The organism is Arenimonas sp. MALMAid1274 (genome assembly GCF_049195245.1).
Classification (GTDB): domain Bacteria; phylum Pseudomonadota; class Gammaproteobacteria; order Xanthomonadales; family Xanthomonadaceae; genus Arenimonas.
Genome location: NZ_JBMIRR010000022.1, coordinates 167,857 through 214,290, shown reverse-complemented (window position 1 = coordinate 214,290; position 46,434 = coordinate 167,857). Strand labels below are relative to the sequence as shown.

Genomic DNA, 46,434 nt, shown 5'->3' with positions numbered 1-46,434 from the left:
CCCCCGCCGCCCCCCCCGCGGCGGCCCCGGCGGCGGCGGCCTCGGCGGCAGCGGCCTCGGCGGCAGCGGCCTCAGCAGCGGCCTCGGCGGCAGCGGCCTCGGCGGCAGCGGCTTCGGCAGCAGCGGCTTCGGCGGCGGCGGCTTCGGCGGCGGCGGCTTCGGCAGCGGCGGCTTCGGCAGCAGCGGCTTCGGCGGCAGCGGCTTCGGCAGCGGCGGCTTCGGCAGCGGCGGCTTCGGCAGCGGCGGCTTCAGCAGCAGCGGCTTCGGCAGCGGCGGCTTCAGCAGCAGCGGCTTCGGCAGCAGCGGCCTCGGCGGCAGCGGCTTCGGCAGCCGCGGCTTCAGCAGCAGCCGCTTCGGCAGCAGCGGCTTCGGCGGCGGCGGCTTCAGCAGCAGCGGCTTCGGCAGCAGCAGCTTCGGCAGCGGCGGCTTCAGCGGCAGCGGCTTCAGCAGCAGCGGCTTCGGCAGCAGCAGCTTCGGCAGCGGCGGCTTCGGCAGCGGCGGCTTCGGCAGCGGCGGCTTCGGCAGCGGCAGCTTCGGCAGCAGCCGCTTCAGCTGCAGCCGCTTCAGCAGCCTCGGCTTCGGCGGCGCGGGCCACCGCAGCTTCGGCGGCGAGGATGTCGTCCAGGCTGAGCGTCGGGCCGAAATCGCCCGCATCGGTTTCGGTGATGGACAGCGACGGGGCCTGCTCATCGGCGGCGACCGGCGCTTCCAGGAAGGCATCGAGCGAGACCCGCTCCTGCTCGAACTCCGGTTCGGCGTCGGTGTCGTCGGCGAACTGCGGCAGGCCGGAGACATCGGGCGCTTCCATCGGCACCGGCGTCGGCAGCACGCTCTCCACTTCCTCCGGATGCAGCGGGATCGGCACCGAGGATTCCGGCAGGCCATCGCGCAGCGCGGCGGCGCGCGCGGCCAGCGCGCTGAAATGCGGCAGCACCGGACGCGGACGTTCCAGCGCGAGGATGGCCTCGCGGATCGCGGACGCCGCATCGGCCACGGCGGCAACGCCGTCGGCACCGGGGGTACGCTGGCTGGCCAGCGAGCGTTTCATGAAGCCTTCCAGCGGCGCGGTCACTTCGGTCAACGCGGTGACCTCGGTCATCGCGAAGGCACCGTTCATCGTGTGGACGGCGCGCAGCAGCTGGTCGGTGACCGGCTGCGGGCCGCGTGCGGCGCACTGCGCCAGCCAGGCGTCCACGGTCTCGAGATGTCCGGCCACTTCGGGCTTGAGGATCTCGAACAGGACCGGATCGATCGCGAAGCCGCCCTGCTCTTCTCCACCCTCGTCGGCAACGGAGGCCGCTTCAACCGCGGGCTCGTGCACGGGCTCCGGCTCCGCGACCAGCGCGGGCTCCGGCGCGGCCTCGACCGCCGCGGCCGCAGGCGCGCTGCTGATCGCAGGCGCAACCGGCTGCGGCTGGTAGATCACTTCCTCGCCGGCGGCGACGCGGTCGGCCAGGGCCTGGATGCCTTCCAGGTCGGCGTGCACGGCCTCGCCCTGCAGCGCGGCGCGCAGCAGGGGCAGCGTGTTGAACGCGTTCTCGATCAGCGACACCACCGCCGGGCTGGCGGTGCGGGTGCCGTCGAGCACGCGGTTGAGCATGCTCTCGATCTTCCAGCTGAACTCGCCCAAGGCCTTGGCGCCGACCAGGCGCCCGCTGCCCTTGAGGGTGTGGAAGACGCGGCGGATGGGCCGCAGCTGTTCGGTATTGTCGGGACGGCTGCGCCAGGTCGGCAGCAGCTGCTCGAGGTTGCCGATTTCCTCCTGGAACTCCTCCAGGAAGACCTCGCGGATTTCGTCGTCGATCTCGTCGCTGGAGCCATCGAAGCCCGGGATCTGCGGGTAAGCGCCGCCGACGGGCGCGGACGGCGCGGATGCGGCGGCGACCGGTGCCTCGGCCACGGGCGCAGTCTCGGCGCCATCGGCCGGCGGCGCGAACGCCAGCACCGGTTCGGGTGCGGACACGGGCTCGGGCTCCGGCTCCGGAGCGACCACCGCCGGCGCCGTGGAAACGGGCGCGGGAGCCGCTTCGGCCGCGGGTTCCGCGGCCGGCGGCTTGGCCACCGCCGGTGCAACGACGGCCGCCGCGATCGCCGCCGCACGGGGCGCCGGCGCCGGCATCAGGTCCTCGGCCGGCAGCGGCCAGTAGCCCAGCGACTCAAGGTTTTGCTTGGCGACTTCCAGTATCTGCTCGCGCTTGGGGCGACGGTCGCGCAGGGCCTCGAGGTAGTACTCCAGGCTGGCCAGCGCATCGGCCAGGCGATCCATCTGCTGGCCGTTGGGCACGCGATGGCGACGCAGCAGTTCACTCTCGGTGAAGCGGCGCACGGCGGTGAGGTACTGCGGCGCCTCGACGAGTTCAAGGATGCGCAGCGCGCCGGACACTTCGTCCAGCAGGCGCGGAACGTCGGCCAGCTGGGCGTGGTCCCAATGGGTTTCCACGAAAGCCACGAAGCACTGGCGGGCCTGCGCGAAATTGCCGATGGCTTCCTTGACCACCACTTCGAGCACCTTGCGGGCCTCGGAGCTGGGCAGGGCCGACTCGTCCGCCGGGGCATCGGTAGCCGCGTCGGCTTCGCCCAGGCGGGCGACCTGGTCGTCGAGAGAAGCTTCGACGTAGAGCAGCGCGCCGGCGATGTCGAGCAGGGCCGATTCGTCGGCGGCACGCTGGCCGCTGACAATGGCATGGATGGCGGTGCGCTGGTCCTGGACCACGCGGCGCGGCACGCCGAGGCCCAGCATGCCCAGGGTGTCGGCGACGCGGTCGAGCGCCTCGACCTGGTCGTTGAGGCCGACCGCGGCGGCATCGGGCGTGCGCAGGTGCAGGTCGAGCGCGTCCTTCACCCGCAGCAGGTCTTCCTTGATCGCCAGGGCCACCGTGGACAGCAGCGCGCGGTTGCGGCCACTGAGGCTGCCGCGGGCATGCGCCAGCTCGGACTCGCTGGGGATGTATTCGCCCAGGCCGAACACCTGGCGGATCTCGCCGATGCGGCCGTGGTCGGTGGGCGCGTGGGCCACGAAATAAAGCAGCTGGCGCGTCAGCTCCAGCGGCGGATCGGTACGGAACGCGGCATCGCCGCCCTCGGCGAGGCGCTTGATTTCGCGCTCGACCTTGGCCAGCGCCTGCTTGAGCGGCTTGGAGGCCTCGAAGGCATTCTTGGCCAGCGCGTCCAGCGTGCCGGCGGCGACCCAGAACAGGCGGCGCGCATGCTCGGCGTCGGTGATCGGCACCAGCTGTTCGCAGACGTCGGTGAGGTCGCGGATGGTCGCGGCGCTGTTGTCATCCTTGAGCCAGCGCAGCAGCGCGCCCTGGAACAGGTTGCGCAGGGTGTCGGCGCGGCGCTTGAGCTCTTCCGGCGGCAGCGGCGCGGCCGGGCCGGCGGCGGTGACGGGCAGCGGACGCGACAGGTCGGGCGAAAACAGCACCGACTCGGACAGGCCCTTCTCGCCGCGCGGCTCACGCAGCTCGTTGAGCAGCGGCAGCAGCACGATCGGGATGTCGCGATGGCCGCTCTGCAGGCGCTCGAGGTAGTCGGGCAGCTGCACGATGCCGCGCATCAGCGCCGCGTAGCCGGTTTCCCGCTCGGCGACCTTGCCCTCGACCAGGGCGCTGGCCAGGTGCTCCATCTCCTCGGCCACCATGGCGGCGCCGTAGAGTTCGACCATGCGCAGTGTGCCCTGCACCTGGTGCAGGTAGGTCGCGCAGGCCTTGAGCTGGCCGGGGTCCTCGCCTTCCTCGACGTAGGCCTCCAGCGCCTGGCGTGCCTGGCGCAAGGTCTCGTCGAGCTCGGGCTTGACCCAAGTGAGCGTGGTGAAATCGATGTTTTCGTGCAGCCTCATGCCGAGGTCCTGTCAGTGCACGGACGCCCGGTTGGGCGCACGCGACATGGTTGTGCCGTTGACAAACCGGTTCCGGGCATCAGCCCGGCAGCTTGAAGTCCGCGACCGATCGGCGCAGGTCGGCGGCCAACTGGGCGAGGTTTCCGATCGACTCCGCGGTCTGGTTCGCACCCTGCGACGTCTGCGTGGTGATCTCCTGAATCACGCTCATGGTGGCCGTGATGTTGGTCGCCGCAGTGGACTGCTGGCGGGCTGCCTGGGAGATGTTCTGAATCAGGTCCGCGAGGTCGTTGGACACCTTTTCAATTTCGCCCAGGGCCAGGCCCGCGTCCTCGGCCAGTCGGGCACCGGCCACCACTTCCGCGGTGGTCTGTTCCATCGAGCTGACGGCTTCGTTGGTGTCGGACTGAATGGTCTGCACCAGGGCCTCGATTCGCTTGGTCGCGTTCGAGGCGCGTTCCGCGAGTCGCTGCACTTCGTCGGCCACCACCGCGAAGCCGCGGCCCGCCTCACCGGCGGACGCGGCCTGAATGGCGGCGTTGAGCGCCAGGATGTTCGTCTGTTCGGAGATGTCGTTGATCAGCTCCACGATCGAGCCGATTTCCTGGGAGCTTTCACCCAGTCGCTTGATTCGCTTCGAGGTCTCCTGGATCTGGTCACGGATGTTGTCCATGCCCTGGATCGTCTGGCGCACCACTTCGGCGCCCTTGGCGGCGATCTGCACGGAGCGCTGCGCCACGTCGGCCGATTCGGCGGAGTTCTTCGACACCTCGTCGATGGACGATGCGATTTCGTTGATCTGCGCCGACGCGCTGGTGATCTGCTGGGCCTGGTGTTCGGCGGCCTCGGCCAGGTGCATGGCGGTGGCCTGCGTTTCCTGGGCGGCGGCGGCGACCTGCACGGCCGTTTCGTTAATGGTGGACACCAGGGATCGCAGCGCTTCCACCGCGAAGTTGATGGAGTCGGCGATCGCGCCGGTGATGTCCTCGGTGACCGTGGCCTTGACCGTCAGGTCGCCTTCGGCGAGCGAACCCATTTCGTCCAGCAGGCGCAGAATGGCCTCCTGGTTGCGCTGGTTGAGCTCCTGCGTGGTGCCGAGGCGGCGACGCTGGTCGCGGAAGATGGTGAACAGCAGTCCGACCAGGCCGACCACGGCGCCGATGCCGCCGCCGATAGCCCAGTAGTTGTTCGGGAACACACGGGCGTAGTTGATGTTGTCGAAGCTGGTGAACAGCGCCTGCGAGTTCTCGAGCAGGACGTTGGACTCCTCGGAGATCTGGGTCGCGGCGCTCTGCACCTCGGCCAGGTCGGCCGCGGCTTCCAGGATCACGTCCAGGTCGGCCTGGGCTTCTGCATACAGCGCTTCGGCCGCCTGCAGGTTGGCGATGCCGCCCGGCGTGGTGATCTTGTTGTAACCCGCTTCGGCGTTGCCGTCGCGGAAGCCCTGCAGCACCGCGGCGAACACGCCGGCGTCGCGGGACAGCGCGTCGGCCGCCGACACGGCGTTTTCACCGCCGGCCACGATTTCCGTCACGCGGCGCGACATGCGGTCAGCCAGCACGAGCTGGCGGTTGGCGATGGAGATCTGAGAGGCCGGGGCATTGGCGTCGGTGAGCGAGCGGCCCACCTCGTCGAGCTGGAAGGCCAGGCGCGGCACGCGGGCGGTGAACTGCGCGGCGGTGTCGGCGAGGTTGAGCACCTCTTCCTCGCTTTCGGTGATGCGCTCGGCAGCGGCCGCCATCGGCGTCCAGGTCTCGGTGACCTTGGACAGCGCGCTGCTCACGCCCAGTGCGTTCGGATTGCCCTCGTACGCCGGAACGCCCTCGGCATCGCTGCCGCTGCGCAGTGCGTTGACGATCGAATCGATTCGGGTCTTGGTCGCCTTGAACTCCGTGAAGGCGTCGGCGTTGCCGTCGACGGCTTCCTGGGTGTATTTCGCCAGCTGCTGCGAAAGCACCTGCAGGTCGGCGGTGAGCGCCTGAGCCTTCGCTTCCTGGCCGCTGTAGTAGCCGCTGGCGGCGAAGTTCGCACCCAGGACGGCGAGCGAGATCACCAGGATCAATGCCCAGAAGCCCAGGCCGAAATTCGTAAGCTTGTCGGTGAACGAGCGCGGATTAGTGCTCATGACTGGACCTCAACCCCTGTTTGAAGATCAACAACTGAAAGAAGATGGAATACGTGGACCACTTATGCGGTGGCCTGGCGGAATTCGGGCGTACGCGTGAGCAGGGACATGTTGAACACGCCCCAGGTGGTGTCGGACAACTGGTAGGCCTGGCCGACGAAATGGCCGTAGCGGCCATCGGTGTCGGCGCCGGAAAGTTCCGCCCGGTGCGAATCGTTGAAGGTGCGCTGGCCGAACAGCTCGTCGATGATCACCGCGACGTTGCCACCGGCCTGGCGCACGACGAGGCAGCGCTGGCCCTCGTGCACGACGGTGCGCTCGCCCTCGAGGAACTGCTTGAGGTCGACCACCGGCAGCAGGCTGCCGCGCACGTTGGCCACGCCCAGCATCCAGTTGTGGGCACCGGGCACCGGTGTCACCGGAGGCAAGGGCAGGATTTCAACCACCTCGTCGAACGACGACACCAGCCGCCGCTGGCCGAGCCGGAAGCCCACGCCGCGCCAGTGGCCCGGCGCTTCCACCATCTCGGGACGGCCCGGCACGTGGGCCAGCGACCGCTGCTCGTAATCGAGCAGGGTTTCGAACGGACCGGTGCGCTTGTTGTGGCTGTGGTTGGGCTTGGCCATGGTGCGCCTCAGCCCGCCGGCACGTACTTGCGGATGGCCGAAAGCAGCTCATCGCGGGTGAAGGGCTTGGTGAGGTACTGCTCGGAGCCGACGATGCGACCCCGCGCCTTGTCGAACAGGCCGTCCTTGGAGGACAGCATGATGACCGGCGTGTTCTTGAACATCTGGTTGTTCTTGATCAGCGCGCAGGTCTGATAGCCGTCCAGGCGCGGCATCATGATGTCGACGAAGACGATCTGCGGCTGGTGGTCGGCGATCTTCGCGAGGGCCTCGAAGCCGTCGGTCGCCGTCACCACGTCGCAGCCTTCCTTCTTGAGGAGGGTTTCGGCGGTACGGCGGATCGTCTTCGAGTCGTCAATGACCATGACCCGCAAGCCGGCCAGGTGGTTTTCGTCCATCTCACTCCCCATTGCAGTGCTGTCCCTGGCAGTGCCGGCCCCATCACCGGCGCCCGCACCTTATTAGCTTATATCCCAGCCGAGCCCGAATGTGTCAAGCACGTCCCGGTTCCAGCGTGACCGCCCGCACGTTCCTCGGAGGCCCTGCTAGGCTAGGGCCCCTGCAAGACGGAGTAACAGGCGCCGATGGCACTGGACGTGGCCGTGGTGATGGACCCGATCGGCAAGATCAAGATCGGGAAGGATACTAGTTTTGCCATGCTGCTCGAGGCCCAGCGTCGCGGGCACCGGCTGCACTACGTGCTGCCCGGGGGTCTGTCGCTGGACGGCTCCCGGTCCATGGCCCGCATGGCCGCCGTGACCGTGCGCGACGACCCGGCCGACTGGTACCAGCTCGGCGAGGCCGCCACCCGGCCCCTGTCCGGGGTGGACGTGTTGCTGATGCGCACCGACCCGCCGGTGGACGCCGACTACCTGCACGACACCCACATCCTGTCGGTGGCCCAGGCCGAGGGCGTGCTGGTGCTCAACGACCCGCGCGGCCTGCGCGACCTGAACGAGAAGCTGGGCGCCCTGCTCTTCCCGCAGTGCTGCCCGCCGACCCGGGTGTCGCGCGACGCGGCCGAGCTGCGGGCGTTCGTGGCCGAGCATGGCGAGGCCGTGCTCAAGCCGCTGGACGGCATGGGCGGGCGCTCGATCTTCCGGGTCCGCGCCGGCGAGCCCAACCTGAACGTGATCCTGGAAACCCTGACCGACAGCGGCCGCCACCTGGCCCTGGCCCAGCGTTTCCTGCCCGAGATCAAGGATGGCGACAAGCGCATCCTGCTGGTGGACGGCGAGCCGGTGCCCTACTGCCTGGCCCGCATCCCGCAGGGCGACGAGTTCCGCGGCAACCTGGCCGCGGGCGGCCGCGGCGAGGGCCGACCCCTGTCCGAGCGCGACCTGTGGATCGCCCGCCAGGTCGGGCCGGAACTCAAGCGCCGGGGCATGCTGTTCGTCGGCCTGGACGTGATCGGCGACTGGCTGACCGAGGTCAACGTCACCAGCCCCACCTGCGTGCGCGAGCTCGACGCCCAGTTCGGCCTCAACATCGCGGGGCAGCTGTTCGATGCGCTGGAAGCCCGTCGGGCCCGCCGGGACTGAGATGCCGGCCGCACCTGTCATCGGCTCTCGGGAACGGCTCAGCGCCACCTCGGCCCTGTCCCTGGTGGTGTTCGGCGTGCTGATCCTGGGCGTGGGCTTCGCCCGCGACGACGCGGCCCCGGTCACCCCGACCCTGGACGTGATCCTGACCGAGACCCGCAGCGACGAGGCCCCGAAGGACGCCGACTTCATCGCCCAGGCCAACAACCAGGGCGGCGGCGAGAGCGACCGGGCCGAACGTCCCCGCGAGGAGCAGCTGGCCCCGGTCCCCAAGCCCGAACCGGGGCTGGCCCCGGAACCCATGGTGACGCAGGCCCCACCGCCCGAGCCCGAGCCCGTGCCCCGTCTGCTCAGCACCACGGCGCAGAGCGAGATGACCCTTCCGGTGCCCAAGGACCAGCGCGAGACCGAACCCTCGCCGCTGTCGCCGGGCAAGGAGCTGGTGGAACAGAACATGGAAATGGCCCGGCTGGCCGCCGAGATCGAGCGCCGCCAGGCGCTGATGGCCAAGCGGCCCAAGCGCAAGTTCGTTTCGGCCAGCACCCGCGAGTACGAATACGCCAGCTACCTGCGGGCCTGGGTCAGCAAGGTCGAGCGCGTGGGCAACCTCAACTACCCCGACGAGGCCCGCCGGCGCGGCCTGGGCGGACGCCTGGTGGTGACGGTGGCGGTGCGCCGCGACGGCAGCATCGAGGAAATCCTGCTCAACCGGACCAGCGGCCTGGGCGTGCTGGACCAGGCGGCGATCCGCAGCGTGCGCCTGGCCGAACCCTTCCCGCCCCTGCCCCAGACCAGCGAGAACATCGACGTGCTGCACATCACGCGCACCTTCGACTACCTCAACGGCGTGGTCGCCACCGAATAGTCAGGCGCCCACCAACAGGGCATCGATTACGGCCATGCGCACCGGCAGCCCATTGGCCACCTGGGCCAGCACCACCGACTGCGGGCCGTCGGCCACGCCACCGTCGATTTCCACGCCGCGGTTCATCGGGCCCGGATGCATGACCAGGGCGTCGGGAGCCGCGTTCGCCAGCCGCGCCGGCGTCAGGCCGTAGTCGCGGAAGTAGCCTTCGAGCGAAGGCACCAGGCCTTCCTCCATGCGCTCGCGCTGCAGCCGCAGCATGATCGCGGCGTCCACGCCGGCCACGGCCTCGTCGAAATCGTGGAAGACCCGGCAGCCCTGCAGCACGTCTTCGCCGGGCAGCAGGTTGGCGGGGCCGCAGACGCGGATCTCGCCGCAGCCCAGCGTGCGCAGCGCGTGCAGGTCCGAGCGCGCGACCCGGGAGTGCCTGAGGTCGCCGGCGATCAGCACGCACAGGCGCGAGAAATCCGCGCCCTTGCGCTGGCGCAGCGTCAGCATGTCCAGCAGGCCCTGGGTGGGATGCGCCGAGCGGCCGTCGCCGGCGTTGATCAGGTGGGTTCCCGGCGCGGCACCGGCGGCCAGTGCCGCCACCGCGCCATTGTCGGCATGCCGCACCACGAACACGTCCACGCCCATCGCTTCGAGCGTCTTGAGGGTGTCGAGCGCGCTTTCGCCCTTGCGGGTGGACGAGGTGGCGATGTCGAAGTTGAGCACGTCCATGCCCAGGCGCGTGGCCGCCAGCTGGAAGCTGCTGCGGGTGCGGGTGGAGGTCTCGAAGAACAGCGTGCACAGGGTGCGGCCGGCGTGCCGGTGGCGCAGGGCGGTGCCGGCGTGCGCGTCGGGCAGCATGGCCTGGGCGCGGTCGAGCAGGTCGGTCAGGGTTTCGGCCGACAGGCCCTCGAGGGTCAGCAGGTGCTGCAGGCGGGCGTCGGTGGTGGGGTCAGGGCTCATGGCGGGGCGGCGGCGGGTCGAGGGGAAGGCGGGAATGGGGTTCGGCCAGCCAGCGTTCCAGGATCACGACGGCGGCCAGGGCGTCGAGCTGGTCGGCCTGCGAACGCTTGCGGGCGCCGGCGGCGCGGGCTGCGGCGAAACGCTGGGCGGCTTCGATGGAGCTGCGGGATTCGTCCACCTGCTGCACCGGCAGCGCGTAGCGGCGGGCCAGGGTGCGGGCAAAACCGCGGGCACGCTGGCGCGCGGGCTGGTCGCCGCCGTCCGGCGCGGCCGGGTCGCCGACCACCAGGGCCTCCGGGCGCCAGTCCTGCACCCACTTGTCCAGGCGCGCCCAGTCCGGTCCGGCGGCATGCACGTCCAGCACACCCAACTCGCGGGCGCTCATCGTCACCGTGTTGCCCAGTGCCACGCCGATGCGCTTGGCGCCGACGTCGAAGCCCAGCAGGGTGGTCGGGCTGCTCACGCGTGGCCGGCGTAGTCGGTCATCCGCGACAGGTCCACGCCCAGGCCGCGCGCGGCGGCATGCCAGCGTTCGCCCAGCGGCGTGCCGAACAGGATGGCCTGGTCGGCGGGCACCGTGAGCCAGCTGTTCTGGGCCAGCTCGGCCTCCAGCTGGCCGGCGGTCCAGCCGGCATAACCCAGGGCGACGAGCACGTTGGCCGGACCGTCGCCCTTGGCCATCGCGGCCAGGATGTCGCGGGACGTGGTGACGGCCAGGCCGCGCCCGAAGCGCAGGGTGGAATTCCATTCGCGCGGGTCGTCGTGCAGCACGAAGCCGCGGTCGGGCTGCACGGGGCCGCCGGCCACGATCGAACGGCCGGCCAGTTCGGCGTCGTCTGTCGGCAGGTTCATCTGGTCCAGCAGTTCGCCGACGGTGTAGTCGGCCTCGCGGTTGATGACGATGCCCATGGCGCCATTGGCGTCGTGCTGGCACACCAGCGTGACCGCGCGCTGGAAATTGGGGTCGTCCAGCGCGGGCATCGCGATCAGGAAATGATCGGTGAGGAAGGGGCTGTCGGCCATGGCGCTAGTCTAACGCGCCGCCGGTCAGCGGATGCGCAGGAAGACGGACGGGCCGCTCAGCGCCAGGTCCAGGCGCGCGTCCAGCAGGTCGCGCCTGCGGTCCAGGCGGATGCGGGTGGCGCCGTACTCCAGGGCCAGGCCGGCGCGTTCGAACGGGAACCATTCCAGGCCCACCGCCGCGTCCACGATGTGGCCGCTCAGGCGCTGGCCGCCCTTGGCCACGCCCGACAGGTCGGCGTAGACCCGCACCTGGTCGGAGAAGGCGTGGCGCCAGCCCAGTGCCAGCAGCGGCGCCACCGCCTGGTCGGAGCTGCGGACCGTGGCGCGCACGCTGTCCTCGTCCAGGCTGGCTTCGCCATCGAGCAGGGTCTGCACCCAGTAGCCGGCCAGGCCCAAGCCCAGGCCGTACACGGTGGCCCCTTCGCCGAACCACCAGCGGTAGGCCGCGCTGGCGAAGTCGTAGTCGAAATCGCCGCGCAGGCGGGCATCGGCCTGGTAGACCTGGCCATCGAACTCGATCTGCCGGCTCAGCCGGGTCTCGTTGCTGCGCCGGTAGCCGAAATATTCCAGTGACAGGCCCTGCGATTCGCCGACCAGGAAGTCCAGGCGCGCGTGGGTCACGGGCTCACGCTGGTCCAGGCCCAGGTCGCGCTCGAGGTTGACCGTTCCCGCCGCCGTGTAGTCGCCATCGCCTGCGCGTGCCGACACCGTGGTGTTGCTGTCGGCCTGGAAGCCACCCAGCCACACGCTGACGCGGTCCAGCGCGCGGGGCTCGTCGGCCGCCGGGGCGGACTCCGCCGCCAGCACGGCCAGCAGCAGCAGGGACAACGCCATCGCATTCACTCCACGGATCCGGGCGCACCACCCTAGCCCGCCGCGCCACGATGTCCGCTGAACCCGGGTTCCGTCCGAAAAAGAACGCCGGGCATTGCCCGGCGTTTTGAACCCTGCCGCGCGAGGGCTTACTTGACCTCGGACAGCTCCACGCCGTCCAGGCCCTGCGACAGCGTGCGCGCGTCGCCACCCTGGGCGAGCTTGATCTTCAGGCGCACCTCGTTGGCCGAGTCGGCGAACCGCAGCGCGTCCTCGTAGCTGATCTCGCCGGCCTGGTAGAGCTCGAACAGGGCCTGGTCGAAGGTCTTCATGCCCAGGTTGGTCGACTCCTTCATCACGTCCTTGATCTTGTGGATCTCGCCGTCGCGGATGTAGTCCTGCACCAGCGGCGTGCCGAGCAGGATCTCCATCGCCACGCGGCGCGACTTGCCGTCCGGGGTGGGGATGAGCTGCTGCGCCACCACGCCCTTGAGGTTCATCGACAGGTCCATCAGCAGCTGGCTGCGGCGGTCTTCCGGGAAGAAGTTGATGATGCGGTCCATGGCCTGGTTGGCGTTGTTGGCGTGCAGGGTGCACAGCACCAGGTGGCCGGTTTCGGCAAAGGCGATGGCGTGGTCCATGCCCTCGCGGGTGCGCACCTCGCCGATCATGATCACGTCCGGGGCCTGGCGCAGGGTGTTCTTCAGCGCGGCTTCCCAGCTGTCGGTGTCGATGCCGACTTCACGCTGGGTGATGATGCAGCCCTCGTGCTTGTGCACGAACTCGATCGGGTCCTCGATGGTGATGATGTGGCCCGAGGAGTTCATGTTTCGGTAGCCGATCATGGCCGCCAGCGAGGTGGACTTGCCGGTGCCGGTGGCGCCGACGAACAGGATGATGCCGCGCTTGGTCATCGCCAGGGTTTTGATGACCGCCGGCAGGTTGAGTTCCTCGACCGTCGGGATGCGCGTCTCGATGCGGCGCAGCACCATGCCGACCTGGTTGCGCTGGTAGAAGCAGGACACGCGGAAGCGGCCGACGCCGGACACGCCGATGGCGAAGTTGCACTCGTGGGTCTTTTCGAACTCCTCGCGCTGCGAGGGGTTCATCACGTTCAGCACCAGGTCGCGCGACTGCTGCGGCGTGAGCGGGTTCTGGGTGATGGGCGAGAGCTTGCCGTTGACCTTCATCGACGGCGGCACGCCCGCGGTGATGAACAGGTCCGAGGCCTTCTTGTGCGCCATCAGCTTCAGGAAGGAGGTGAAGTCGATGCTGCTCATGCGTGCTCCTGTTCGGCCCCCGGGGCCTTGGCCCGGGCGCGGTGTTCATTGACGTCGTGCCAGCCCCCCGACCGGCCGGGCTTCAGTCGAAAAGCTTCTTTTCCTTGGCGTATTCCTTGGCCTGCAGCTTGGTCACCAGGCCACGCTTGACCATGTCCTGCAGGCACTGGTCCAGCGTCTGCATGCCGTACTGCTGGCCCGTCTGGATGGACGAGTACATCTGGGCCACCTTGTCCTCGCGGATCAGGTTGCGGATGGCCGGGGTGGCGATCATGATTTCATGGGCCGCCACGCGGCCGCCGCCGACTTTCTTGAGCAGCGACTGCGAGATCACCGCGCGCAGGGACTCCGAAAGCATGGAGCGCACCATCGGCTTTTCGCCCGCCGGGAACACGTCGATGATTCGGTCGATGGTCTTGGCCGCCGACGAGGTGTGCAGGGTGGCGAACACCAGGTGGCCGGTTTCAGCGGCGGTGAGCGCCAGCCGGATCGTTTCCAGGTCGCGCATTTCGCCGACCAGGATGTAGTCGGGGTCTTCGCGCAGGGCCGAGCGCAGGGCCTCGTTGAAGCCGTGCGTGTCGCGGTGCACCTCGCGCTGGTTCACCAGGCATTTCTGCGAGGTGTGCACGAACTCGATCGGGTCCTCGACGGTGAGGATGTGGCCGAATTCGTTCTTGTTCACGCTGTCCACCATGGCCGCCAGGGTGGTGGACTTGCCCGAGCCGGTGGGACCGGTGACCAGGACCAGGCCCTGGGGCTGCTGCACCATCTCGGCGAAGATCTTGGGCGCGGCCAGCTCTTCCAGCGTCAGGATCTGGCTGGGAATGGTGCGGAACACGGCGCCGGCGCCGCGGTTCTGGTTGAAGGCGTTGACGCGGAAGCGGGCCAGGCCCGGGATTTCGAAGGAGAAGTCGACCTCGAGGAATTCCTCGTAGTCGCGCCGCTGCTTGTCGGACATGATGTCGTAGACCAGCGCGTGCACCTGCTTGTGGTCCAGGGCGGGGATGTTGATGCGGCGAACGTCGCCGTCCACTCGGATCATGGGAGGCAGGCCGGCCGACAGGTGCAGGTCGGAGGCCTTGTTCTTGACCGAGAATGCCAGAAGTTCGGCGATGTCCATTTTGTATTGTCCCCTCAGCGCGTCAACGGATAGGCGACCGCGTGTCCCCGGGGCAGTATAGCCCTAACCACGAAGGTGAATACCCCCCATGCCATCGCTACACCAGACCCTTCACGGCGTCCTGCAAACCATTGAAAACGCGGCCACGCTGGCGGGGAGGCCACGGTCCGTGACGCTGCTGGCGGTGTCCAAGACCCGGACCGCCGACGAGGTGCGTGCGCTGGCCGCCGCGGGTCAGTCGGTCTTCGGCGAGAACTACGTGCAGGAAGGCATTGAGAAGGTGCGGGCGCTGTCGGACCTGTCGCTGGAGTGGCACCTGATCGGCCACCTGCAGTCCAACAAGTGCCGCGAGGCCGCGGCCCACTTCGACTGGGTGCAGTCGGTGGACCGGCCCAAACTGGTGGCCGCACTGGACCAGGCCCGCGGTCCCGGCCGCCCGCCGCTGAACGTGCTGCTGCAGGTGAACGTGGATGGCGAGGCCGGAAAATCCGGCTGCGCTCCGGACCAGGTCGCCGCCCTGGCCGATCAGGTGCTGGCCGCGCCGAACCTGCGTCTTCGCGGGCTGATGGCCATTCCCGAGCCGCATCCGGACCCGGCCCGGCGCCGGGCCAGTTTCCACGCCCTGCGCCGGTTGTTCGACGACCTGGCCGCGCACCACGCCGGAATCGATACCCTGTCCATGGGCATGAGCGAGGATTTCGACCTGGCCATCGCCGAGGGCGCCACGCTCGTGCGCCTCGGTACGGCCCTGTTCGGGGCCCGCAGCGCCTCCCCCACTCCCCCACCCGCCGTGAACCCATGACCCCCGACACTCCCGACTCCTCCGCCGCCATCGCCTTCATCGGCGGCGGCAACATGGCCCGCAGCCTGATCGGCGGCCTGGTGGCGCGTGGCCACGCGCCCGGCCAGCTGCGGGTGGCCGAACCCGTGGCGGCCCTGCGCCAGGCCCTGGTGGCCGACTACGGCCTGTGGGCCGGGGAGCACGGGCTGGACGCGGCCGGACCCGCCGGCACCTGGGTGCTGGCGGTGAAGCCGCAGGTGATGCGCGCGGTCTGCGAATCGCTGGCACCGCTGGCGGCGGCGCGCCGTCCCTTGGTCATCTCGATCGCCGCGGGCATCACCACCGGACAGATCGACAGCTGGCTGGGTGGCGACCAGGCCGTGGTCCGAACCATGCCCAACACGCCCGCCCTGCTCGGGGCCGGGGCCACCGGCCTGTACGCCAATGCCCGGGTCCAGCCCGCACAGCGCGAGGCGGCCGAGGCGCTGATGCAGGCCGCAGGCATCACGGCCTGGATCCCGGATGAGCGCCTGATGGACGCCGTCACCGCGGTCTCGGGCAGCGGCCCGGCCTACGTGTTCCTGCTGGCCGAGGCCATGCAGGCGGCCGGCGAAGCCCAGGGCCTGTCGGCCGACACCGCGCGCGCCCTGGTGGTGCAGACCGTGCTCGGCGCAGCGCGCATGCTCGACGAAACCGGCGAACCCGCCGCAGTGCTGCGCCAGCGCGTCACGTCGCCGGGCGGCACCACGCAGGCGGCCATCGAAACCTTTGAGGCCGGCGGCCTGCGCGCGCTGGTGGACGCCGCGGTATCGGCCGCCACCCGGCGTGGCCGGGAACTGTCGGCAGGAACCTCCTGAGTGCATTCACGCGCCGTGGATGACAGCCTTGCGCCGCGGCGCGATGATGGGTGCCCGCCTGCAGGAGTGACGGCCATGCGTCGCCCGATCCTGGTTCCGATGATGCTGGTGATGCTGGCGCTGCTGCTGGCCTGGCCGGCCCTGGCGCAGAACTCCACGCGCGCCGGCGAGTACGTCGTGCACTACAACGCGCTGCCCAGCACGCGCATCACCCCCGAGGTGGCGCGCCGCAGCGGCATCACGCGCTCGGCCAACCGCGCCCTGGTCAACATCGCGGTGCGCCAGGGCGGCCCCGGCGCCGACCGCGCGGTGCCGGCGCAGGTGAAGCTGGCGGTGACCAACCTCAGCGGCCAGCGCGTTGGATTGCGCGCCCGCGAGGTGCGCGAGGGCGACGCGATCTACTACCTGGCCGAAGCCCGCATCGCCGGCCAGGACACCCTCACCTTCGAACTGGAAGTGACGGTGGCCGGCGCCGCCCCGATCAAGGCCAGCTTCCGGCAGGAGTTCTTCGTCGAGTGAGCCTGCTGCTGGTACGACATGGCCAGGCCAGCTACGGGGCCGCCGACTACGACAATCTTTCCGAGCGCGGCCAGCTGCAGTCGCGGCGGCTGGGCGAGTGGCTGGCGCGCGGCGGTCACCGGTTCCAGGCGGTGGTGGTGGGCGGCATGCGCCGGCACCGGCAGACCGCCGAAGGCGTGGCCGCAGCCTTCGCGGCGGCGGGGCTGCCCCTGCCCGAGCCAGTGGCCGATGAAGGCTTCGCCGAGTTCGACCACCAGGCCGTCTTCAGTGCTTACCTTGCGCGCGACCCCGAGCATCCGATCGCGGTGGCCAGCCGCAGCGGCCACCCGCGTGACGTCGGCGCGATGCTGCAGGCGGCGCTGCTGGCCTGGGCCCGCGACGAGCTGCCGGACCTGCCCGAATCCTGGGCCGCCTTCGGCCAGCGCGTGCAGTCGGCCGGCGAACGGCTTGAAGCCCTGGCCGGCGACGGCGAAGTGCTGGTGCTCAGCTCGGGTGGCGTGATCTCGCGCCTGGCGCAGATGGCGCTGGACGTTCCGGACACGCGCGCGGTCGAGCTCAATCTTTCGCTGCGCAACAGCGCGCTCTCGGAATTCCATCCCGCTGGCCGCCGCCTGCGACTGGGCAGCTGGAACGCGCTGCCGCACCTGCACGGCGAACGCGAGCTGTGGACTTATTACTGATGACCCCAGGCACCCGCCCATGACCGATCCCCTGGCCTTGCCCGAAGCGGCGCTCGCCGATTACCTGCAGGCGCACGTGCCCGGTTTCCGCGGGCCCCTGGTGGCCACGAAGTTCAAGGGTGGCCAGTCCAACCCCACCTATCGCATCGACGCCGCCAGCGGCACCTACGTGCTGCGCCGCAAGCCGCCCGGCGTGCTGCTGCCCTCGGCGCATGCGGTGGACCGCGAGTTCCGCGTGCTGCAGGCGCTGCACGGCAGCCAGGTGCCGGTGGCCGAGCCGCTGCACCTTTGCACCGATGACACCGTGATCGGCTCGATGTTCTATCTGATGCAGTTCGTCGAAGGCCGCATCCTCTGGGATCCGTCCTTGCCCGACGTCGATGCCGCCGGCCGCGGCGCGATCTACGACGGCATCATCGACGCGATGGCGGCCCTGCACACGGTGGATCCGTCGGCGGTGGGCCTGGCCGACTACGGCAAGCCCGGCAATTATTTCGAACGCCAGCTGCGCCGCTGGACCGAGCAGTACCGCGCCAGCGAAACGCAGCCGACGCCGGCGATGGAAACCCTGATCGCCGAACTGCCGCGCCGCTGCCCGCCCGACGATGGCGTGGTGGCGCTGGCGCACGGCGATTTCCGCATCGACAACCTGATGTTCCACCCCACCCAGCCACGCGTGATCGCTATCGTGGACTGGGAGCTGTCGACCCTGGGCCACCCGCTGGCGGACCTGGGCTATTTCTGCATGGCGCTGCGCCTGCCGCGCAACCCCGCCCTGCCCGGCCTGGCCGGGCTGGACCGCGCGGCCCTGGGCATTCCGGACGAGGCCGCGCTGCTGGCGCGATATTCCGCGCTGACCGGGCGGCCGATCCCGGCCGACTGGCCCTTCGTGCTGGCCTTCAGCTTCTTCCGCCTGGCGGCGATTGCCGAGGGTGTGGCCAAGCGCGCGCAGCAGGGCAATGCGTCCAGTGAAAGCGCGGCCCGCACCGGCCGCATGACCGGCATGCTGGCCGAACTCGGGGTGCAGGTGCTGCAGGACTGATCCGGCGGAGCGGCGTCAGCCGTGCGGGCGCTCGGCCCAGCGGCGGATGTGCGCCGCCATCTCCCGCACGCCGTCGGTCAGCGCCGCCGGCCCGGGCTGCAGGATGATCGGCGACTTGATCTCGTGCAGCTGTCCGTCGCGCACCGCCGGTACGCTTTCCCAGCCGGGACGCGCGGCCACCTTGCCGGGCTGGAACTTCTTGCCGCACCAGGACCCGAACACGATGTCGGGGGCACGGGCGATGATCTCGCGGTCGTCGGCCAGAATGCGGTGCTTCGCCAGCGACTGCGCGGCCAGCTCCGGAAAGATGTCGTCGCCGCCGGCGATGCGCACCAGTTCCGCCACCCAGCGGATGCCGCTGATGCGCGGCTCGTCCCACTCTTCGAAATACACCCTGGGGCGGCGCGCCAGCGTCGCCGAGGCGGCCGCCACTTCGTCCAGGCCACGCTGCAGCGCATCGGCATAGTCCGCGGCCTTCGCCGCCGCGCCCACCAGCGCGCCCAGCCGGCGCACGTAGTCCAGGGTGTCGGCGACGCTGCGGTGGTTGCTGATCCACACCTCGATGCCGTGCCGGATCAGCTCGGCGGCGATGTCGGCCTGGATGTCGGAGAAGCCGACCACGAAATCGGGCTCGAGCTTGAGGATCTCGCCGATGCGGGCGCTGGTGAACGCGCTGACCTTGGGTTTCTCCTTGCGCGCGCGCGGCGGACGCACGGTGAAGCCGGAAATGCCGACGATGCGGTCCTGCTCGCCCAGCGCGTACAGGACTTCGGTGGGCTCTTCGGTCAGGCAGACAATGCGCCGCGGGCCGTGGCTCACGGATACAGCATCCGCTGGCGCCACTGGCCGTCCACGCGTTCGTAGGACTGGCGCTCGTGCAGGCGGTAGCGCGCGCCGTACCAGAACTCGATGCGCTCGGGCACCACCCGGAAACCGGACCAGTGCGGCGGCCGCGGCACCGGACCACCTTCGAACTTCTTCTCGAAGGCATCGATGCGCGCCTCGAAGGTCTCGCGCGCCTCCAGGGTCTGCGACTGCAGCGAGGCCCAGGCGCCGATCTGGCTGGGACGCGGGCGCGAGGCGAAGTAGTCGTCGGCCTCGGCCACGGTCACCGGCTCCACCGTGCCCTCGACCTTCACCTGCACCTGGTCGCGCAGGGTCTTCCACAGGAACAGCAGCGCGGCCTGCGGATTTGCGGCCAGCTGGCGGCCCTTGCGGCTGTCGAAGTTGGTGTAGAACACGAAGCCGCGTTCGTCGAAGGCCTTGAGCAGCACGGTGCGTGCCGACGGCCGGCCCTGCGCATCGGCGGTGGCCACGGTCATGGCAGTAGGTTCGGGATCACCCGCTGCCGTGGCCTCCGCCAGCAGGCGGGCGAAGGTTTGCAGGGCTTCGGCGTACAGGTCGCTCATGCGGAACTCCAGGTTTCCCGCATTGTCGCTCCGATGGGCGGCGGCTGCACCCCACCGGCGACGGCCGGCGGGGCTGCCGCTGCGCGCTTCAGCTGACGACGAAGCTCACGCGCATGTTGACGCGCCATTCCGACACGCTTCCGTCGTCGTTGCAGACCACCTTGACGTCGTTGACCCAGGCGCCCTTGATGTTCTTCACGCTCTTGGCGACCTTCTTCAGGCCGGTCTGCACGGCATCTTCGATGCCTTTCTTGGACGAGGCGGAAACTTCGATGACCTTGGTGACAGTGGACGTTGCCATGGCGTTCTCCGAGGGGCCCGGGATGGGCGCTTGGACTATACGCCCGGGCCGCCCGCACGGCGGGTCAGGAGGCGGCCGGTCGCAGCAGCGGCACGTAACCTTCGCGGTAATCCGGATGCTCGGGCCGCCAGCCGGTCGCCCGCAGCCGTGTGTTGGCCACCCGGCGCCCGGTGGCCGGACCGGTTGCTGGCGCCAGGGCCGGCAAGCCTTCCTGCGCGCGGATCCAGGCAACCACGTCCGATTCCAGTGCGGGCGCGTCGTCCGAACCCAGGTATAGCGATTGAGGGGCGGGCAGGTCGATCAGGTGCGCCAGCGCGGCGGCCGCATCCTCGACGTGCAGGCGGTTGGTCCAGCGCGCGGCCGGCGGCTCGCCGGTGCGCGCCTTGCGCAGCATCGCCTCGCGGCCGGGGCCATAAAGGCCGGACAGGCGCAATGCGATGCCGGCGGCATGATCCGACAGCGCGCGTTCGGCCTCGCGCAGCACCTGGCCATTGAAGCTGGCGGCTTCGGCGGGCGTGGATTCGTCCACCCACTCGCCCTGGTCCTGACCATAAACGGCGGTGGACGAAGCGAAGATCAGCCGCGGTGCCTGGCAGGCGTCCATCATCCGCCGCAGTCCGTCCAGGTAGAGCGCGCGGTAGGACACCTCGTCGCGCTGGTCGGGCGCCGCGCAGAACACCAGCGCATCGGCACGCCGCGGCAGCAGCTGCAGGCGCTCGCCGCTGGCCAGGTCGGCGCGGACCTGGCGCAGGCGGCCTTCGTCCTCGCCGGCGCGGCGACGCACACCAACGACCTCGCCACCGCCCTGCTGCCAGCGCCGCGCCAGCCGCATGCCGACATCGCCCAGCCCTGCCACCACCAGTAATCCCGCGCTCATCCTGCCTTCCTTCGCAATCGCGAGCCTGCAGCTCCGCGGGGTCGGGATGCTAGCATCCGATCCCATGAATCCCGCGCCAAACCTCGTGCTCGTCGGCCCCATGGGCGCGGGCAAGACCTCGATCGGCAAGCGCCTGGCGGTGCGGCTGGGCCTGGCCTTCGTGGACTGCGACCACCGGCTCGAAGAAATAACCGGCGCGCCGGTGCCGCTGATCTTCGAGCACGAGGGCGAGGCGGGTTTCCGCGCCCGCGAGTCGGCCCTGATTGCCGAACTGATGCGCGGCGAAGGGCAACTGGTGGCGACTGGCGGCGGCGCCGTGCTGGCCGGGCCCAACCGCGACCACCTGCGGGCCCGCGGCTTCGTGGTGCATCTGCAGGTCAGCGTGGCCCAGCAGATCGAACGCCTGGGCCGCGACCGCAGCCGGCCGCTGCTGGCCTTCGGCGACAAGCGCGCGCGGCTCGAGTCCCTCGCGGTGGAACGCGGGCCGATCTACCGCGACATCGCCGACCTGGCCTTCGACGCCGATGGCCTCAGCGTGCCCGTCGCCGCCGAGCGCCTGGGCGCCCTGCTTGAACAGCGCTGGCAGCGCACGGAGACCGCGTGAACAAGGTGCATGACGTCGAGGTCGCGCTGGGCGCGCGCCGCTATCCCATCCGCATCGGCCGCGGCCTGCTCGACCAGGGCGACGCCCTGCGCGCGCTGGTGCCGGGCCGGCACGTGCTGGTGGTCACCGACGCGAATGTCGCGCCGCACTACCTGGCGCGGGTTGAGACGGCGCTGGCCGGCAAGCAGGTCGGCACCCGCGTGCTGCCGGCCGGCGAGCAGGAGAAAACGCTGGCGCGCTTCGGCGAGGTGCTGTCGGCGCTGGCCGCGCTAGGCGCCAGCCGCGATGCCACGCTCGTCGCGCTGGGCGGCGGCGTGATCGGTGACCTGGCCGGGTTCGCGGCGGCCTGCTGGATGCGCGGCATCCGCTTCGTGCAGTTGCCCACCACCCTGCTGGCGATGGTGGACTCCTCGGTCGGCGGCAAGACCGCGGTGGATCTGCCGCAGGGCAAGAACCTGGTCGGTGCCTTCCACCAGCCGTCGGCCGTATTGGCCGACACCGCCACGCTCGACACCCTGCCGGACCGCGAATTGCGTGCCGGCCTGGCCGAAGTGGTGAAGTACGGCGCGATCGCCGATGCGGCCTTCTTCACCTGGCTCGAAGAGAACGCCGAAGCGCTGCTGGCGCGCGACGCCGACGCGCTGGCCGAAGCGATCGCCGTCAGCTGCCGGCACAAGGCCGGCATCGTGGCGCGCGACGAGACCGAACAGGGCGAGCGCATGCTGCTCAATTTCGGCCATACTTTCGGCCACGCCATCGAGACCCAGCAGGGCTATGGCGGCCTGCTGCACGGCGAGGCGGTGGCAGTGGGCATGGTGCTGGCGGCGCGGCTGTCGGCCGACCTCGGCCGCGCGCCCTGGTCCGATACCGCGCGCCTGGCCGCCCTGCTGGAACGTTTCGGCCTGCCGGTGGCGCTGCCGCCCGGGCTGTCGGGCGATGCCCTGCTCGAGCGCATGCGCCTGGACAAGAAGGCCCTGTCCGGCCAGCTCCGGCTGATCCTGTGGAATGGGCTGGGCGCGGCCGCCGTGGCCACCGACGTGCCCGAAGCCGACCTGAGGGCCGTACTGGACGCCTGAGCCGGGCGCATCGCCAGCGCACGCCAGGCGCGCCCAATGGCTACAATGGCGGCCTATGCGATTGCTGCTGCAGCAAAAACCCAGCGCCGGCGAGGCGCCCCGCTATGTCCAGCTGATGCTCCAGCAGGACCTGCTGGGCGGCTGGACCCTGCTGCGCGAAGCCGGCCAGATCGGCGGCAAGGCCCAGCTCAAGCGCGAGCAGTACCTCGAGCGCGACGCCGCCCTGGCGGCCTTTGAAAAAGCCCGCGACGCGCAGGTGCGCAAGGGATTCCTGGTGATGTTCGCCCAGGGCTCCGATGCGCCGCGCTGAGCCCTCCCCCGCGCCCCTGCCCGGATGCACCCCGTGACCTTGAAGAATGACCGTTTCCTGCGTGCGCTGCGGCGCGAGCCCGTGGACTGCACGCCGGTCTGGCTGATGCGCCAGGCCGGGCGCTACCTGCCCGAATACCGCGCCACCCGCGCCCAGGCCGGCAGCTTCATGGGCCTGGCCACCAACCCCGAACTGGCCTGCGAAGTGACGCTGCAGCCGCTGCGACGCTACGACCTGGACGCGGCGATCCTGTTCTCCGACATCCTCACCGTGCCCGATGCGATGGGCCTGGGCCTGTATTTCGCCGATGGCGAAGGCCCGAAGTTCGAACGTCCCGTGCGCACGCCGGCCGACATCGCCCGGCTGGCCGTGCCCGACATGGGCACCGAGCTGCGCTATGTGATGGATGCCGTGAGCCTGATCCGGCGCGAGCTCGATGGCCGCGTGCCGCTGATCGGTTTCTCCGGCAGTCCCTGGACCCTGGCCTGCTACATGGTCGAAGGCGGCGGCAGCAAGGATTTCGCCCGCATCAAGTCCATGGCGCTGAACGAGCCGGCGGCACTGCACCGCCTGCTTGAAGTGACCACCGATGCGGTGATCGCCTACCTGGCCGCGCAGCGCGCGGCCGGGGCGCAGGCGCTGCAGGTGTTCGACACCTGGGGCGGCGTCCTGGCGCCACACGTGTACCGTGAATTCTCGCTGCGCTACCTGCAGCGCATCGCAGCCGAACTGCCGCGCGGCGAAGGTGCCGCGCGCACGCCGCTGATCCTGTTCGGCAAGGGCAATGCGCCCTATCTCGAAGACCTGGCGGCCACCGGCACCGAGGGCCTGGGCGTGGACTGGACCGTGGGCCTGGGCGAGGCGCGCCGCCGCACCGGCGGCTCGGTGGGGCTGCAGGGCAATCTCGACCCGGCGACGCTGTACGCGTCGCCGGCCGGCATCGAGCGCGAAGTGCGCCGGGCGCTGGACGATTACGCCGCGGCCAACGGCGGTTCGCGCGCGGGCCACGTCTTCAACCTGGGCCACGGCATGTCGCCGGACATGGATCCGGCGCACGTGGCCGTGCTGGTGGACGCCGTGCACGCCTTCAGCCGCGACGCCGCCTGAGTCAGCGTGGTCCCGCCGCGGCCGCCAGCGCTGCGGCCAGCATGTCGCCGGTGACCGGTTTGCGCAGGAAGCCATTCATGCCCGAGGCCATGGCGCTGGGCTCGGCCTCGGCGTCGGCGCGTGCGGTCAATGCCAGCAGCGGCATCCGGGAACCGCCCGCCCGGATCAGGCGCGCCAGCGCGGTGCCGTCGATGCCCGGCAGATCAAGGTCGAGCAGGGCCAGGTCGAATTCGCGGCAGGCCAGCTCCGAGATCGCCGCCAGCCCGTGCGGCACGTGCGCCACGGCGTGGCCCTGACGACGCAGCAATCCCGAGACCACCTCGGCCACCACGTCGTCGTCCTCGACCAGCAGCAGCCGCAGCGCGGCGCCTTGCGGCAGGCTGGCCGGCGCGGGTGCGGGCGGCAGTTCGGCGGCCGGCAGCGGCAACTCGACGCAGAACTCGGCGCCCTGCCCCGGCTCGCTGCGCACGCTGATGGCCCCGCCCATCGCGGCCGCCAGTTCCTGGCAGATCGCCAGGCCCAGGCCGCTGCCGCCATAGCCACCGGGCTCACGCGCCATGCCTGGTTCGAAGCGGCGGAACAGCCGCGCCTGCTGCTCGCTGCTCAGCCCCGGGCCGCTGTCGTGCACCACCAGCCGCAGGCCCAGCGGCGGCGGTGCCGACACCCGCGCGCTGACCTCGCCCCGATCGCAGAACTTGATGGCGTTGTGGCCCAGGTTGAACAGGATCTGCCGCACTCGCGTGGCGTCGCCGCGGAAGGCGCGCGGTACGTCGCCGTCGCAGGCCAGCGAAAATCCCAGGCCCTTGGCGCTGGCGAGCGGCCGCAGCAGGCCCGACACCTCGTCCAGCAAGGGCCGCAGTTCGAACGGCGCATCGTCGAGCACCAGCTTTCCCGCCTCGATGCGCGCCAGGTCCAGCGCGTCATTGACCAGCCGAAGCAGGTGCCGGCCCGCGCGCTGGATCGCATCGACCTGGGCCGACTGCACCGGATCGAGCGATCCGCCCTGCAACAGTTCGGCCATGCCCAGCACGCCGGTCATCGGGGTGCGGATCTCGTGGCCCAGCGTGGCCAGGAAGCGGCTCTTGGCCGCAGACTGCTGCTCGGCCAGGCGGCGGCTGGCCTGTTCGAGCTGCCAGGCCTCGCGCCGACGCCGGCGCGCCCGATGCGACAACGCCGCCCAGGCCGAGGCGGCGAGCACGGCAAGGCCGCCCAGCGCCAGCACGCGCTGGCTGCGCCACCACGGAGGATCCACCACCAGGCCCAGGGCCCGTGCCCGCGACCAATGGCCATCGACCGCCTGCGCCGCCACGAGCAGCCGGTAGCTGCCCGGGGCGAGCCGGTCGTAGGCCTGCTCGCCGGGCGGATCACGGGTGATCCAGCCCGCGTCGTGCCCCTCGAGTCGGAAGGCCACCCGCCGCACCGGCGAGGGACCGCCCGGCGCGAGGCGGATGCGCAGGTCGCGGTCATCGTGCGCGATGCGCAGGACCCGGACGTTGGCGGGATACACCAGCGTGCGCTGGTCGCGCACCAGGCTGACGATTTCCACCCGGGGCGGCTGGACGCTGACCTGCGGCGCCTCCGCTACCCCACCCGATGCCAATGGAAGGCCTGCTGGCTGCGGCTGTACTGCCGTTCCCGCCGCGAGGCCAGGGGCGATGACCAGTGCCGCGGCCAGCGCCCCGCAGCAGCGCCAGGCCCGCCCGCGCAGGCCGGCACAGGGAGCCGCGGACACGATGCGTGGCCGCGCCTCGCCCCCCGCGTCCGCCCGCGACCCTGCAACATTGGGTTTCGCCGCCATGCACGCCTCGTCCACTCTGCCGGCCTAGACTAGCCAGACCCGGGCCCCGGGAATGTAGGAGAACGCCGTTGCCGATGCGATCCACCTGCCTGATCGCCCTCGCCTGCCTCGCATCGCTGGCCGCTCACGCGGCCGAGCCTGCGGCCTGGCGCCTGGACCCGGTGCATACGCGCGTTGCCTTCCACATCGACCACGCGGGATTTTCCCGTGCCATCGGCACGTTCTCCGGCACGCACGGCCAGCTGTGGTTCGACCCCGACGACTGGTCCAGCGCCCGGCTGGACGTCCGTATCCCGCTGGCCAGCCTCGACCTGGGCGAGGCGGGCTGGAACGCCAAGGTGCTCGGCCGTGGCTTCCTCGATGCCACCGGCCAGCCCGAAGCACGGTTCACCTCGACGCGCGTGCAGCCCACCAGCGAAGGCCAGGCCGAGGTGCACGGCCAGCTGCACCTGCGCGGACAATCGCGCCCAGTGACGCTGCAGGTCACGCTCAACGCGATAAAGCGCCATCCGATCACCAAACGGCGCACGGTCGGCTTTTCCGCCACCGGCCGGCTCAGCCGTCGCGACTTCGGCATCGATGCCTGGCCCAACGTGATCGGCGACGAGGTCAGGCTGATGATCGAGGTCGAAGCCCTTCGCACGTCCGCCACCGAGCCACCCCCGACCCAGGAGACCCCCGATGCCGATCAGGAATGACGCCAACCAGTGGGGCGCCGTCAGCCTCGCGCTGCACTGGATCACGGTGGCGATGGTGCTGGGCCTGGTGCTGGTGGGCTTCCTGATGCAGGAGCTGCCCAACGCCCAGAAGGTGGCGGTGTACGCCCTGCACAAGAGCTTCGGCCTGACGGTGCTGGCGCTGACAGTGCTGCGGCTGCTCTGGCGGCTGGTGGCCGGTGCGCCCGCGCCCGTGCCGGGCACGCCGCGCTGGCAGGCCTGGGCCGCCAGCGCCACCCACGTCGCGCTCTACTTCGTGCTGCTGGCCATGCCCATCAGCGGCTGGCTGTACAACTCGGCCGCCGGCTATCCGCTGCAGTGGTTCAAGCTGTTCAACCTGCCCAGCCTGTCGGCGCGCAGCACCGAGATCCGCGAATTCGCCCACGACGCCCACGAGACGCTGTTCCTGGTGCTGGCGGCCATCGTCACCGTGCATGCACTGGCGGCGTTCAAGCATCACTACTTCGACCGCGACCGCACCTTGGTGCGCATGCTGCCGATCCTCAAGCCGCGTACCGATCCATCGCCGCAAGATCCCCCGCCCGGAGCCTGACCATGCGATTCGCCGCCACCCTTGCCCTACTGCTGGCCAGCGCCAGCGTGTCCGCCGCCGACTACACCGCGCGCGAAGGTTCAACGCTGGGCTTCAGCGGGGCCTATCAAGGCGAAGCCTTCACCGGCAGGTTCGAGAAGTTCACGCCGAGCATCCGCTTCGATCCGGCCGACCTGGCCGGCAGCCGCTTCGACGTGCGCATCGATCTGGCCAGCGCCCGCACCAGCAATGCCGACTACGATCCCGAGCTGGCGGGCGCCAGCTTCTTCGACACCGGGCGCACGCCCGAGGCGCGCTACATCGCCACCCGCTTCCGCGCGCTCGGCGGCAACCGCTACGTGGCCGAGGGCAGCCTCACGCTTCGCGGGGCCAGCCATCCGGTGCCGCTGACCTTCACCTGGACACCCGGCGCATCGCCGGTGCTGGCCGGCGAAGCCACCGTGCGGCGGCTGCAGTTCAAGGTGGGCACCGGCGAATGGGCGGACGTGGAACTGATCCCCGACGCGATCAAGGTCAGCACGCGACTGGTGCTGGCACCCGCGCCGGCGGCACCGGCCAAGGCCGGCTGAGCGCCGCTCAGCCGCCCAGGAAGCGGCGCAATCCCTCGGCGTCGAACGGCCAGTCGAGTTCGGCCCCGCTGTCTTCGCGCCGCAGCACCGGGATACGTTCGCCGTAGCGCGCCTGCAGCCCGAGGTCGTCGTCTATCCACAGCGGATCAAAATCCGGCACGCCGGCCTGGGCCAGTTGGTCCCAGGCCTGGTCGCACAGGTGGCAATCATCGCGCTGGATCAGGGTGAGCTTCATCGGTGGGCCGTTCGCCGGCGTACAGTCTGGTTGGCGCCAAGGCGCATAGAATACGGCCACTTCACCGGAACTCCGTCCATGGCCGTCAGCGTATTCGACCTGTTCAAGATCGGCATCGGGCCCTCGTCCTCGCATACGGTCGGGCCGATGCGCGCGGCGGCGCGCTTCGCCAGCCACTGGCTGGAGGAAAACGGCGACCTGGCGCGCACGGCGCGCGTGCGCGCCGAGGTGTTCGGCTCGCTGGCGCTCACCGGCCGCGGCCACGGCACCGACAAGGCCGTGCTGATGGGCCTGGAGGGCCATTGGCCCAACCAGATCGATCCCGACATCATTCCGCCGGCGCTTGAACGCATCCGTCGCGACAAGAAGCTGCTGCTGCTGGGCAAGCACGAGATCGGTTTCGACGAAAAGCACGACCTGGTGATGAACAAGCGCCAGAAGCTGCCCTTCCACACCAACGGCATGCGCTTCACGGCCTTCGATGCGGCGGGCGTGCAGATTGCAACGCGCGACTACTACTCGGTGGGCGGTGGCTTCGTGGTCAACCAGGACGAGGCGGCCGAAGACCGCATCGTCGCCGACACCACCGAGCAGCCCTATCCCTTCCACTCCGGCGACGAACTGCTGCAGCGCTGCCGCGAAACCGGCCTGGGCTTCGCCGGCGTGCTGATGGCCAACGAACGGGCCTGGCGCAGCGAAGCGGAAATCCATGCCGGCCTGCGCGAGATCTGGCAGGCCATGCAGGACTGCACCGCGCGCGGCATCCGCGAGAAGGGCACCCTGCCCGGCGGCCTGCACGTGCAGCGGCGCGCGCCCTCGCTGCACGCCGAGCTGGCGTCCAAGCCCGAGGCCGGCATGCGCGACCCGCTGACCGTGCTCGACTGGGTGAACCTCTACGCGCTGGCGGTGAACGAGGAAAATGCCGCCGGTGGCCGCGTGGTCACCGCGCCCACGAACGGCGCCGCCGGCATCATCCCGGCCGTGCTGCATTACTACGACCGCTTCTGCCCTGGCGCGAACGAGGCCGGCGTGTTCGAGTTCCTGCTCACCGCGGCCGCCGTGGGCATCCTCTACAAGGAGAACGCCTCGATCTCCGGTGCCGAGGTCGGCTGCCAGGGCGAGGTGGGCGTGGCCTGCTCGATGGCCGCGGCCGGCCTCACCGCCGCGCTCGGCGGCACGCCGGGCCAGGTCGAGAACGCCGCCGAGATCGGCATGGAGCACAACCTCGGGCTTACCTGCGACCCGATCGGCGGCCTGGTGCAGATTCCCTGCATCGAGCGCAATGCGATGGGTGCCGTGAAGGCCATCAACGCCTCGCGAATGGCCCTGCGCGGCGACGGCAAGCACAAGGTCAGCCTGGACAAGGTGATCAGGACCATGCGCGACACCGGCCGCGACATGCAGGACAAGTACAAGGAAACCAGCCGCGGCGGCCTGGCGGTGAACGTCATCGAGTGCTGAGCGACGCCCGCGCGGCCAGGCCGCGTCGAACCGTGACGCCGGTGCTTGCCTTGTCCTGCCGCCGGGTTGATATTCGGGTGACTCCCGTCCCAGGCAGGACCGCCCCGTGACGACCCCGCGCCGCGCGCCCACGCTGATCGCCCTGCTGGCGTTGGCACTGGCCTGGACCCTGCCGGCGGCGGCCCTGGATCCCGACAAGGCCTTCCACCACTACGTCCGCAACACCTGGAGCATCGAGGAAGGCCTGCCGCAGATCAGCGCGCTGGCCATCGCCCAGGACCGCGAGGGTTATCTCTGGGTCGGTACCCAGGCGGGACTGGCGCGCTTCGACGGCGTGCGCTTCACCACCTTCAATCCCGAGTCCACGCCCGGCCTGGCCGGCATCTGGATCAACGACCTGCACGTCGACGGCCGCAACCGCGTGTGGGTGGCGACCTATCGCGGACTGTCCCTGTACGAGGACGATGTCTTCCGCATCATCGCCGTGCCGGGCTCGGATCCGGAGAGTCCGCTCGACACCCGCGACATCGAGCCCACCGACGATGGCGCGCTGTGGGTGGCGGCGCCCGAGGGCGTGTACCGCGCCACGCCCGCCGGGCTGAACCTGCAGTACCCGCTGCCGCGCCCGGCAGCCGCCCTGCTGGCGCGCGGCCAGGAGCTGTGGGTCGGCAGCCGGGGGCGCGTGTACCGCATCGCCGATGGCCTGGTGCAGCTGCTGCCGCTGCCCGAAGGCGACGACGACACCGTGGTGACCCACCTGGTCGAGGCGCAGGGCCGGCTGTGGGCGGGCACGAGCGCAGGCCTGTTCTATCGCCAGGGCGACGCCTGGCTGCGCCACGAGGGCGGCGAGCCGCTGTCGCGCGCCCCGATCGAAGCCATGCACGAGGACCGCGACGGCAACCTGTGGATCGGCATGGTCGAAGACCTGGTCCGCCTTCGCAAAGGCCGGGTGGCGGAACTCGTCTCCGGCGACCGGGCGGGTGCGGCGGTGCGCGTGGTGTTCGAGGACAGCGAAGGCAACCTCTGGCTGGGCAGCCAGTGGGAAGGCCTGACCCGGATGTGGAACGGATGGACGCGCCGCTACGGCATGCGCGAGGGCCTGGATGACAGCGTGCTGTGGTCGGTGGCGCGCGGACCGGACGGCCGGCTGTGGGCCGGCACCAATCGCGGCCTGAGCGTGCTGTCCGGCGGCCGCTTCCGGCAGGTGGTCGCGGGCGCCGACCTGCCCCATCCCAATGCCTACACGCTGCTGCCGGAAGATGGCGTGGTGTGGATCGGCACGCGCCGCGGCGTGGTGCGGCTGCGCGGCGAGTCGCTGGACACGCCGGACTGGGTGGCGCCGATGCGCAGCGCGCAGATCAACGGCATCGTGCGCGATCGCCGCGGCGCGCTGTGGTTCGCCACGACCCAGGGGCTGTTCCGGCATGCGCGAGGCGAGCTGCGCGGCTTTGGCGTTGCCGACGGGCTGCGCGATCCGCGCACGCGCCTGTTCCATGAGACCCGTGACGGCCGGCTGCTCGTCGGCACACAGACGGGGCTTTACGAAGTGGTCGGCGAACGCCTGCAGCCGCTGGGCCTGGACAATGGCCTGCGCGACAACCTCGACGTCACCGCCATCCACGAACTCGCCGACGGCAAGCTGGTGATCGGGACGCTGTCGGAGGAAATCTTCCTGTTCGACGGCCAGCGCTGGGTCGCTTTCACCCGCGAGCAGGGCATGCCGGTGAACTCGCCCTTCTTCCTCACCGAGGACGGCCAGGGCTACCTGTGGGTGGCAGGCATCCGCGGTGTGCACCGCGTGCCGGTGGCCGACCTGCTGGCGGTGGCCGCAGGCGAACGAAGCCAGGTGCGCGGGGAAATGCTGCTCAACGAACGCGGCGACCGCCGCGGCGGCCAGAAGGGCTATTGCTGCAACGGTGCCGGCAACGCCAAGGGGTTCCTCTACGACGGCGAACTGTGGCTGCCCACCCGTGACGGCCTGCTCGCGATGGCGACTGGCGGCATCGTCAAGAACAGCGTTGCGCCGCGCACCCTGATCGAACGCGTGCGCGTGGGCGAGGCCTGGCGCGAAGCCGACCCCAGCGCCGACTGGCAGCTGGGCCAGGATGACCGCGACCTGAGCTTCGAGTTCACCGTGCTCAGCTTCCAGGATCCGCGCAGCGTGGACCTGCGCTACCGCCTGGTGGGCTATGACGCCGACTGGCGAACGCTGGATGACATCGAGCGGCGCGTCGTGAACTACACCAACCTTCCGCCGGGACCCTACGTGTTCGAAGCCGTGGGATCCAACAACGCCGGCGTGTGGAGCAAGTCGCCGGCGCAGATCGGCTTCCTGATCAAGCCGCGCTTCCACGAGACCACGCTGTTCCTGGTGCTGATGGCGCTGCTGCTGGGCAGCGTGGTGTATGCCGGCTACCGCCTGCAGCGGGGCGCGCACCGGCGCCAGCGCCGTGCCCTGGAACAGCTGGTGGGCCAGCGCACCGAAGCCCTGGAAGTGGCGAACCACCGGCTCGAGGAAGCGAGCCAGACCGATCCGCTCACCGGCCTGCGCAATCGCCGCTACCTGGCCAACCAGATTCCCGCCGACCTGGCCTTCTACGACCGCGACACCCTGCGGCGCGGCGCCCAGGGCGAGGTGATGGTGTTCGCCCTGGTGGACATCGACCACTTCAAGCTCGTGAACGACCGCCACGGACATGCGGCCGGAGATCGGGTGCTGCAGCAGGTGGCGCAGGTGCTGGGCCGCCTGGTGCGCACCGGCGACTACGTCGCGCGCTGGGGCGGCGAGGAGTTCCTGGTCGTGTTCCGGCCGATGACGGGCCGGCACCTGCCGCTGCTGGGCGAACGCATCCGCGGGGCGATCGGCAACCATCGCTTCGAGATCGGCACCGGCGAGCCGCTGCGGCTGACCTGCTCGGTCGGTTTCGTCGAGTGCCCCCTGTTCCGCGATGCGCGCGGCAACCTGGGCTGGGAGCAGATCGTGGAGCTGGCCGATCGCGCCCTGTATTACGTCAAGGCGCACGGCCGCGATGGCTGGGCCCTGTTCCGGGCGCCCGCCGACAGCCATCTGCAGGCCCTGCTGCAGGCGCTGGATGGCAATGCCGTGGACCTGCTCAAGGCGGGCCGACTTGAGCTGGTGGCCTCGTCCGGTCTCTCGCCGCCGGGCAAGGGCACCGGCGACGCCCCCTAGTGTCGGCGAGGGGCGCGGCCTATGCTCTGGCCATGCGCGAGCCAAGCCGCCGGGTGGCCCTTTTCTGCATGCTGGTGGCGCTGTATGCCGCGGGCGGTGGCTACTCGAGCCTGCTGATCGACGGGCCCGGGCAGGTGGCGCTGTTCTGGCCGTCTTCGGGCGTGGCGCTGGCGGGTGTGGTGCGATTCGGCCTTCGCTGGTCGCTGTTCGTGCCGCTGGGCGCGCTGGGAGTTCACCTGCTGTTCGACCCGGTGCCGCCGGGCTTCCTGGCGTATTCGCTGGCGAGCAATTTCTTCGGCGTGGTGGTGGGCGCCTGGCTGGTGCTGCGCACGCCGGTGCAGGATCCGCTGACGGTGCGCTTCGGTCTCCGGGCACTGGCCGGCGGTACGGTAATGGCGATCATCAGTGCGTCCATCGGCGTGATCGGCATGCTGCAGAACGACCTGATCGCGCCGGCCGAGTTGCCGGCCGCCGCCACGCGCTGGCTGCTGGGCGACCTGCTGGGCGTGACCAGCGTGGCACCGGCGATGATGCTGGCCCTTTCGGGCCCGGCGCTGCGCCAGCCGCGCACCGAGGGCGACGCCTACGCCCCCGAGGGCGAGCGCCTGCTCTGGAACGTCGCCATCTTCGCCAGCTTCCTGCTGATGGCCTGGGCCGGCAGCCTGGGCGGGCCGTACGCGCTGGGCCTGGTGGCGCTGCCGCTGGGCGTGCTGGTGTGGAGTGCGATCCGGTTCCCGCCGCTGCACACGGCGCTGGCCATCGCGGTGACCATGCTGCTGATCGCCGGGCTGGCGGGGCTGGGCCTGGCCGGGTATCCGGCGCCGGTGCAGACGCGCGATGGCCTGAACCTGCTGGCCTTCCTGATCGTGGTGGCCTCGCTGCCGATGATCCTGGCCTTCGCCATGCACCAGCAACGGGTGACGGCCGGCACCCTGCAGCACCGGGCCAACACCGATCCGCTGACCGGCCTGGCCAACCGCAACGCCTTCGAGGACCAGGTGCGCAAGGCCCTGGCCGATCCGTCGGCGCCGCCGATGGCTCTGGCCTACCTGGACCTGGATCACTTCAAGCTGATCAACGACACCGCCAGCCATGTGGCGGGCGACGCGGTGATCCGCGGCATCGCCGGCGTGATCGAGGCGCACCGGCACCGCGACGACCTGCTGGCGCGCACGGGCGGCGACGAGTTCGCGATGCTGCTTCGCAACTGCACGCCGATGGTGGCCGAGGACCGCGCCCGCGGGCTGCTGCGGGCCATCGAGGGCTACCGCTGCGGCTGGGACGGCCAGATGCTGGCCAGCACCGCCAGCGTGGGCCTGGTCGGCTTCCTCCCGGGCCAGGGCGAATACGCGCAGCTGCTGTCTCAGGCCGACGCCGCCTGCTTCACCGCCAAGGAACAGGGCGGCAACCGGGTCTGCCTGGCCAGCCTGGACGGCGGCGAGCTGCTGGACCGCACGGCGGCGATGCGCTGGGTGGTGCGCATCCGGGATGCGCTGGACCACCATGCGCTGGAGCTGTACTGCCAGAGCATCGCGCCGCTGCGCGCCGGCGAGGACCGCGGGCGGCACTTCGAGGTGCTGCTGCGCCTGCGTGATCCGCGCACCGGCGAGGTGATGATGCCCGAGCAGTTCATGCCGGCGGCCGAACGTTTCCACCTGGGCACGCGCATCGACCGGGAAGTGATCAGCCAGACGCTGGGCTGGCTGGAATCCCATCCACAGGCGGCAGCGTCGGTGTCCACCTGCTGCATCAACCTGTCGGGTGATGCGCTGATCGACGAGGGCTTCATCGGTTTCGTCGCCGAGCGGCTGCGGCGCGGCGCCTTTCCCGGCGACCGGCTTTGCTTCGAAATCACCGAGACCAGCGCGGTGCGCGACCTGGCGCGTGCTCAGCGCTTCATCACGCAGATGCGCGGCCTGGGCTGCCGGTTCGCGCTGGATGATTTCGGCACCGGCTTCTGCTCGTTCAATTACCTGCGCGCGCTGGACGTGGATTATTTCAAGATCGACGGCAGCTTCGTGCGCGACATGGAAACCTCGCCGCTGGCCGAGGCGGTGGTGCGCTCGATCAACGAGATCGCGCACGTGCTGGACAAGCGCAGCGTCGCCGAGCACACCGAGACCGAGCGCGAGCGGCAGGCGCTGCTGGCGCTGGGCGTGGACTTTGCGCAGGGCTACGCGATCGACCGGCCGGCTCCGATCGCCGAGTATTTCGCGCGGCCGATGCCGCAGTGGCCTTCGTGACCCGGGCGCGCGCGCTGGCATGGGTGCTGGGGGCGGCGCTGGCCGGCGCGGTGCTCGCGCAGGACGGCGCCTCGGAAGGACCGGCCGAGTTGGTCGTGGTCCGGCAGGGGCAGGATGTCATCGCTTACGCACAGAACCGGCTCGCGGGGCCGGTTGAAGTCGAGCTGGCCGCGATCGAGATGATCGGCATGGACAGCAATCCACCGCTGCCGCTGCGGGCGGTGGTGCCGGCGCATTCGCGGGTGGAGCTGGCCCGGCTGCAGGCCTGGGGGCCGGAACCGCGGCAGTCGCTGCGGCTGGTGGCGACGCCGGGCCCGCCCGGTCCGGTTGCGCGGGACGTGGTGTATTCGCTGCCCGTGGAGGAGTCGCGCTTCGAACTGGGCCAGGGATTCCACGGCGGTTTCAGCCACGGCGACGAAGCCAACCGCTATGCCATTGACCTGATCGTGGCCGAAGGCACGCCGGTGCTGGCGGCCCGCGCCGGCGTCGTGATGGAAGCGCAGGGCGCGTATCGCGAAGGCGGCACCGACCCCCGCCTGGCGGGCCGGGCCAACCTGATCCGCGTGCTGCACGACGACGGCAGCATGGCGCTGTACGCGCACCTGCAGGAAGGCGGCGTGCTGGTGCGCAACGGCGACCGCGTCAACCTGGGCCAGGTGATCGGCCGCACCGGCAGCACCGGCTACTCCAGCGGCCCCCACCTGCACTTCGCCATCCAGCTAAACGCCGGCCTGCGCCTGGTCTCCATCCCCTTCCGCATGATCGGCCCCACCGGCTACCTCCCCCTCACCCCCTGACGTGAAAACATACCAGGTATGTTTTCATCGGCCGTGAGACAGCAGCGGCGAATCTCATCGTCGGTGAAAACATACCTGGTATGTTTTCACCGTGGGTCAGAAGGAGTAGCGGGCGATTAGTTGGTAGACGGGGCCGGCGGATTCGGTTTCCATCTCGAACTCGTCGTAGTCGCGGTCGAGCTGGTCGATGCCGTTGTCGAACTTGTCGAACAGCTCGTCCTTGCTGGCGTCGAGCAGGTTGGACCCGGTCAGGCGCACCGACAGGTTCTCGCCGAAGCGCTTCTCGATGAAGACCTCCAGGTCCGCGCCGTAACTCGTGCGCACCTCTTCGGCCAGCACGCGCAGCTCGGCGTCGCCCTGCTTGCGGTAGCTGGCGCCGAAGGACGCGTTCCACTCCGGCAGGTCCTGGATGAAGCCCAGGTTGTAGACGTAGCGCGCCTGGTTGTTGAAGCGCCGCTCGCCGAACTCGTCGTCCACCGAACTGTCCAGCCAGGAGTAGTTCACGAACACGCCGGTATTGGGCAGGCCCAGCGCCGTCAGCGGCGTGGAGGCGTCGAACTCGATGCCGTACACATAGCCATCGCCGACGTTGGCCGCGGTGTAAACGAAGCTCTGCGGATCGAACACGGGGTAACCCGGCGTGTTCTCGTCGGCGCCCGGATTGTCGTCCAGGAACTCTTCCACCTCGTCCTCGTAATCACCCAGCGCCGTCGCGCTGGGCGCGCCCGTGTTCACCACCTCGATCAGGTCGGTGATGTCGCGGTAGAACAGGTTCACGCCGACGATGCCCTGCCGCCCCAGCCGGCGCTCGAAGCCCAGGTCCAGGCCCCAGGATGTCTCGGGATCCAGCTGCGGATTGCCGGCGAAGTCGTTGTCGCCGTACTCCTCCTCCAGCAGCAGCGGCAGGATGAAGTCGAAGTTCGGGCGCCGCACCGTGCGACCCACGCCGACGCTTATACGGTCGTCGTCGCTCAGGTTCCAGCGCAGGCTGGCCGAGGGCAGCAGTACCGAATAGTCGTTGTCCTGCTTGTCGCCATCGGCGTCCACGTCCACGCGGGTCATCTCGTAGCGCAGGCCGGCCTGCCACTCGACGCTGCCGCCGGCACCGGTGAACATCAGGTAGGGATCCACCCGACGCTCGTCAATGGCGCTGGTGTTGCGATCAAAGTCCGAATAAGGCGGCAACGGCAGGTCTTCGTCGTCGATGTCCACCTCGCTCACGCGCAGGTCGGTGTCGCGCTGCTTGGACAGCACATCGACGCCAAACTCCATGTCCAGTGCGCCGACCGCGCGCTCGTGCGCCAGCTTCAGGCTCAGCTCGGTGTCGTCGGTATCGGTCAGCACGCGTGCGCCTTCGGTCTCGTCGAAGGACGGCGGGCTGTCGTCGTCGTCGAAACTGGTCTCCTCCTCGGTGTCGAAGGTCTCGTCCTCGAAACGCGCATAGCCCAGGTCGATGTCGGTGCGACCGCCCGCCATGTCGAATTCGTAGGCGGCGCCCAGCGACAGGTTGGTCTGGTCGATGTCCACGATCTGCTCGTTCACCGAAAGCAGGTTTTCGCGCGAACTGCTTTCGGGGTCGTTGTACTCGATCGAGTTCTCGGTCTGCGTCCGGTCGGTCAGCACGTACAGGCCGGAGAGCTTGAGGCGGCCCGTGCCGATGTCGCGGGTATAGGAGACGTTGCCGGAGTAGTCGTCGCCATCGCGCACGTCGGTCTGGTCCTCGCGGTCCACGAAGTCGCCGCCCGGCTCCTCGAAGCGCGTGCTGAACTTTTTCTTCGGGTTGTAGCGTCCCTGCACGTTGAACCCGCCCAGCAGGCGGCCACCGCCCACTTCGCCACTACCCACTGCACCGTAGGTCGGCTTGACCTCGCCGTCGTCGAAACGCAGCGCACCCACGCGCGCATAGCCGCCGTCGAACTCGTAGGCATCGCGCAGCACGATGTTGAGCGCGCCGGCCACGGCGTCACCGGAGCGGTTGGCGCTGGGCGAGCGCACGATCTCGATGCGCTCCACCAGCTCGGCCGGGATGCGGTCGACGAAGAAGCTGCGGTCGGTGCCGGCGCCGGGCACCTTCTTGCCGTTGATCAGGATCTGGGTATAGCCCGGGTCCAGGCCGCGCAGCTGGGCGCCGTCGTACTCGAGCACGTCCGAGACGAAGGCAACGCTGGGGACGCGCTTGAGCATGTCGCCGACCGTCAGCGGCTCGAAGCGCTGGAAGTACTCCAGGTCGTAGGACAGCGTCGGCGGGATTTCATCAGCGCGGTCGCGATACGTGATTTGGCCCTGCACCACGATGGTGTCGAGCTGCCTGGCGGCACCGTCGGGCGCCTCCGGCGCGGGCGTCGGCGCCTGCGCCATTGCATGGCCGCCAGCGATGACCAACGCACCCGCGAGGGCCCGGGAAAGGTGGATGGCAAGCAGGGACCTCTTCATCGCCGCGGTGTCTCCGGAAGGTAATCCGGAAGTTTTAAACCTCGGCGATGGCGGAATTATGACGCGCTGGAGCGTCATGCCACTGACGCAAGGGCACGCTACAAACCTGGTATCGTCACGCCACCACGCGCAGCAGGTCGTCCACCAGCGCCGCCGCCGTCACCTCCGCGCCCGCCCCCGGGCCCTGGATCTGCAGCGGCCGCTCGCGGTAGCGCGTGCTCCAGATCGCGACCCGGTTGTCGCAGCCCCGCCCCACCGCCAGCGGATCATCGGCGGCCAGCGCCTCCAGCCCGATGCGCGCACCGGCAGCATCGAAGCGCGCGACGTAGCGCAGCACCTTGCCGTCGGCCGCGGCGCGCGAGGCGCGCTCGGCCAGGCTGGCGTCGAGTTGCTCCAGCGCGCCGTCGACCTGGTCCGTTGGCAGTGCCGCCAGTTCCGGCGTAAGCAGCGTATCCACCCGCACTTCCACCTCCTCCAGCGCGTAGCCCGCCGCCCGCGCGAGGATCAGCAGCTTGCGGCGCACATCCTCACCCGACAGGTCAACGCGCGGATCGGGCTCGGCATAGCCCTGCGCCACGGCGGCCCGCACCCGGGCGGCGAAGGACTCGCGGCCGTCGTAGCCGTCGAACAGCCAGGCCAGCGTTCCCGACAGCACGCCCACCACGGCGCCGATGCGATCACCTCCCGCACGCAGTTCGCGCAGCGTGCGCAGGAGCGGCAAACCGGCCCCGACCGTGGCCGCGTCACCGTAGCGGGCGCCATCGCCGGCCAGCGCGCGGATCTCGTGCTGGCGCAGCAGCGGCCCGCCCAATCCCAGCTTGTTTGCGCTGACCACGGCCAGGCCCTGGCGCAGCCAGCGCGGATGCCAGGCCGCCAGTTCGGCGCTGGCGGTGGCATCCACCACGATATCGCCGGGCGCGAAACCGGCCGGCAGCACGCCGGAGCCGCCATGCGCCTCGCCCGAGGCCAGCGAAGCAGGCACGCGCGAGGCGCGCAGCCCGGATTCGGAATACACGCGGCGGCGCGAGTTCGCCGCCAGGCACAGCGCCAGGCGCGGATCGGCCAGCGACTCGAACCGATCCAGCAGCGCACGCCCCACGGTGCCTACGCCGAGCAGCGCGATGCGGCGCGTGGCCGCCTGGCCCGCGACCGCCACCCGCGGCAGCGAGCTCACGGCGCCACCTCGCGCACGGTCGCCACGGTGACGGCCAGCGCACGATCCAGCGCCGCCTGCAGGTCCGCCTCCAGGTCCTCCAGCGCCTCGATGCCCACCGACAGACGCAGCAGGCCTTCGCCGATCCCCGCCACGCGCCGCGCCTCGGCCGACATGGACGCGTGGGTCATGCTGGCCGGATGTGCGACCAGGCTCTCCACGCCGCCCAGCGACTCGGCCAGGGTGAAGTGCTGCAGGCCGTCGAGGAAGGCCTGTACCGCCGGCAGCCCGCCCGCGAGGTCAAAGGAAATCATCGCGCCGAAGCCACGCTGCTGCCGCGCCGCCAGCGCGTGGCCCGGGTGCGTGGCCAGACCCGGAAAATGCACCGCCGACAGCGCCGGGTGCCGCTGCAGGCGCTCGGCCAGCGCGCTGGCGTTCTCCTGGTGCACGCGCAGGCGCGCATCCAGCGTGCGCAGGCCACGCAGGGTCAGGAAACTGTCGAAGGGCGAGCCGGTCAGGCCCAGCGCATTGGCCCACCAGGCCAGCTGCTCGTTGTGCGCGGCCTCGCGCGAGACCACCGCGCCGCCGACCACGTCGCTGTGGCCATTGATGTACTTGGTGGTGGAATGCAGCACGAAGTCGGCGCCGAACTCGATCGGGGTCTGCAACGCCGGCGAGAGGAAGGTGTTGTCCACCAGGGCCAGGGCACCCGCGCGGTGCGCAGCGTCGATCACGTGGCGCAGGTCGGTGATGCGCAGCAGCGGATTGGAGGGGGTCTCGATCCACACCAGCCGTGTGGGCAGCGACAGGGCCTCGGCCAGCGCGCGCGGGTCGGCCAGGTTGGCCAGCACCAGCTCGAAGCGGCCCTTGCGCGCCAGCGCGTCGAACAGCCGCCAGCTGCCGCCGTAGCAGTCGTGCGTCACCACCAGGCGGTCGCCGGGCTGCAGCAGGGCTTCCAGCACCAGCGTGATCGCGGCCATGCCGGTCGCCGTCACCACGGCGCCGGCGCCGCCTTCGAGCTCGGCGAGCGCGTCGGCCAGCTGGTCGCGCGTGGGATTGCCGCTGCGCGTGTAGTCGTAGCGCCGCTTCTGGCCGAAGCCGGCGAAGCTGAAGTTGCTCGACAGCACCAGCGGCGGCGTGACGGCACCGAAGGCCGTGTCGGCATCGATGCCGGCACGCACGGCGGCGGTGGCGGGACAGCGCGCGCTCATGCCGCCACCTCCGCGCAGCCGGCGAGGGCATCGCGCAGGATGGAGGCGATGGCCTGCCCTTCCTTCAGGAAGGCGTCGTGGCCGTAGCGCGAACGCAGCTGGCGCAGCCGCGCCGGCGCGCCGAGGGATTCGACCAGGGTCTGCAAGTCAGACAGCGGCACCAGGCGGTCCTCGTCCACCGCCACCACGGTGGTGGGCACGCGCACCTGCGACGGATCCACGCGGTGCAGGTCGATGGATTCGGACAGGCGCAGGAAGGCGGTGCTGGTCCAGCGCGCGGCGTAGCGGCGACCGCAGCTTTCCAGATAGTCCTCGGAGGCGCAGCGCGCCACGCCCGCGTCCACGCTGGCCGGCGCATCGAAGCGCTCGGCGAACTCCTCCGGCGTGCGGTAGCTCAGCATTGCCCACTGCCGCGCCAGCGCCAGCCCTTGGGTGATGCCGCCCTCGCTGCGGCCCAGGGCCACGCACTGGCGCTGCAGCGCGCGCCACGCGCTGGCATAGGGGTGCGCGCGATGCGCGCCGGAGATCGCCACCAGCCGACCCAGCCGATGGCCATGGCGCGCCGCGAACTGCAGCCCGACCATCGCGCCGTAGGACGCACCCACGAAGGCCACCGCCCGCGCCACGTCCAGGCGGTCGAGCACGGCCGCCAGCGCATCGGCCTGGTCGGCGCTGTCGATCGGCGCATCCAGGCTGCCGTCGGCGCCCAGCCAGTCGATCGCCAGCACGCGCAGGCGGCGGGTGTCGATCGCGCAGCCCGGCCCCACCTGGTCCGACCACCAGCCGGGCGTCGCGCTGGCGACGCTGCTGGCCACGTGGCGATCAGCCGAGATGCCGCCGGCCACGATCACCAAGGGCGCGTCCTGCGGCCCGGTCCATTCGCCGCGCACCACCACCGTGCGGGGGCCGGCGTGACGCAGCGTCAGCGGCAGGTCTAGCACGAAGCGGCGCGTCGTCGGCGCGGGGCTGAAGGCGGCGTCGAAAGAAATCGCGGCGCCCGACGGCGCGGCGGCCAGGCAGACGGCATCGGACGCTTCGTGGGCGGGGGACGGGGTGAGGCTCATCGCAGGACTCCTGGTGGGTGGTTACCCAGCGAGCCTCTTGCGGTGAAAGCAGAAGTCGAACGCCCCCGGTGCGTCGGGGAACGATACGACCCATCTCTCGGCGGACGCATGGTCCCCGCAGGAATTGGCACCTTCATGCGGGATTGCTCCTGCATGGGTTGCCCCGGCGTCTTCGGGCCTAACCCCTCAGCCGGTCTCGATGGGTGTTGCGGGACCAAGCTTGCACCCGGCGCCGGGCGCCTGTCAATCCCTTCATGCGGATGAAGCGATAGATTGCCTACCGGGCTGCTGGGCATTCACGCGAGGCGGCTGAATCCGCATAATCTGGCGATGAAATCCCATTGCACACGCCTCGCCCCGCTCGCCCTGGCCCTGGCCCTGGCCGCCTGCAGCGGCTCCCCGACCCGGCCCGACAGCTCTTCGCACGACCTGCCCGACCTGCATGCCGCCCCGGCGGTGCGCGTGGCCGAAGCCTTCATGACGCCCTCGATGCGCGAGCATGAAGTGGATTCGGTGGCCGCATGGCCCACGCCCACCGGCGAAACCTGGCTGATCGCGACCGCCAAGGCCAGCAACCAGCTGGTGGTCTATGACGGCGACACCGGCGCCCTGCTGCGCACCGTCGGCAGCCCCGGCGACAAGCCCGGACAGTTCCAGCGTCCCAATGGCATCGCGGTGTACGGCGACCTGGTGTTCGTGGTCGAACGCGACAACCAGCGCGTGCAGATCCTGCGGCTGCCCGCGTTCGAGCCCGTCACCACCTTCGGCAACGGCGAACTGCTCAGCCCTTACGGCCTGTGGCTGCGCGAGCTGACGCCGGACACGCTGGAGCTGCTGGTCACCGACAGCTTCATGGCCGACTTCCGCACCGAGCTGGTGCCGCCGCTGGACGACCTGGACGGCCGCGTGAAGCGCTACCGCATCGCGATGGGCGGCGAAGTGCCGCGCGCCACGCTGCAGGGCCAGTTCGGCGACACCACCCCGGCCGGCGCGCTGCGCATGGTCGAATCCATCGCCGGCGACCCGGCGCACGACCGCCTGCTGATCGCCGAGGAAGACGTGCGCGTGGGCACCACCCTGCGCGAGTACCGCATGGACGGCAGCTACACCGGACGCAACCTGCCGCCCGAACGCTTCCAGGCCCAGGCCGAGGGCGTGGCGCTGTGGGCCTGCGCCGACGGCAGCGGCTACTGGATCACCGCCGACCAGTCCACCGAGCGCACCGTCTTCCACGTGTTCGACCGCGCCGACCTGACCTTCCGCGGCAGCTTTGCCGGCAATACGGTGTCGCTCACCGACGGCATCTGGCTGCATTCGGTCGCCACCCGCCGCTTCCCCTACGGCGTGCTGTACGCGGCGCACGACGACCAGGGCGCCGGCGCCTTCGACTGGCGCGACATCGCGTCGGCCCTGTCCCTGCGCCGGGACTGCGCGGCGCCCTAGTCGGGAGCGTTTGGCCGCGGATTTGCGCGGATGGACGCGGATAAAGGCCGATAGGGCAATAAGCTGTCTGGAGTGGACGCCTGCGGGCGTCTGCCGGTTGAGCGCAGCTTGTCGGCACGCTTCCCCTATTCGCTCTTATCCGCGTTCATCCGCGCAAATCCGCGGCAAAATCGCTCTCCGCCCCCCTCCGCCGACGCCCACGCGGCCTGGCCCGGTATAATCGCGGCCTTCCCGAACCGACCGGGCCGCGGGCAATGCCGCGGCCGAGCCCATGTCCGAGCACCTGACCCAGACCCGCCGCCGGCGGACCTTCGCGATCATTTCGCACCCCGACGCCGGCAAGACCACGCTGACCGAGAAGCTGCTTCTGTTCGGCGGCGCGATCCAGATGGCCGGCTCGGTGAAGGGCCGCAAGGCCGCGCGCCACGCCACCTCCGACTGGATGGCGCTGGAGAAGGAGCGCGGCATCTCGGTCACGTCCTCGGTGATGCAGTTCCCGTACGAGGGCTTCATCGTGAACCTGCTCGACACGCCCGGCCACGCCGACTTCGGCGAGGACACCTATCGCGTGCTCACCGCGGTGGACAGCGCGCTGATGGTGATCGACGTGGCCAAGGGCGTCGAGGAGCGCACGATCAAGCTGATGGACGTGTGCCGGCTGCGCGACACGCCGATCATGGGCTTCATCAACAAGCTCGACCGCGAGGGCAAGGAACCGATCGAGCTGCTGGACGAGATCGAGAGCGTGCTGGGCATCCAGTGCGCGCCGATCACCTGGCCCATCGGCATGGGCCAGCGGCTCAAGGGCGTCGTGCACCTGGTCAGCGGCGAGGTGCACCTTTACGAACAGGGCCGCAACTTCACCCGCCAGGACTCCACCATCTTCCCGTCCATCGACGCGCCCGGGCTGGCCGAGCGCATCGGCGAGCAGATGCTGGCCGACCTGCGCGACGAACTGGACCTGGTGCAGGGCGCCTCGCATCCCTTCGACAAGGCGGCCTACCTGGCCGGCCGGCAGACGCCGGTGTTCTTCGGCTCGGCGGTGAACAACTTCGGCGTGCAGCCGCTGCTGGACTTCTTCGTGCAGCACGCGCCCGGCCCGCAGCCGCGCGCCACCACCAGCCGCGAGATCGCGCCCGAGGAGGAGACCTTCAGCGGCTTCGTGTTCAAGATCCAGGCCAACATGGACCCGCAGCACCGCGACCGCGTCGCCTTCCTGCGCGTGTGCTCGGGCAAGTACGAGGGCGGCATGAAGGCCTTCCACGTGCGCCTGGGCAAGGAAGTGAAGCTGGCCAATGCGCTGACCTTCATGGCCAGCGACCGCGAAATCGTCGAGACGGCGTACCCGGGCGACGTGATCGGCCTGCACAACCACGGCACCATCTCGATCGGCGACACCTTCAGCGTCGGTGAATCGCTCAGCTTCACCGGCATCCCCAATTTCGCGCCCGAGCTGTTCCGGCGCGCGCGCCTGCGCGACCCGCTCAAGCTCAAGCAGCTGCAGAAGGGCCTGGCCCAGCTGAGCGAGGAAGGCGCCACCCAGTTCTTCCGGCCGCTGATGAGCAACGACCTGATCCTGGGCGCGGTGGGCACGCTGCAGTTCGACGTGGTGGCCTACCGGCTCAAGGACGAGTACGGGGTGGATGCCAGCTTCGAGCCGATCACGGTGTCGACGGCGCGCTGGATCAAGGGCGGCACGCCGAAGAAGCTGGAGGAATTCCGCGAAAAGGCGGCGATGAACCTCGCCCTGGACGGCGCCGGCCAGCTGGTCTATCTGGCCCCGACCCGCGTGAACCTGCAGCTGACCCAGGAACGCTGGCCCGAGCTCGAATTCGCCGCCACCCGCGAACACGCCCAAACCCTGGCGATGGAATGAACTCCGGGGTCAGAGTACGTTCAGCCCCGACGCGTCGCGCCGATCAGGGAACGAAGGTAATCCGGGCTCGGAGTGCATTCGGCACCGCGGTGTCGCGCGGATTAGAACGAATGCTCACGGGGCTGAACGTACTCTGACCCCGGATTTGATTTTTGGCGGCGGGCGATGACGGAGTTCGAGCACGACCACGAGTCACCGCGGGAAGAGCTGGCCAACGCGGTCACGCACGGGCTGGGCGCGGTGGCAGCGGCCATTGGCGGCGCGGTACTGGTGGTGATGGCGGCGGCCTACGGCAACGGCTGGCAGCTGGCGGGGGCGATCGTCTTCAGCCTGGCGCTGGTGCTGTTGTATGTAGCCTCCACGCTCTATCACGCCAGCAAGGACCGCACGGTGCGCGGGCGCATGAAGGTGTTCGACCATTGCGCCATCTTCGTGCTGATTGCCGGCACCTACACGCCCTTTACCCTGGTCGGCCTGCGCGCGGACGGCGGCTGGTGGCTGTTCGCGGCCATCTGGACCTTCGCGGTGGCGGGCGTGGTGTTCAAGCTGTTCTTCACCGGCCGATTCAAGGGCGTCTCGACCGTGATCTACCTGGGCATGGGCTGGATGGCGGTGCTGGCGATCAAGCCCTTCCTGCGCCAGATCCCGATGGACACCCTGCTGTGGCTGCTGGCCGGCGGGCTGTCCTACAGCCTGGGCACGATCTTCTACATGAGCCGGCGCATCCCTTTCGCGCACGCCATCTGGCACGGCTTCGTGCTGGTGGGCAGCATCTGCCACTTCGTCGCCGTCACCCAACAGGTGACGGCCGACCTGTAGCCGCCGTCAGCTGGCGATGTACTGCTGCAGCTGGGCGATCTCGTGCTGCTGGTCCTCGATCACCGCCTTCACCAGGTCGCCGATCGAGATCATGCCCAGCACCTGGCCGCCGTCCACCACCGGCAGGTGGCGGATCTTGCGGTCGGTCATCAGCTGCATGCAGGTCTGGGCCGTATCCAGCGGCGACACGCTGACCACCGGCGCCGACATGATCTGGCCCACCGGCGTGTCTGAAGATGAGCGCCCCTGCAGGATCACCTTGCGGGCGTAGTCGCGTTCGGTGGCGATGCCGATCAGCTGGTCGCCCTGCATCACCAGCACCGAGCCGATGTGGTGCTCGGCCATCAGCCGTATCACTTCCAGCACCGGCGCTTCGCGCGGTACGGCCACGACGTGGCCGGACTTGTTCTCGAGGATCTGGTTCACGTTGCGCATCGGCACGGCCCTCCGTCGAACTGGTCCGATGATAGCCCCGTGCCGCCCGGCTTTGTAGGCAGGCCCGCTGGCCGCGCCAGCCGGGGCGCTCAGTGGGCCGGATGCCCCTGCACCACGGGCGCCGGCGCGGCCTGGGCCGGGCGCAGGTCGCTGAGCAGGTACAGCGGCCGCTGCTTGGATTCCACGTACAGCCGACCCAGGTATTCCCCGATGATGCCCAGCGCCACCAGCTGCACGCCGCCGAGGAAAAGCACCACCGTCATCAGCGACGGCCAGCCCTGCACGGGATCACCCCACAGCACGGTGCGGGCAATGATCCACAGTCCCCAGCCGAAGGCGAGGATGGCGGCAAACACGCCCACGTAGGTGGCCAGGCGCAGCGGCACCGTGGAAAAGCTGGTGATGCCCTCGATGGCCAGGTTCCACAGCCGCCAGTAGTTGAACTTGCTGCTGCCGGCCAGCCGCGGCGCGCGGTCGTAGGGCAGCGACACCTGGCGGAAGCCCACCCAGGTGAACAGGCCTTTCATGAAGCGCTGGCGCTCACGCAGCTGGCGCAGCGCGTCCAGCACGCGGCGCGACATCAGGCGGAAATCGCCGGTGTCCCGGGGGATGTCGGTGGGCGAGAGCCACTGCATCACCCGGTAGAACCCGGCGGCGGTGAAGCGCTTGAACCAGGTCTCACCGTCGCGGCGG

General features: G+C 70.1%; 43 protein-coding genes and 1 riboswitch (1 of these 44 only partly in view). Of the genes, 21 read left to right on the top strand and 22 right to left on the bottom strand.

The window, feature by feature from the left end:
* The 4 genes from ACOQFR_RS03380 to pilG all read right to left on the bottom strand — a co-directional run.
* The coding region (locus ACOQFR_RS03380) for an Hpt domain-containing protein (protein ID WP_421378520.1) at positions 1 to 3,838 on the bottom strand (3,838 nt) is incomplete at its 3' end.
* A 79-nt stretch (positions 3,839 to 3,917) separates the two neighbouring features.
* The gene (locus ACOQFR_RS03375; RefSeq protein WP_421378517.1) at positions 3,918 to 5,963 is read right to left on the bottom strand and encodes a methyl-accepting chemotaxis protein; all 2,046 of its coding nucleotides are present in this window, start codon (positions 5,961 to 5,963) and stop codon (positions 3,918 to 3,920) included.
* A gap of 62 nt (positions 5,964 to 6,025) precedes the next feature.
* Entirely contained in the window at positions 6,026 to 6,589 is a 564-nt protein-coding gene (locus ACOQFR_RS03370) for a chemotaxis protein CheW (protein ID WP_421378514.1), read from the bottom strand.
* An 8-nt stretch (positions 6,590 to 6,597) separates the two neighbouring features.
* Positions 6,598 to 6,987, bottom strand: a complete 390-nt coding sequence (gene pilG, locus ACOQFR_RS03365; protein ID WP_421378511.1) for a twitching motility response regulator PilG — start codon at positions 6,985 to 6,987, stop codon at positions 6,598 to 6,600.
* A 186-nt stretch (positions 6,988 to 7,173) separates the two neighbouring features.
* Here pilG and gshB point away from each other — a divergent pair, with 186 nt between their 5' ends.
* Positions 7,174 to 8,130, top strand: a complete 957-nt coding sequence (gene gshB / locus ACOQFR_RS03360; protein WP_421378508.1) for a glutathione synthase — start codon at positions 7,174 to 7,176, stop codon at positions 8,128 to 8,130.
* 1 nt (position 8,131) lies between these two features.
* Positions 8,132 to 8,995 (top strand): energy transducer TonB, encoded by an 864-nt coding sequence (locus tag ACOQFR_RS03355; protein ID WP_421378505.1) that lies wholly within the window; start codon positions 8,132 to 8,134, stop codon positions 8,993 to 8,995.
* On the opposite strand, the gene ACOQFR_RS03350 is transcribed toward ACOQFR_RS03355, so the two are convergent.
* The 6 genes from ACOQFR_RS03350 to ACOQFR_RS03325 form a co-directional block, all read right to left on the bottom strand.
* Positions 8,996 to 9,946, bottom strand: a complete 951-nt coding sequence (locus tag ACOQFR_RS03350; RefSeq protein ID WP_421378502.1) for an aspartate carbamoyltransferase catalytic subunit — start codon at positions 9,944 to 9,946, stop codon at positions 8,996 to 8,998.
* Positions 9,936 to 10,409, bottom strand: coding sequence for a Holliday junction resolvase RuvX (gene ruvX / locus ACOQFR_RS03345; protein WP_421378499.1), 474 nt, complete (start codon positions 10,407 to 10,409; stop codon positions 9,936 to 9,938). The genes ACOQFR_RS03350 and ruvX overlap by 11 nt, the downstream gene beginning before the upstream one ends.
* On the bottom strand, positions 10,406 to 10,969 hold the full coding sequence (locus tag ACOQFR_RS03340; protein ID WP_421378496.1) for a YqgE/AlgH family protein: 564 nt from the start codon (positions 10,967 to 10,969) through the stop codon (positions 10,406 to 10,408). Before ACOQFR_RS03340 ends, ruvX begins: the two co-directional genes overlap by 4 nt.
* A gap of 24 nt (positions 10,970 to 10,993) precedes the next feature.
* Positions 10,994 to 11,803, bottom strand: coding sequence for a hypothetical protein (locus ACOQFR_RS03335; protein ID WP_421378493.1), 810 nt, complete (start codon positions 11,801 to 11,803; stop codon positions 10,994 to 10,996).
* Between the two features lie 128 nt (positions 11,804 to 11,931).
* Positions 11,932 to 13,062: a PilT/PilU family type 4a pilus ATPase gene (locus tag ACOQFR_RS03330; protein ID WP_421378491.1), complete on the bottom strand. Its 1,131-nt coding sequence runs from the start codon at positions 13,060 to 13,062 to the stop codon at positions 11,932 to 11,934.
* An 82-nt stretch (positions 13,063 to 13,144) separates the two neighbouring features.
* Positions 13,145 to 14,182 carry a type IV pilus twitching motility protein PilT gene (locus ACOQFR_RS03325; RefSeq protein WP_421378489.1) on the bottom strand — a complete coding sequence of 346 codons (1,038 nt, stop codon included), beginning with the start codon at positions 14,180 to 14,182 and terminating at the stop codon, positions 13,145 to 13,147.
* An 88-nt stretch (positions 14,183 to 14,270) separates the two neighbouring features.
* Between ACOQFR_RS03325 and ACOQFR_RS03320 the strand changes: the two genes are divergently transcribed.
* The 5 genes from ACOQFR_RS03320 to ACOQFR_RS03300 all read left to right on the top strand — a co-directional run bounded on the left by ACOQFR_RS03320 (position 14,271) and on the right by ACOQFR_RS03300 (position 18,061).
* A complete protein-coding gene (locus ACOQFR_RS03320) occupies positions 14,271 to 14,984 on the top strand; it encodes a YggS family pyridoxal phosphate-dependent enzyme (RefSeq protein ID WP_421378487.1) in 714 nt (237 codons plus the stop codon).
* On the top strand, positions 14,981 to 15,820 hold the full coding sequence (gene proC, locus ACOQFR_RS03315; protein ID WP_421378485.1) for a pyrroline-5-carboxylate reductase: 840 nt from the start codon (positions 14,981 to 14,983) through the stop codon (positions 15,818 to 15,820). Before ACOQFR_RS03320 ends, proC begins: the two co-directional genes overlap by 4 nt.
* Before the next feature lie 75 nt (positions 15,821 to 15,895).
* On the top strand, positions 15,896 to 16,339 hold the full coding sequence (locus tag ACOQFR_RS03310; protein WP_421378483.1) for a DUF4426 domain-containing protein: 444 nt from the start codon (positions 15,896 to 15,898) through the stop codon (positions 16,337 to 16,339).
* The gene (locus ACOQFR_RS03305; RefSeq protein ID WP_421378481.1) at positions 16,336 to 17,019 is read left to right on the top strand and encodes a histidine phosphatase family protein; all 684 of its coding nucleotides are present in this window, start codon (positions 16,336 to 16,338) and stop codon (positions 17,017 to 17,019) included. The genes ACOQFR_RS03310 and ACOQFR_RS03305 overlap by 4 nt, the downstream gene beginning before the upstream one ends.
* 19 nt (positions 17,020 to 17,038) lie before the next feature.
* Positions 17,039 to 18,061 (top strand): phosphotransferase, encoded by a 1,023-nt coding sequence (locus tag ACOQFR_RS03300; protein WP_421378479.1) that lies wholly within the window; start codon positions 17,039 to 17,041, stop codon positions 18,059 to 18,061.
* A gap of 15 nt (positions 18,062 to 18,076) precedes the next feature.
* Here ACOQFR_RS03300 and ACOQFR_RS03295 read toward each other — a convergent pair whose 3' ends face one another.
* The 4 genes from ACOQFR_RS03295 to ACOQFR_RS03280 form a co-directional block, all read right to left on the bottom strand.
* Entirely contained in the window at positions 18,077 to 18,880 is an 804-nt protein-coding gene (locus tag ACOQFR_RS03295) for an ABC transporter substrate-binding protein (protein ID WP_421378477.1), read from the bottom strand.
* A complete protein-coding gene (pdxH, locus tag ACOQFR_RS03290; protein WP_421378475.1) occupies positions 18,877 to 19,470 on the bottom strand; it encodes a pyridoxamine 5'-phosphate oxidase in 594 nt (197 codons plus the stop codon). The genes ACOQFR_RS03295 and pdxH overlap by 4 nt, the downstream gene beginning before the upstream one ends.
* Before the next feature lie 88 nt (positions 19,471 to 19,558).
* Positions 19,559 to 19,771 (bottom strand): dodecin family protein, encoded by a 213-nt coding sequence (locus ACOQFR_RS03285; RefSeq protein ID WP_421378473.1) that lies wholly within the window; start codon positions 19,769 to 19,771, stop codon positions 19,559 to 19,561.
* Between the two features lie 64 nt (positions 19,772 to 19,835).
* Positions 19,836 to 20,648 (bottom strand): NAD-dependent epimerase/dehydratase family protein, encoded by an 813-nt coding sequence (locus ACOQFR_RS03280; RefSeq protein WP_421378471.1) that lies wholly within the window; start codon positions 20,646 to 20,648, stop codon positions 19,836 to 19,838.
* 64 nt (positions 20,649 to 20,712) lie between these two features.
* On the opposite strand from ACOQFR_RS03280, the gene ACOQFR_RS03275 reads away from it, so the two are divergent.
* Genes ACOQFR_RS03275 through hemE form a run of 4 tightly spaced genes read left to right on the top strand, consistent with a single transcriptional unit; the run spans position 20,713 to position 23,745 of the window.
* Entirely contained in the window at positions 20,713 to 21,252 is a 540-nt protein-coding gene (locus ACOQFR_RS03275; protein ID WP_421378469.1) for a shikimate kinase, read from the top strand.
* Positions 21,249 to 22,328, top strand: coding sequence for a 3-dehydroquinate synthase (aroB, locus tag ACOQFR_RS03270; protein WP_421378467.1), 1,080 nt, complete (start codon positions 21,249 to 21,251; stop codon positions 22,326 to 22,328). Before ACOQFR_RS03275 ends, aroB begins: the two co-directional genes overlap by 4 nt.
* Positions 22,329 to 22,383: 55 nt before the next feature.
* Positions 22,384 to 22,638: a WGR domain-containing protein gene (locus ACOQFR_RS03265; protein ID WP_421378464.1), complete on the top strand. Its 255-nt coding sequence runs from the start codon at positions 22,384 to 22,386 to the stop codon at positions 22,636 to 22,638.
* 24 nt (positions 22,639 to 22,662) lie between these two features.
* Positions 22,663 to 23,745 (top strand): uroporphyrinogen decarboxylase, encoded by a 1,083-nt coding sequence (gene hemE / locus ACOQFR_RS03260; protein WP_421378462.1) that lies wholly within the window; start codon positions 22,663 to 22,665, stop codon positions 23,743 to 23,745.
* Between the two features lies 1 nt (position 23,746).
* On the opposite strand, the gene ACOQFR_RS03255 is transcribed toward hemE, so the two are convergent.
* Entirely contained in the window at positions 23,747 to 25,291 is a 1,545-nt protein-coding gene (locus ACOQFR_RS03255) for an ATP-binding protein (RefSeq protein WP_421378460.1), read from the bottom strand.
* A gap of 320 nt (positions 25,292 to 25,611) precedes the next feature.
* Between ACOQFR_RS03255 and ACOQFR_RS03250 the strand changes: the two genes are divergently transcribed.
* From ACOQFR_RS03250 to ACOQFR_RS03240, 3 genes are read left to right on the top strand one after another with little or no spacing between them, the layout of a single operon-like run.
* A complete protein-coding gene (locus ACOQFR_RS03250) occupies positions 25,612 to 26,241 on the top strand; it encodes a YceI family protein (protein ID WP_421378458.1) in 630 nt (209 codons plus the stop codon).
* On the top strand, positions 26,225 to 26,812 hold the full coding sequence (locus tag ACOQFR_RS03245; protein ID WP_421378456.1) for a cytochrome b: 588 nt from the start codon (positions 26,225 to 26,227) through the stop codon (positions 26,810 to 26,812). Before ACOQFR_RS03250 ends, ACOQFR_RS03245 begins: the two co-directional genes overlap by 17 nt.
* Before the next feature lie 2 nt (positions 26,813 to 26,814).
* Entirely contained in the window at positions 26,815 to 27,381 is a 567-nt protein-coding gene (locus tag ACOQFR_RS03240; RefSeq protein WP_421378454.1) for a YceI family protein, read from the top strand.
* 7 nt (positions 27,382 to 27,388) lie between these two features.
* Here the strand turns inward: ACOQFR_RS03240 and ACOQFR_RS03235 are convergent, their stop codons facing one another.
* Complete coding sequence (locus ACOQFR_RS03235) at positions 27,389 to 27,616, bottom strand: glutaredoxin family protein (protein ID WP_421378451.1); 228 nt, start codon at positions 27,614 to 27,616, stop codon at positions 27,389 to 27,391.
* Positions 27,617 to 27,694: 78 nt separating this feature from the next.
* On the opposite strand from ACOQFR_RS03235, the gene ACOQFR_RS03230 reads away from it, so the two are divergent.
* The 4 genes from ACOQFR_RS03230 (at position 27,695) to ACOQFR_RS03215 (ending at position 35,307) form a co-directional block, all read left to right on the top strand.
* On the top strand, positions 27,695 to 29,077 hold the full coding sequence (locus ACOQFR_RS03230) for an L-serine ammonia-lyase (protein WP_421378449.1): 1,383 nt from the start codon (positions 27,695 to 27,697) through the stop codon (positions 29,075 to 29,077).
* Between the two features lie 106 nt (positions 29,078 to 29,183).
* Positions 29,184 to 32,267 (top strand): two-component regulator propeller domain-containing protein, encoded by a 3,084-nt coding sequence (locus ACOQFR_RS03225; protein WP_421378447.1) that lies wholly within the window; start codon positions 29,184 to 29,186, stop codon positions 32,265 to 32,267.
* Positions 32,268 to 32,299: 32 nt separating this feature from the next.
* A complete protein-coding gene (locus tag ACOQFR_RS03220) occupies positions 32,300 to 34,510 on the top strand; it encodes a putative bifunctional diguanylate cyclase/phosphodiesterase (protein ID WP_421378445.1) in 2,211 nt (736 codons plus the stop codon).
* Complete coding sequence (locus tag ACOQFR_RS03215) at positions 34,507 to 35,307, top strand: M23 family metallopeptidase (RefSeq protein WP_421378443.1); 801 nt, start codon at positions 34,507 to 34,509, stop codon at positions 35,305 to 35,307. Before ACOQFR_RS03220 ends, ACOQFR_RS03215 begins: the two co-directional genes overlap by 4 nt.
* A gap of 96 nt (positions 35,308 to 35,403) precedes the next feature.
* Here ACOQFR_RS03215 and ACOQFR_RS03210 read toward each other — a convergent pair whose 3' ends face one another.
* The 4 genes from ACOQFR_RS03210 to metX form a co-directional block, all read right to left on the bottom strand.
* Complete coding sequence (locus ACOQFR_RS03210; protein WP_421378441.1) at positions 35,404 to 37,740, bottom strand: TonB-dependent receptor plug domain-containing protein; 2,337 nt, start codon at positions 37,738 to 37,740, stop codon at positions 35,404 to 35,406.
* Positions 37,741 to 37,855: 115 nt separating this feature from the next.
* A complete protein-coding gene (locus ACOQFR_RS03205; protein ID WP_421378526.1) occupies positions 37,856 to 38,905 on the bottom strand; it encodes a homoserine dehydrogenase in 1,050 nt (349 codons plus the stop codon).
* 5 nt (positions 38,906 to 38,910) lie between these two features.
* Entirely contained in the window at positions 38,911 to 40,104 is a 1,194-nt protein-coding gene (gene metB / locus ACOQFR_RS03200; RefSeq protein WP_421378439.1) for a cystathionine gamma-synthase, read from the bottom strand.
* Positions 40,101 to 41,168 (bottom strand): homoserine O-succinyltransferase MetX, encoded by a 1,068-nt coding sequence (gene metX / locus ACOQFR_RS03195; protein WP_421378437.1) that lies wholly within the window; start codon positions 41,166 to 41,168, stop codon positions 40,101 to 40,103. The genes metB and metX overlap by 4 nt, the downstream gene beginning before the upstream one ends.
* An 87-nt stretch (positions 41,169 to 41,255) precedes the next feature.
* Positions 41,256 to 41,374: riboswitch (SAM riboswitch) on the bottom strand.
* 124 nt (positions 41,375 to 41,498) lie between these two features.
* Here metX and ACOQFR_RS03190 point away from each other — a divergent pair.
* From ACOQFR_RS03190 to trhA, 3 genes are all read left to right on the top strand, one after another.
* A complete protein-coding gene (locus ACOQFR_RS03190; protein WP_421378435.1) occupies positions 41,499 to 42,611 on the top strand; it encodes a phytase in 1,113 nt (370 codons plus the stop codon).
* 271 nt (positions 42,612 to 42,882) lie between these two features.
* Positions 42,883 to 44,487 (top strand): peptide chain release factor 3, encoded by a 1,605-nt coding sequence (locus ACOQFR_RS03185; RefSeq protein WP_421378433.1) that lies wholly within the window; start codon positions 42,883 to 42,885, stop codon positions 44,485 to 44,487.
* A gap of 165 nt (positions 44,488 to 44,652) precedes the next feature.
* Positions 44,653 to 45,306, top strand: coding sequence for a PAQR family membrane homeostasis protein TrhA (gene trhA / locus ACOQFR_RS03180; RefSeq protein WP_421378431.1), 654 nt, complete (start codon positions 44,653 to 44,655; stop codon positions 45,304 to 45,306).
* A 6-nt stretch (positions 45,307 to 45,312) separates the two neighbouring features.
* Here the strand turns inward: trhA and ACOQFR_RS03175 are convergent, their stop codons facing one another.
* A complete protein-coding gene (locus ACOQFR_RS03175; RefSeq protein WP_421378429.1) occupies positions 45,313 to 45,741 on the bottom strand; it encodes a CBS domain-containing protein in 429 nt (142 codons plus the stop codon).
* A gap of 89 nt (positions 45,742 to 45,830) precedes the next feature.
* Positions 45,831 to 46,434, bottom strand: partial view of a glycosyltransferase family 2 protein gene (locus ACOQFR_RS03170; RefSeq protein WP_421378427.1) — the 3' portion only. It continues 374 nt past the right edge of the window; only the last 604 of its 978 coding nucleotides appear in the window; its start codon lies off the right edge, out of view — the gene reads right to left on this strand; its stop codon occupies positions 45,831 to 45,833.

Coding starts and splice junctions, on each gene's coding strand:
- ACOQFR_RS03375 (WP_421378517.1), bottom strand. CDS start 5,963: ATGAGCACTAATCCGCGCTCGTTCACCGACAAGCTTACGAATTTCGGC.
- ACOQFR_RS03370 (WP_421378514.1), bottom strand. CDS start 6,589: ATGGCCAAGCCCAACCACAGCCACAACAAGCGCACCGGTCCGTTCGAA.
- pilG (WP_421378511.1), bottom strand. CDS start 6,987: ATGGACGAAAACCACCTGGCCGGCTTGCGGGTCATGGTCATTGACGAC.
- gshB (WP_421378508.1), top strand. CDS start 7,174: ATGGCACTGGACGTGGCCGTGGTGATGGACCCGATCGGCAAGATCAAG.
- ACOQFR_RS03355 (WP_421378505.1), top strand. CDS start 8,132: ATGCCGGCCGCACCTGTCATCGGCTCTCGGGAACGGCTCAGCGCCACC.
- ACOQFR_RS03350 (WP_421378502.1), bottom strand. CDS start 9,946: ATGAGCCCTGACCCCACCACCGACGCCCGCCTGCAGCACCTGCTGACC.
- ACOQFR_RS03340 (WP_421378496.1), bottom strand. CDS start 10,969: ATGGCCGACAGCCCCTTCCTCACCGATCATTTCCTGATCGCGATGCCC.
- ACOQFR_RS03335 (WP_421378493.1), bottom strand. CDS start 11,803: ATGGCGTTGTCCCTGCTGCTGCTGGCCGTGCTGGCGGCGGAGTCCGCC.
- ACOQFR_RS03330 (WP_421378491.1), bottom strand. CDS start 13,062: ATGAGCAGCATCGACTTCACCTCCTTCCTGAAGCTGATGGCGCACAAG.
- ACOQFR_RS03325 (WP_421378489.1), bottom strand. CDS start 14,182: ATGGACATCGCCGAACTTCTGGCATTCTCGGTCAAGAACAAGGCCTCC.
- ACOQFR_RS03320 (WP_421378487.1), top strand. CDS start 14,271: ATGCCATCGCTACACCAGACCCTTCACGGCGTCCTGCAAACCATTGAA.
- proC (WP_421378485.1), top strand. CDS start 14,981: ATGACCCCCGACACTCCCGACTCCTCCGCCGCCATCGCCTTCATCGGC.
- ACOQFR_RS03310 (WP_421378483.1), top strand. CDS start 15,896: ATGCGTCGCCCGATCCTGGTTCCGATGATGCTGGTGATGCTGGCGCTG.
- ACOQFR_RS03300 (WP_421378479.1), top strand. CDS start 17,039: ATGACCGATCCCCTGGCCTTGCCCGAAGCGGCGCTCGCCGATTACCTG.
- pdxH (WP_421378475.1), bottom strand. CDS start 19,470: ATGAGCGACCTGTACGCCGAAGCCCTGCAAACCTTCGCCCGCCTGCTG.
- ACOQFR_RS03285 (WP_421378473.1), bottom strand. CDS start 19,771: ATGGCAACGTCCACTGTCACCAAGGTCATCGAAGTTTCCGCCTCGTCC.
- ACOQFR_RS03280 (WP_421378471.1), bottom strand. CDS start 20,648: ATGAGCGCGGGATTACTGGTGGTGGCAGGGCTGGGCGATGTCGGCATG.
- ACOQFR_RS03275 (WP_421378469.1), top strand. CDS start 20,713: ATGAATCCCGCGCCAAACCTCGTGCTCGTCGGCCCCATGGGCGCGGGC.
- ACOQFR_RS03265 (WP_421378464.1), top strand. CDS start 22,384: ATGCGATTGCTGCTGCAGCAAAAACCCAGCGCCGGCGAGGCGCCCCGC.
- hemE (WP_421378462.1), top strand. CDS start 22,663: ATGCACCCCGTGACCTTGAAGAATGACCGTTTCCTGCGTGCGCTGCGG.
- ACOQFR_RS03245 (WP_421378456.1), top strand. CDS start 26,225: ATGCCGATCAGGAATGACGCCAACCAGTGGGGCGCCGTCAGCCTCGCG.
- ACOQFR_RS03240 (WP_421378454.1), top strand. CDS start 26,815: ATGCGATTCGCCGCCACCCTTGCCCTACTGCTGGCCAGCGCCAGCGTG.
- ACOQFR_RS03235 (WP_421378451.1), bottom strand. CDS start 27,616: ATGAAGCTCACCCTGATCCAGCGCGATGATTGCCACCTGTGCGACCAG.
- ACOQFR_RS03230 (WP_421378449.1), top strand. CDS start 27,695: ATGGCCGTCAGCGTATTCGACCTGTTCAAGATCGGCATCGGGCCCTCG.
- ACOQFR_RS03220 (WP_421378445.1), top strand. CDS start 32,300: ATGCGCGAGCCAAGCCGCCGGGTGGCCCTTTTCTGCATGCTGGTGGCG.
- ACOQFR_RS03210 (WP_421378441.1), bottom strand. CDS start 37,740: ATGAAGAGGTCCCTGCTTGCCATCCACCTTTCCCGGGCCCTCGCGGGT.
- metB (WP_421378439.1), bottom strand. CDS start 40,104: ATGAGCGCGCGCTGTCCCGCCACCGCCGCCGTGCGTGCCGGCATCGAT.
- metX (WP_421378437.1), bottom strand. CDS start 41,168: ATGAGCCTCACCCCGTCCCCCGCCCACGAAGCGTCCGATGCCGTCTGC.
- ACOQFR_RS03190 (WP_421378435.1), top strand. CDS start 41,499: ATGAAATCCCATTGCACACGCCTCGCCCCGCTCGCCCTGGCCCTGGCC.
- ACOQFR_RS03185 (WP_421378433.1), top strand. CDS start 42,883: ATGTCCGAGCACCTGACCCAGACCCGCCGCCGGCGGACCTTCGCGATC.
- trhA (WP_421378431.1), top strand. CDS start 44,653: ATGACGGAGTTCGAGCACGACCACGAGTCACCGCGGGAAGAGCTGGCC.
- ACOQFR_RS03175 (WP_421378429.1), bottom strand. CDS start 45,741: ATGCGCAACGTGAACCAGATCCTCGAGAACAAGTCCGGCCACGTCGTG.